This is a genomic window from Panacagrimonas sp. (assembly GCF_965216805.1).
Lineage (GTDB): Bacteria > Pseudomonadota > Gammaproteobacteria > Nevskiales > Nevskiaceae > Panacagrimonas.
On the sequence record NZ_CBDCGN010000002.1, the window covers coordinates 2148881 to 2206240 of the forward strand.

Here is a 57360-nt window from a genome sequence, read left to right on the forward strand (position 1 = left end):
ACACGGAAGGCGCGTTCACTGGCGCGCGCCGTGGCGGCCACGCCGGCAAGTTCGAGCAGGCTCACGGGGGCACCCTGTTTCTGGATGAGCTGGGCGAACTGCCCCTGGACCTCCAGCCCTACCTGCTGCGGGCGATCGAGTGCAAGGAGCTGGTTCGTCTGGGCAGTGCGAGCAGCAGACCCATCGACGTGAGAATCATCGCCGCAACCAACCGCTCCCTGCGAAAGCAGATGGCCTGCGGGCAGTTCCGCGACGATCTGTTCTACCGCTTCCACGTCAGCATCGTCCTGCCCCCGCTGCGCGAACGCAGGGAAGACATGGATCGCTACATCGCGCACTGCCTCGAAGAGCTGGCGCGACGTCACGGGCTGCACCGATCCCTGCACCCTCGACTCATCTCCGCACTGAAACGACATTCATTCCCCGGCAATCTGCGCGAGTTGCACAACCTCGTCGAACAGATGGCGGTCATGAGCGACCGCAGCGAACTCGACCTTCCCGACCTTCCCGAGCCCTTGTGCAGCCAACTGGGTCAGTCAGATCCTGTGGACGCTGCCCCTCAGTCCCTGCGACGCAGCGAGCGTCAGGCCATCTTCAAGGCCTTGAGCGCAGAGCGTGGCCATCGCGGTCGCGCCGCGCAGCGGCTAGGCATTTCGCGCACCACGCTGTATCGCCGGCTGATCGCGTACGGCGTCATCGACGAGCCTGTGGCAGACCTCGACACCGCCGATTCAGCACGCCCCTCGATGCCGCAGGCGCCGCGCGCCTTGCAGTAAAAGGCAGCCACGGGCACGGCGCGGCGCGGCGCAGACAGGACAGCCGATCCGGAATGCGGGCTAACTAACTGGCGGCGGTCGTCGCCTCGCGCAGTTCGCGCTTGAGGATCTTGCCGACCGGGTTGCGCGGAATGGCTTCGACCACGCGCAGCGATTCCGGCAGCTTGTAACTGCCGAAGCCCTGCTCGCGCATCCAGCCTGTGACCTCGCCCAGCGTGGGTGGACGCCGGGTGTCGCGCGGCACCACGCAGAGGCAGACCTTCTCGCCCATGATCTCGTCCGGCACCGCGATGGCGGCGCAGTCGGCGATGGCCGGATGCCCCAGCGCCATGTTTTCAACTTCGGCGGCGCTGATGTTGAAACCGCCCCGGATGATGATGTCCTTCTTGCGATCGAAGAAGCTGACGAAGTTGCCTTCCAGAATCTTGAACGTGTCACCGGTATAGAAGTAGCCGTCTGCGTCGAAGGACTTGGCATTCACGTCCGGCCGCTTGAGGTAGCCCGGGAATACATTCGGCCCCTTGTAGGCCAGCTCGCCCACGCCGCCCGGCTCGGTCAGGACGACGCCATCCTCGCTGACGATCTTGACGTGCACGCCCGGAATCGCCGAGGCCCACTGCACGCCCTCGCGCCCCCACCAGGGCAGGTGATCCACGCGCTGCGAGGAATCGGGCACATCGTGCGGACCGGCGACCAGGGCGGTGCCCTCGTTCTGCCCCCAGAGGTTGATGATCTCGATGTTCCAGCGCCGCTTGAATTCCTGGATGGCATACGCCGACGGCGGTGCCGAGCCAACCGCGAGCGTGCGGATATGGCTCAGGTCGATCTGGTCCACGTTGGGCAGCTTGCAGATCATGCTGAGCATGGCCGGCACCAGGCTGGAGAACTGCACGTTGGCCGTGGCGAGCTGATTGACGAAGAGTTCCAGGTTCAGCGGGTGATGCAGGATCATGGTGCCGGCGCGGAACAGCCAGGGCAGCATCATGGCACCGACCCCGGTCATGTTGACGATGGGTGCGGCACAGAGAATGCGGTCGCCATCGCGCACATCGACCAGTGACAGCACGCGGCCGGACTGGAAGAACCAGTTGTTGTGCGACAGCGGCGTGCCCTTGGGCAGCGACTCGGTGCCGGAGGTCCAGCACAGCGTGAACACATCGTTGGCGTCGAGCGACACCTGGGACAGCAGGGCCGGGTTCGATGCGCCGCTGGCCCATCGCGTCAGCTGTGCAAGACCAATGCGATACTCGATCTGGTGAGCGTCACGCAGCTTGTCCACCAGGCCCAGGTACTCGGTGCCCTTGAACTGGTCCGCTGCGATGTAGAAGCGCGCGCCCGTGGTTTGCGCCACATGCCCCAGTTCGTGCTGGCGCCACTGCATGGCCAGCGGCGAGGGAATGCCTCCGGCCATGCTCACGCCGAAATACAGCACCACCAGTTCCCACACATTGGGCAGATGGATGATGACCACCTCGTCCTTCTTCAGGCCCATCTCCAGCAGGCGGGTGGCGATGGCCTCCGCGGCCGCCCCCACTTCCGCCCAGGTCTTCTGCTGCGGCTCGGTGCCGACCAGGGCCGCGCGGTCGGCGGGATCGAGCACCGCGATGCGATCACCGTGCGCGGCGACCTGTTCGCGCAGCGTGTCGATCAGGGTTCGCGTGCCCCAGTAGCCGGCGGCGGTATATTCCCGAATCGTCTTTTCGTCATGCAGGATCATGTTCTTCCTCCGTTTGCTGTTATTGCGCGCGTGGCGCGGTTCAGGCGGCTGCGCAGCTGCCGAGCCGGGTCAGGAAAGGCCATAGCCCCTCGCCCCCCACTTCCAGCGCCTTCCTGCCGAGCAGGGTGTTCCAGTACACCTCGTTGCCGAAGTCATCGCGCCAGCTCCACAGCCGCTTGCTGTAGTGGTGCAGACGATGCTCGTAGGTGAAGCCCATGGCGCCGTGGACCTGGTGGGCAATTCGCGTCGCCGCGTCCACCGCCATGCTGGCGCGTGCCTTGGCCACCGCGATGTCGAACAGGCCGTCGCCGCCCTGGGCCGCATCAGCCGCTGCGTCTACCGCCGCGTCCACTGCGGCCACTTCCCCCGCGAGCAGGGCCAGCTCCTGCTGGATCGCCTGGAAGGCCGCGAGCGGGCGGCCGAACTGCTTGCGCTCCATCGCATACCCGGACGCCAGTGCGAGGCAGCGCTGCAAGGCGCCGGCCATCTGCGCGCTGCGCATCAGCGCGCCCAGCGCGAGCCAGCGCGTGGCGTCCATCGACGAGGCGGCATCCAGACTGGACTCGGATCGCGCAAGGTCCAGATCGTCGCGCGGTTCGCCCGCCAGGTTGGCGTCCTGTTTCAGGACCACCGCGCGCGGATACAGTTTCAGGCGTCGCTGGCCATCGACTCCACTGAGCGCGACGACCGGCAGACTGCGGCCCCAGGGCACGCGCCGGTGTGTACCCGGCAACGCGCTGCTCGCGGGATCCGGCGGCGCGATGGTCAAGGCACCGCCGGGCAGGGACTGCCCCGCATCGACCAGCGCCAGGCCAGCCAGCCAGTGCTCGGCCAGCGGAATCGGCGCGGCGTGGAAGCCCGCCACCTTGAGCAGGGCCACGCCATCGGCGAGGCCCAGTTCGCTGCCGCCGCTGCCGACCGGCAGCAGCGCTTTGGCAAGCCCGTTTTCCTCCAGCGCGTCCCACAGGCGCTGCGCCCACAGGCCCTGCTCCAGGGAATTGACGCACTCGACCGTGCTCAGGTCGGTGAAAATTCGGTGGGCGGTCTGCAACAGCAGTTCGGTCGATTCGCTCATCGTAGTCCCAGTCCTCGTGCAATCGCGCCGCGCAGGATTTCGTTGGTTCCGCCGCGCAGGGTTGACGAGGGCGCGCGCAACACGGCCTCCGCCAGCAGCCGGCCGAACTCGCCCTCGTGCAGTGAAATGCCAGCGGATGCGGCAATCAGTCGTGCCTGTTCCGGCAGCAGGCGCTCGAAGCGCGTGCCGAGGTCCTTGACCACCGCGGCCTCGATTTCCAGCGAGGCACCGGCCTGCAGGCGCCCGGCAATGGACAGCGACATCTGCCGCAAGGTCGCGAGCTGCGTGACCAGCGCACCGACCGCCGTGGTCAGCGGACTGTCGGCCAGATTGTTGGCCTGGCCGATCTGCGCCGCCAACGGGCCGAGCAGGCTGGCAAGCACCGGGTAGTAGCTGAGAAACCGCTCCGGCCCGCTGCGCTCGTAGGCGAGTTCGCTGACCACCTGCTTCCAGCCGTCGCCGATTTCACCGACCACGCGGGTGTCCGGCACCAACACCTCGTCGAACACCACCTCGTTGAAGTGGTGATGGCCCGCGAGATTGAGGATGGGCCGCATCTGGATGCCCGGCGCGTCCAGTTCCACCAGCAACTGGCTGAGCCCCGCGTGCCGATTCTCGTCCTTGGGCGAGGTGCGGCACAGCACGATCATGCAGTGCGCCTCGTGCGCGAAGCTGCTCCAGACCTTGCGGCCGGTCAGGCGCCAGCCGCCGTCCACCCGATCGGCGCGGGTCCGCACGGCGGCCAGATCGGAGCCCGCATCGGGCTCGCTCATGCCGATGGCGAAATAGCATTCGCCGCGCGCGATCCCCGGCATGAAGCGCATGCGCTGCTCCTCGGTGCCGTAGCGCAGCAGCATCGGGCCGGTCTGCCGGTCCGAGATCCAGTGCGCGCCCACCGGCGCTCCGGCGGATAGCAGCTCCTCGGTGAGGACATAGCGCTCCAGCGAGCTGCGCTCCGCCCCGCCATATTTCCTGGGCCAGGTCATGCCGAGCCAGCCCGCGCGACCGAGCTTGCGCGAGAATTCCGGTGAGGCGTTCATCCAGGAATCGCTGCCAGGTACGAAGCCGCCCGCTGCCAGCTCCTCGCGCAGGAACGCGCGCACCTCGTGGCGCAGCGTCTCTGCCACCTCCGGCAGGCGCTCATGGGGAAACAGGAATCGCTGGGTCATCTCTCTCGTCGCTCGGGTCGGGCTTGACGCGCGGATTTCACATTCGCGTCGACTTTCGTGAAGGACAGTCCTCGCCGTAGCGCAACCGCCGTGCCATGCACCTGTGGACGGACGTCGTCATGCCGGATGCTCGCGCAGCGTGCGCCAAAAGACTGGCTTTGTTTCCGGTGATGAATCCTGATATCGCCCGCCCACCCGTTCGCATCCTCCCGGAGAAATGGTTCAAGGTGAAACGTCGTTGTTACAAATGTTGCGGACTGAATCACCGTGCGCAGGGCGCGGGGGATGCACCCAATGCAGCAAAGAAGAGCGCACGATGCGGTTGTTGCAGGCGTCTCTTCGCCCAGCGGATGTCGAGCCGGTGGATGGCACGGGCCTTGCGCCTTCGGGGACCGACATGCAGCTCAACCTGAAGACCTTCTTCGAACGCACCGAGCAGTACTTTCCTCGCAACGAGGTAGTCACCCGGCGGGCGGACGGCTCCATCTCCCGCTACCGCTATGCCGACTACTGCGCGCGTGCGCGCCGCATGGCCGATGCGCTCGGCAGGCTGGGCATTCAGCGCGGCGACCGCGTGGCCACCCTGGCCTGGAACACCGATCAGCATCTCGAGCTTTATGCGGCGATTCCCTGTTTTGGCGCCATTGTTCACACCATCAATATCCGCCTGGGGGACGAGGACGTCGCCTTCATCATCGACAAGGCGCAGGATCGCGCGCTGTTCGTGGACGCCGAGTTTCTGCCGCTCATCGAGCGCATTGCGCCGCGCCTGCCCTCGCTGCAACACATCATCGTCATGGGCGCGGCCGAAGAAACCGTCTCGACCTCGTTGCCGGTGCTCCGCTACGAAAGCCTGATCGAAACCGGCGATCCGGCGTTCGCCTTCCCCGATCTCGACGAGAACAGCCTCTGCGGCATGTGCTTCACCTCGGCAACCACCGGCCGCCCCAAGGGCGTGGTGTATTCGCAACGGGGGCTGTACCTGCACTCGATGGCGCTGTGCATGGCCGACGTCATGGGCCTGGCCGAGCGCGACACGCTGCTCCCGGTGGTGCCGATGTTCCACGCCAATACCTGGGGATTGCCCTACGCGGCCCTCGCAGTGGGTGCCAAGATGGTCCTGCCCGGCCCGCAGCCGACGGCCAGCGACATTCTCGATCTGATCGAAGGGGAGCAGGTGAGCTTCTGCGCCGCCGCCGTTACGGTCGGGGTGCAGATGTACGACGCATTGCGCGCGCGTCCGCGCAACGTGTCCAGCCTGCGCCAGCTGATGCTCGGTGGCTCGGCCACGCCGCGGGCCCTGATGCAGCGGTTCCAGGAGCACTACGGCGTTCCCATTTTCACCGCCTGGGGTTCCACCGAGTGCGCGCCGCTGGCCACCATCACCCACGTGCCGCGCGACCTGCTCGATGCGGGACACGAGGCGCGCATGGATGTGCGTGTCCGGCAGGGCATCCCCGTGCCGGGCGTCGAGATCAAGGTGCTCGACGAACACGGCGCGCCTGTGGCCCGGGACGACCAGTCCCCCGGGGAGGTCTACGTGCGTGGCCCATGGGTTGCCGAGTCTTACTACGAGGACGAGCGCAGCAGGGACGGCTTCGTCGACGGCTGGTGGAAGAGCGGCGACATCGCCACGCTCAACCGCGAGAGCGCGCTGCGGCTGGTGGATCGCGCCAAGGATCTGATCAAGTCCGGCGGCGAATGGATCTCCTCGGTCGACCTTGAAAACGAGCTGATGGCCTGCCCCGGCGTGGCCGAGGCCGCCGTCATCGCCGCGCCGCACGAACGCTGGCAGGAGCGGCCAGCAGCCTACGTGGTGCGGAGCCAGGCGGCGGCACCGGTGAGCGAAGACCAACTCCGGGACTGGCTTGCTCGACGATTCGTCAAATGGTGGCTGCCCGATCATTTTCTGTTTGTTGGCGCCATTCCCAAGACCGGGGTGGGTAAGATCAACAAGCGCGCACTGCGCGAGCGGGTTCTGCAAGACATCGCGCAACATCCTGTTCGCAGTGCCTGAGCCAATCGAAAAACCCCGTTAGCTAGAGAGAGAGGAGATCATGGAAAACAACATCGCCCTGCCCGACTGCACCAAGCTGTTCGTCGGCGGCCACTGGAAAGAACCGGCCGTCGCGGCGGCCTATACCAACGAAAACCCCGCGCTGCGCAAGGGGCTGTGCGAAGTCGCCATTGCCGGCGAAGCCGATGTCGACCAGGCCGTGAAGGCGGCGCACGCGGGTCTGGCCAGCAAGGAGTGGGCGGGTCTGTCGGCGGCCGATCGCGGCCGCATGCTGTGGAAGGTCGGCCAGATCATCCGCGAGCGCGCGAAAGAGCTGGCCACGCTGGAGTCGCTGGACACCGGCAAGCTCTATGTCGAGGCCCTGTACGGCGACATGGAGAACGCTGCGGGTGCCTTCGAGTACTACGCCGGTTGGAGCAACAAGATCACCGGACAGGTGCTGCCGGTGCCGCCGAAATTTCTCGGCTACACGCGCCGCGAGGCCGTGGGTGTGGTCGGCGCCATCATCCCCTGGAACTTCCCGCTGATGATGGCGGCGATGAAGATCGCGCCGGCGCTGGCGATGGGCAACGCGGTGATTCTGAAACCCGCCGAGCAGACGCCGCTGACGGCCGTGGCACTTGCCGGCATTCTCGACGAGGTGGGTCTGCCCAAGGGCATCCTCAGCGTGCTGACCGGCTTCGGCGACACCGGCAAGGCGATCGTGGCGCACCCGGGCATCGACAAGATCACCTTTACCGGATCCACTGCCGTGGGCAAGTCGATCATGCGTGGCTGCGCCGACACGCTCAAGCGCGTGTCGCTGGAACTGGGCGGCAAGTCACCGAACATCGTGTTCGAGGATGCCGACATCAAGCGCGCCGTGCGCGGCGTCACCACCGGCATCTATTACAACCAGGGCCAGATGTGCACGGCAGGCTCGCGCGTGCTGGTACACGAGAGCATCCACGACAAGTTCATGGACGCCTTCCTCGCATCGGTGAAGGAAATCCAAACCGGCAGCCCCTTCGACAAGGCCTCGCGCATGGGCTCGCTGGTCTCCAAGGAGCAGTTCGAGCGGGTGAGCGGCTATGTCGAGATCGGCCAGAAGGAAGGCGCGACCCTGGCCCTGGGCGGCACGCCGGGCGGCAGCGAGGGCTATTTCTTCCGGCCAACCGTGTTCACCGACGTGCAGCCCCACCATCGCATCGCGCAGGAAGAAATCTTCGGCCCGGTGGTAGCCACCTCGACCTTCAAGACCGAAGAAGAGGTGCTGGCCGTGGCCAACAACGTCACCTACGGCCTGGCCGCCGGCATGTGGACCAACGATCTGGCCCGCGCCCACCGCGTGGCGCATGCGCTCAAGGCCGGCACGGTCTGGGTCAACACCTACAACGCCATGTGGCGCGAATCGCCGTTCGGCGGCTACAAGCAGAGTGGGCAGGGGCGCGAAGGCGGTCAGTACGGCGCCGAGCTGTACACCGAGGTCAAGAACATCTGCATCTCGATCTGAAAATGAAAATACTGCGGCGCGGGGCCGCTCGCAGGGGTTCCCGCGTCGCCGCATTTGAGCTACTGTCGTCTACCTAACATTTGTTCAAATCACGAGCGTGCGCGGGGCCCTGCTGCCCCAGCGACACCTTGACAACTGGAGCGAGAAATCATGGCTAGCAAGGAATCCCTGGCGCTGGAGAACCTGTACCGCGGCTGGGTCGCCGAAATGGCGGCCAACCCCAGCGCTGACGTCGACGAACTTCGGCGTCTGTTCGATCACTGGGGCGACGTTACCGCCGAGCCGGGCGGCGTGGACTACATCGAGGTGGATGCCGGCGGCGTGCCCGCCATGTGGGCGGTGCCCAAGCAGGCCGACAAGACCAAGGTGCTGCTCTGCTCGCACGGCGGCGGCTATGTGGTGGGGTCGATGTACTCGCACCGCAAGATGTTCGGGCACATCGCCAAGGCCGTTGGCTGTCGCGCGCTGATCGTCGACTACCGGCGCGCGCCGGAGAATCCCCTTCCGGGCCCGGTCAATGACATGGTCACCGCCTACCGCTGGCTGCTGGAGCGCCAGGGCTGCACGCCGGGCGATATCGCGTTCACCGGTGATTCGGCCGGTGGCGCGCTCGCGATCACAACAATGGCCGCAGCCCGCGATCAGGGTTTGCCGATGCCGGTGGCGAGCATGCCGATGTCGCCCTGGGCGGGCGCAGACACCTCGGGCAAAAGCTACGACACCAACGCCCACCGCGACGCGCTGGTGTCGCGCGACACCTCCGCCGGGCTGGGCGGCCTCTCGCTGGGCGAGAACGGTGACCCCAAGGCGCCGCTGGCCAACCCGCTGTACACCGACTACCGCGGCATGCCGCCGATTTACATACAGGTGGGCGAGGCCGAGACCCTGCTCGACGACAGTCGGCGCGCCGCCGAACGCGCCAAGCAGGCCGGTGTCGAGGTGAAGATCGACGAGTTTCCCGACATGCAGCACGTCTTCCAGTTCCTCGCCGGCGCCGCGCCGGAGGCCGACGACGCGATCGCGCGCATGGCCCAGTGGGTGCGACCCAAGCTGGGCCTGGCCTGAAACCCTCTGATCCACTTGCCGGAGGGCGAGCATGAGTCAGCATGACTACGACGTGGTGGTGGTCGGCGCAGGATTTGCCGGCCTCTACCAGCTCTACAAGCTGCGGGCACTCGGTTTTCGCGTTCGTCTTTACGAGGCGGGCGCGGAGCTGGGCGGCATCTGGTACTGGAACTGCTACCCCGGCGCGCGCGTCGACACGCACGTGCCGATGTACGAATTCGGCCTTGAAGAAATCTGGTCGGAGTGGAACTGGAGCGAACGCTTTCCCGGCTGGGAAGAACTGCGCCGCTATTTCGAGTTCGTCGACCGCAAACTCGATCTGCGCCGCGACATCCAGTTCAACACCCGCGTCAGCGGCGCGACCTTCGACACCGCGGGCAACCAGTGGCAGATCGAGCTTGATCCTGGCGAGACGGTGCGCGCCAGGTTCATGGTGCTGTGTGTCGGCTTCGGCTCCAAGATCTTCATTCCTGAAATGAAGGGGCTGGAGCGCTTCGAGGGGGCCTGCCACCACACCGCACGCTGGCCGCAGCAGGGCCTGGACTTCAAGGGCAAGCGCGTGGCGGTGATTGGCACCGGTGCCAGCGGCGTGCAGGTGGCGCAGGTCGCGAGCCGCGAGGCCGCCCAGCTCACCGTGTTCCAGCGTACCCCCTGCCTGGCCCTGCCCATGCGCCAGCAGAAGCTGGACGCCGCCACCCTCGCGGAATGGAAGAAGGGCTATCCCGAGCGCTACGCCAAGCGCCGCGACACCTTCGGCGGCTTTGATTTCAACCTGCTCGAAGGCTCGGCGCTGGCGGTGAGCGATGCCGAACGCAACGCCAAGTATCAGGAACTGTGGGACGAAGGCGGCTTCCATTTCTGGATCGGCACCTGGATGGAGGTGCTCACCAACGAAGCGGTCAATCGCACCGCCTACGACTTCTGGCGCGACAAGACCCGGGCCAGGATCAAGGATCCGGCGATTGCCGATCTGCTCGCGCCGATGGAGCCGCCCTACCCCTTCGGCACCAAGCGACCCTCGCTGGAACAGGGCTACTTCGAGATCTTCAATCAGGACAACGTGCGCCTGGTCGACCTTAACGCCGATCCCATCGAGGAAATCACGGCGCGCGGCATCCGCACCCGCAGCGGCGAACAGGCGTTCGACGTGATCGTGCTGGCCACCGGCTTCGACGCCGTCAGCGGCGGGCTCACCAACATCGACATTCGCGGCACGCGCGGCCAGACGCTGAAGCAGCGGTGGGTCGAAGGCACCCGCACCTATCTGGGCATGGCCACCGCCGGATTTCCCAACCTGCTTTATCTCTACGGCCCGCAAAGCCCTTCGGGGTTCTGCAACGGGCCCAGCTGCGCCGAGCTGCAGGGCGACTGGGTGCTGCGCTGCCTGAGCGATCTGCGCGAGAAAAACATCGACCGCATCGAGGCCACCGAAATGGCCGAGGCGGTCTGGGGGCAGATCGTGCAGGGCCTCGCCAGCATGACGCTCTTCCCGCGCGCCAACTCCTGGTACATGGGCGCCAACGTGCCCGGCAAACCGCGCGAGATGCTCAATTATCCCGGCGGTCTGGCGCTTTACCTGCAGCAGTGCGAGGCCGTGGCCGACAAGGGCTACGAAGGCTTCGCGCTGGACGGCGAACCCGTGCCGCCTGCCCTGCACCAGGGCCAGCCGGTCTTTGAAGTTGCCCGCCTGATGGCGGCGCTACAGGCGTCACAGTCTGCGGACGCCGGCGCCACCCGCCCCGAAAACGAAAATGCCGGAGGCGTGGCATGAGTTACGAGACCCTGCGCGTCCGTCACGAAGACGGCATCGATGTCCTCAGCCTGTACCGACCGGAGGCGCTCAACGCCTTCAACGCGACCATGTCGGAAGAGATCGAGCGTTACTTCCGCGACGTGAACCAGCGTGACGAGGTCCGTGCCATCGTCGTCACCGGCGAAGGGCGCGCGTTCTGTGCCGGCGTCGACCTGTCCGACGGCCTCGGCAAGTTCGCCGATCCGGCCAAGGCCAATACCACCCTGGCCGAGCTGGACGCGCACTTTGACGAGGACAGCATGCGCGGCGTGCGCGACATCGGCGGCCGCTCGACGCTGGCGATCTACGACTGCACCAAGCCGGTGATCGCCGCGATCAACGGTGCCTGCGTCGGCATCGGCGCCACGCTGACCCTGCCCATGGACGTGCGCTTCGCCAGCGACGATGCCCGCATCGGCTTCGTGTTCGGCCGCGTCGGCATCGTGCTCGAAGCCTGCTCAAGCTGGTTTCTGCCGCGCATCGTCGGCATGAGCCGCGCGCTGGAGTGGTGCTACCGCGCCCGGGTGATGAGCGCGCAGGAAGCCCTCGAAGGGGGCCTGCTGCGTGAACTGGTCCCCGCCGACCGGCTGCTGGCCCACGCGATCGACTACGCGCGTTCATTGGTGGCGGTCAGTTCGCCGGTGTCCATCGCCATGACGCGCCAACTGCTGCTGCGCAACAGCGGCGCCGCGCACCCGGCCGAAGCGCACAAGGCGGAGTCACTCACCCTGCTGCACGCACTCGCGCACGACGCCAGTGAGGGCGTACGCGCCTTTCACGAAAAGCGCGCGCCGAAATTCACCTCCAGCCCCTCGCGCGATCTGCCGCCGTTTTATGCGGACTGGGTTGCCGGCCGCCGCGGGCCGGCGGACCCGGGCTGACGCACGACCCACACATCAACCTAGCGAGAACTGACACGCCATGCGAATTACTGCCGCTGTATTGCGCGAGGTGGGCAAGCCGTTCCAGATCGAAGAACTGGAGCTGGCGCCACCGCAACAAAACGAGGTGCTGGTGAGGACCGTCGCCAGCGGCATCTGCCACAGCGACTACTCGATCGCCCACGGGGTGCTGCGCGCGCCGATGCCCATCGTGCTGGGCCATGAAGGCGCCGGCATCGTCGAGCAGGTCGGACCCGGCGTCACCCACCTCAAGCCCGGTGACAAGGTCATCGGCTCGCTCACGCCCAGCTGCGGCGAATGCGTCATGTGCAAGGAGCATAAGCACTTCATGTGCGTGCAGATGGGCGCACTGCTCAACAACTGCACCTACATCGACGGCACCACGCGCCACAAGACGCTGGATGGGGAAGACGTGTACGCCATGTGCGGCCTGGCCTCGTTCGGCTCGCACATGGTCATGCCCGCAGGGTCGGCCATCAAGGTGCCGGACGATACCGCGCTGGAGTCGACCTGCCTGATCGGCTGCGGCGTCACCACCGGCGCCGGCGCGGCGCTGAACACGGTGAAGATCAAGGCTGGCGACGCGGTGGCCGTGGTCGGCTGCGGCGGCGTGGGCCTGTCCATCATCCAGGGTGCGCGCATTGCCGGCGCAACCACCATCATCGCCGTGGACCCGATGCCCGAAAAGCGCGAATTGGCCAAGCGCATGGGCGCCACCCACGTCGTGCATCCCTTTGAAGAAAACGTGCAGCAGACGGTGCGCAAGCTGACCGGCGGCCTGGGCGTGCATTTCGCGTTCGAAGCCCTGGGGCGCGTCGAAACCATGGAGCAGTGCTGGGGCCTGATCCGGCCCACCGGGCGCGCGGTGATCGTGGGGATCGCCGCACTGAATCAGTCGGTGCGCCTGCCGGCCGCCGGACTGCTCGCGGAGTACGAAATCCAGGGCAGCTGCTATGGCTCGTCCTCGCCCGCCGTGGACATCCCCCGTTTTGCGGCCCTGTACAAGCAGGGCGATCTGTTGTTGGACGAAATGATCACCCAACGCATCGGCCTGCACGACATCAACCGCGCCTTCGAGGAGATGGGCCGCGGTGAAGGCGCCCGCTCCGTGATCATGTACGGCTGATCGCGCGCGATCAGCCGCGAAACTGCACCCACGAATTCAGGCCGGTGGCACACCGGCGGAGACGATCAAGACATGAAAACCAAAGCAGCCGTGCTGTATGCCATCGGCGAACCCCTGGTCATCGAGGAACTGGAGCTCGAAGCCCCGCGCGAGAACGAGATTCTCATCCGCTGCGTGGCCAGCGGCATCTGCCACAGCGACTACTCGGTGCGCGACGGCACCCTGGGCCTGACCCTGCCCGCGGTACTCGGCCATGAAGGCGCCGGCATCGTCGAGGCGGTCGGCAAGGGCGTGACCCATGTCGTGCCGGGCGATCACGTCATCGTCTCGCTCACCCCGCAGTGCGGCGTCTGCGTGTTCTGCAAGGAAGACAAGCCCTATCTCTGCGCGCAGATGAGCAAGGGTCTGACCAAGGGCCTGCAGCCGGATGGCAGCAAGCGCCTGAAGAACAGCAAGGGCGAAGAGATCGGCCAGTTGCTCGCGCTGGGCACCTTCTCCGAACGTGCGGTGGTGCCGGCCGGCACGGCGATCAAGGTTGCGTCCAACGTACCGCTGGAATCGGCCTGCCTGATCGGCTGCGGCGTGACCACCGGTGTGGGCGCCGCACTCAACTCGGTGGCAATCACGCCCGGCGACAGCGTCGCGGTCATCGGCTGCGGCGGCGTGGGGCTGTCGATCATTCAGGGTGCGCGCATCGCGGGTGCGACCACCATCATCGCCATCGATCCCATCGCCGAAAAGCGACAGCTCGCCCTCGATGTCGGCGCGACCCATGCGCTGGACCCCACCGGGGAGAACGTGGTCAAGCAGGTGCGCAAGATGACCGGCGGCGGCGTGCACTTCGCCTTCGAGGCCCTGGGCCGCAAGGAGACCATCGAGCAGGCCTGGGCCATGCCGCGGGTCACCGGCACCGCGGTCATCGTCGGTGTGCCGAAGAAGGACACCATGCTCGACCTGCCGGTGCTCGGTTTCTTCGGCGAGAAGCATTTCAAGGGCTCGGCCTATGGCAGCAGCGTGCCCTCGCGCGACATCCCGAAATACGTGGACCTGTTCATGAGCGGCGAACTGAAGCTCGACGCGATGATTACCCGGCGCATCGCGCTGGAACAGGTCAACGAGGCGCTCGATCAGATGGGCCGCGGCGAAGGCGCACGCTCGGTGATCGGATTCGGCTGATGACGGTCAAGCTCGACATCTCCGGCGGCATCGCGCGCGTCGTGCTGGCGAGGCCGGAGCGGCTCAATGCCTTCAGCGACGAGATGAAGGACCGGCTGATCGAAATCACCCGCCAGTTGCAGCTCGATGCCCGGGTTCGCGCGGTGCTGCTGTGCGCCGAAGGCCGCGCCTTCTGCGCGGGTGGTGACATCGACACGATGGGCGCTTCGGACGTGCTGGCGGCGCGAGCGCGCATCCAGCACGCGCATCGCACGATTCTCGGCCTGGCCAACCTCGACAAGCCTGTGGTCGCAGCGGTGCGCGGGCCGGCGCTCGGCGTGGGCTTCAGCCTGGCGCTGTGCAGCGATCTGCTCATCGCATCGACGACCGCGCGCTTCGGCGTCGTATTCAAGAAGATGGGCCTGGCACCGGACGGCGGCCTGGCCTACTTCCTCTCGCAGTCCATCGGCGCGCGCCGCGCAAAAGAACTGATGCTCTCGGCACGGATGTTCGGTGCCGAAGAAGCACGCGACCTGGGCCTGGTCGCCGAGGTGGTGGACGACGACACGCTGGATGCGCGGGCGATGGCCGTCACCGAAGAACTGGCGTCGTCGGCCACCTTTGCCCTGGCCATGGGCAAACGCATGTTCCGCGCCGCAGGGCCCGGCAGCCTCGAAGATTTTCTGGAACTCGAGGCCCATGCACAGGCCCAGGCCGCACAGACCCAGGACCACCGCGAAGGGGCGACGGCCTTCCGCGAGAAGCGCGCGCCGGTCTTCTGCGGGTGTTAGCCGTGACCACCCCGCAACCACCGCACGACGTCGCGGTCCTTGCCGAATTCTCTATTGATTCAAGGAGTCACCATGTTTCAACTCGACCCCGAACTAGAATCCTTCCGTGAAGACGCCCGCAAGATGGCCGAACGGGCCTTTGCAGCCAAGGCCGCCTACTGGGACGAAGAGGAAATCTATCCCACCGAAAACCTCAAGCTGCTGGCCGAGCTGGGTTATCTCGGGCTGGTGATACCGGAGGAATACGGCGGCTCCGGCGCGCCCATCATCCAGGGCACCATCCTGCTCGAAGAGATTGCGCGGGTCTGCTTCAACACCGCGCTGGTGGCACAGGTAGGCATCAACGGTCCGTCGCGGGCGATCACCATTCTGGCCAACGAGGAACAGAAGAAGCGCTGGCTGCCGGGCTGCGTCAGCGGCGAGAACATCTTCGGCATCGGCATCAGCGAGCCGGGGGCCGGCTCGGCGATGACCGACATGATCACCAGTGCCACGCCCGACGGCGATCACATCATCCTCAACGGCCAGAAGTGCTTCTGCACCGGTGGCCATGTGGCGACGCACATCCTGGTGTTCGCGCGCTGGGGCAAGACCCAGGGGCCGCGCGGCATCGGCGCGCTGGTGGTGGAAAAGGGCACGCCAGGCTTCGAGATCGGCCATCCGGGTCCGAAGATGGGCGGGCGTGGTGTGGCGGAGGTGGAGCTGTTCTTCGATCACTGCCGGGTGCCGGTGGAGAACCTGATCATGGCCGGCGACCCGAATTCCACGCGCAGCTTCAAGCGCCTGATGAGTTCCTTCGGCCCCGAGCGCGTCGGCAATGCGGCGATGTGTCTGGGTGTGGCCCAGGGCGCCTACGAACTGGCGCGCAGCTATTCGCTGGAGCGCAAGCAGTTCGGCAAGCCGATCTGTGAATTCCAGGGCATCCAGTGGAAGGTCGCCGACATGGCCACGCAGATCCATGCCGCGCGCCTGATGATCTATCGCGCCGCAACGAATCTGGTGGACGGTTTTCCAGACCCGCTGGAAGCGGCCTACGCCAAGCTCTACGCCAACGAGATGGTGCAGCGGGTGACCAACGAGGCGCTGCAGATTCACGGCCATTACGGTTTCACCCGCGAGTTCCCGCTGGAGCGCATGGTGCGCGACTCGCGTGGCTTCTCGCTGGGTGGCGGCACCACGGAAATCCTTCGCAACACCATTGCGGCCATGGTCTACGGCCGGGCGTTCGACCAGCGCGCGGGCAGCTGAAACGTCCCGCTACCGCCGAACGCACATTCCAATAAAAAATCTGTCGAGGAGAACCCTGCATGAGCACCATCGAGCAGTTTGATGCCATCGTGATCGGCGCCGGCATCGCCGGCATGTACCAGTTGCACCGCCTGCGCAAGCTTGGCATGACGGTGCGCGTGTTCGAAACCGGCGACGGTGTTGGCGGCACCTGGTACTGGAACCGCTATCCCGGCGCGCGCTTCGATTCCGAGAGCTACAGCTACGGCTATTCCTTTTCCGAGGAAATCCTCAAGGAATGGAAATGGAAGGAGCACTTCTCGCCGCAGCCCGACAACGAGCGCTACCTCAACTTCGTGGCCGACAAGCTCGATCTCAGGCGCGACATCCAGTTCAACAGCCGCGTGACGACCGCACGCTACCTCGAGGACGACAATCTGTGGGAAGTCGAACTCGAAGGCGGCCAGCGGGCCCGCGCGCGCTTCCTGATCACCGCCATCGGCGTGCTGTCGGCATACAACCTCCCCCGCATCGAAGGCATCGACAGCTTCAAGGGGCAGTCCTGGCACACCGCGCGCTGGCCCAAGACGCCGGTGGACCTGAAGGGCAAGCGCGTGGGGGTGATCGGCACCGGTGCGACCGGCGTGCAGACCATTCAGGAGGTGGCCAAGGTGGCCGGGCAGCTCAGCGTGTTCCAGCTCGACCCCAACTGGTGCGCGCCGCTGAACAATGGCCCGATCACCGACGAAGAGCAGGCAGACATCCAGCGTCGCTACCCGGAAATCTTTCAGGCCTGCGCCACCTCGTTCGGCGGCTTCGTCCACAACTTCCAGTCGCGCCCGTTCGCCGAGGTGCCCAAGGAAGAACGCCTGAAGCTGTACGAGGAGCTCTATGAAGCGCGCGGCTTCAGCATCTGGCTCGGCAACTTCATGGAAACCCTCATGGACCCGGCCGCCAACGCCGAAATCACGGAGTTCATCTCCAACAAGATTCGCGCACGCGTCAAGGACCCGGTGACCGCCGACAAACTCATCCCCAAGACGCACGGCTTCGGCACCAAGCGGGTGCCCATGGAAACGAACTATTACGAGGTCTACAACCAGGACAACGTCGAACTCGTCCACCTGCCCGACAACCCGATCGAGCGCATCACACCCAGCGGCGTGAAAACCCGGGATAGCGAGTATCCACTCGACGTACTGATCTTCGCGACCGGATTCGACGCGGTGACCGGCGCGTTCAAGCGCATCGACATCCGCGGGCGCGGCGGCCAGAAACTGACCGAAAAGTGGAAGAACGGGCCGGAGACCTACCTCGGTCTGCAGATCTCCGGTTTTCCCAACCTGTTTACCCTGGTCGGTCCCCACAATGCCGCCTCCTTCTGCAACATTCCGCGTTGCATCGAACAGAACGTCGACTGGGTCAGCGACTGTATCGGCCACATGCTGAAGGCAGGAAAGGAACGCATCGAGACCACTGCGGAAGCCGAGCGCGAATGGACCCGCCATGCCTATGAGGTCACTCAGGGCCTGCTGTTTTCAAACGACGCCTGGTTTATCGATACCGAAACCGCCGACGGCATCCCGCGGTTTCTGGTCTACATCGGCGGCACCCCCAACTACCGCATGAAGTGCGACGAGGTCGCCGCCAAGGGCTACGAAGGGTTCGTGCTGCGATGAACGCCGCCGTCGCCAACCCTCCCCTGCCATTTGCCTTTACCGCTGAGCAGCAGCAGTTCCGCGACAGCATTGCGCGCTTCTGCCGCACGCACGCCCCCACCGCACGGACGCGCCAACAGATGGCCAGCGACACCGGCCTGGACCGCGAACTGTGGACCGGCCTGTGCAGCGAGCTCGGCCTGTCTGGCGTGCAGGTGCCCGAATCGCTCGGGGGCCAGGGCTTTGGTCAGGTCGAACTGGGCATCGTGATGGAGGAACTGGGGCGCGCAAACGTCTGCGCGCCCTATCTGGCCTCATCGGTATTGGCGGCCAACGCGCTGGTGAACGCCGCCGCGCCCGCGCCAAGGGCCGAATGGCTGCCGCAGCTCTGCGACGGCACCCAACTCGCCACCCTGGCGGTGGCCGAAGCGGACGGCCACTGGGCCCCCCATCGCACCACCGTCGCCGCCCGCAAGACCGACAAGGGCTGGCGCCTGGACGGCGTGAAAACCTACGTGCTGGACGGCCATGTGGCCGATCTGATTCTGGTGGTGGCCCGCGCCCCCGGCAGCCATGACCACGAAGGTCTGTCGCTGTTCGGGGTGCGCGCGGGCACGCCCGGCCTGCAGGTTCGCGCGCTCAACAGCCTCGACCCCACACGGCGTCTGGCCCGCGTGGCGTTCACCGGCGCCGAGGCGCTGCTGCTCAGCGAGGAAGGCGCCGCCGCCCCAGGTCTTGATCGGTCCATGGATGAATCGCTGGCGGCGCTGTCGTCCGAGATGGTGGGCGGCGCCCAGGCCCTGCTCGACGCCACGGTGTCCTACGCCAAGATGCGAATCCAGTTCGGGCGACCCATCGGCAGCTTCCAGGCCATCAAGCACCGCCTTGCCGACCTGCTGCTGGACGTGGAGTTTGCGCGCTCGGCGGCCTACCGCGCCTGCGAAGTGGCCGCCGAAGATCCTTCCCCGCTGCGCGACGTCGCGTCCGTCGCCAAGGCGCTGGCCTCAGACGCCTTCATGCTCGCCGCGCGGGAGGCCGTACAGCTCCACGGCGGCATCGGTTTCACCTGGGAACACGACACCCACCTTTACTTCAAGCGCGCCCAGAGTTCGTCGGTACTGCTCGGCAGCGCCGCCGAACATCGTGATCGCTACGTGCTGAGCCTGGCAGCGCGCACCGCCGGAGACCGCCCGTGAGCACCCCCACCGAAGCCTCCGTGCGCGAAGAAGTCCGCGCCTGGCTGGCGCAGAACTGGAGTCCCGAACTGGGACTGGCCCAATGGCGCCGCCGGCTTATCGAGTCCGGCTGGGGCTGCCCGTCCTGGCCAGCGGAGTGGTTCGGCCGCGGGCTGCCGCCCGCGCTCGCGGCGGTGGCGGAGGAAGAGATGCGCGGCGTCGGCGCCATCAGCGTCGCGCAGTTCGGCGTGCGCCTGCTGGTGGCCGCAACCCTGCTCGAACACGGCACCGACGATCAGAAGCGCCGCCTGCTGCCGCGCCTGCTGACGGGCGAGGACACCTGGTGCCAATTGTTCAGCGAACCCGGCAGCGGGTCGGATCTCGCCGGCGTGACCACGCGGGCGACCGAGGACGCCGAGGGCTGGACCGTGACCGGCCAGAAGGTCTGGACCACCAGCGCCCAGCACGCGCATTACGGCATCCTGCTCGCGCGCACCGACTGGGACGTGCCCAAGCATCGCGGCCTGAGCTTCTTCGTGCTTCCCATGCACCAGGCCGGCGTGGAAGTACGACCCCTGCGCCAGATGAACGGCTACGCCTCGTTCAACGAGGTCTTCATCTCCGGCGCGCGCATCGGTCGCGAGGGACTGGTCGGCAAGCTCGGCGAGGGCTGGAAGGTGGCGCTGACCACGCTGGCGCACGAGCGGCGCATGGCGGATTCCATGCGCAACTGGGGTCGGCTGCAGCTCGGCGAGGGCCGCATCTACGCGGAGCTCAAGACCGAATACGCGGCGGTGATGGAGCCGTACAAGTGGTACGCACAGCGCGCCGGCCGCGCCGACCTGCTGCTCGAACGCGCCCAGCGTACCGGCCGTATCGAGGACGCCGTGGTGCGCCAGGACATGGCGCGCGCACTGATGATCGAGCGCGCCAGCGAGTGGACCGCGGCGCGCGCGCGCGCCGCACGCGCCAACGGCCAGCCGCCGGGAGCGGAAGGCTCGCTGGGCAAGCTCGCGGCCAGCAACGTCGCCCGTGCGTGCGCGCGGGCACATGCCAGCATCAGCGGCGCGGAGTCGATGCTGGCCGGCGAGGATGGACCGGAGCAGGGACTGATCGCCGAGATCCTGGTCTCGGTGCCCGCCTGCTCGATTGCCGGCGGCACCGACGAGATCCAGCGCAACATCATCGCCGAGCGCGTGCTCGGCCTGCCCAGGGAACCGGGCGGCGACGCCGACATCCCGTTCCGCGACGTGCGCCGGAATTCCTCCGGCACCCGGTAATCAGGAGAGACCGATGATTCTCGATCCCATCATCCGCGCCTCGCGCGCGAAGACCTTGCGCAGCAACGGCGAGTGGCGCGACATCCCGCTGCTTCGTTACTTCGACGAGGCCGTCGCGGCATGTCCCGACCGGGTTGCCATCCACGATTTTCGCGAGGGCTCGGCGCCGCGGTCGATCACGTATCGCGAACTTGACGATGCCAGCCGGCGCATTGCCGCCAACCTCGTGCGACTCGGCGTGCGGCGTGGCGACGTGGTGTCGTTCCAGTTGCCCAACTGGTGGGAATTCGTGGCCATCCACCTGGGCTGCCTGCGCTGCGGCGCGGCCAGCAATCCGCTGATGCCGATTTTCCGCCAGCGCGAGCTGTCGTTCATGCTCGCGTATGCGCAGTCGCGCGTGATCATCGTGCCCACGCTGTTCCGCGGCTTCGATCACGCGGCGCTGATCCGTTCGCTCAAGCCGGGGCTGCCACAACTCGAACATCTGGTGGTGGTCGGTGAGGAGGGCGCCGAAGGTTTCGAGAATGTCCTGTTGGCACCCTGCGACACGCCGCCCGTCGAACCGCCGCTGTCGGCCGACGAGGTGGTGCAGGTGCTCTACACCTCCGGCACCACTGGCATGCCCAAGGGGGTGATGCATTCTTCCAACACCCTGCTCGCCAATGTGCGGCCCTACGTGGAACGGCTCGGCCTGAATGGCAGCGATGCGGTGTTCATGGGTTCACCGCTGGCGCACCAGACCGGATTTCTCTACGGCATGTGGCTGCCCATCGTGCTGCAGACCACGCTGTCGCTGATGGACGTGTGGGACAAAGAGCGCGCCTGGTCGATCATCCAGGCGCAGAAGTGCGGCTTCACCATGGCCGCTACGCCGTTTCTTGCCGACCTGATGACGGCAAGCAACGCGCCGCCGGCCACCGAGGTGGCGCTGCGCATCTTTGCTTGCGGCGGCGCGCCGATTCCGCGTGCGCTCGCCGAACAGGCGGTGGCGCGCCTCGGCATCAAGCTGCTGTCGGTCTACGGCATGTCGGAGAACGGCGCCGTCACCGTCACCGCGCCGGATGCGCCGCCGGACAAGGTGTTCAGCGCCGACGGCTCGCCCCTGCCCGGCGTGCGCGTGCGCGTGGTGGATGCCGAAGGCGCCGAACTGCCCCGCGGCGAAGAGGGTCGGCTGCTGATCCACGCGCCATCGAATTTTCTCGGCTATCTGCTCAAGCCGGAGGCCTACGGCATGGATGCCGAAGACTGGTTCGACTCCGGCGATCTCGCGCGCATGGACGCCGACGGCTACATTCGCATCACCGGGCGCAGCAAGGACATCATCATCCGGGGTGGCGAGAACGTGCCGGTGGTGGAGGTGGAGAACCTGCTATACCGGAACCCGGCCATCGTCGATGCGGCGGTGGTCGGCATGCCGCACCCGCGCCTGGGCGAGACCGGCTGCTGCTTCGTGAGTCTGAAGCCGGGCCAGAGCTTCGATCTGGCGGCGCTGCGTCAATACCTGGACGCAGCCGGCATGACGCGCAGCTACTGGCCCGAGCGCGTGGAGATCGTCGAGAGTTTCCCGCGCACGGCGAGCGGCAAGATCCAGAAATTCCAGTTGCGCGAAACCGCGCGGCAGCTTGCTGCGGAAAACGCGAAGCCCTGATGTCATTCCACGCTGCCCGACGCTGAGCAAGACCCGATGCCCGGACCCCTGCTGGGCGTGCGCGTCCTCGATCTGACCACGGTCCTGATGGGGCCCTATGCCACGCAGATCCTGGCGGACTACGGCGCCGATGTGCTCAAGGTGGAGCCGCCGGAGGGCGATGGCACGCGCGGCATCGGCCCGATGCGCTCGCCCGGCATGGGCGCGATCTTCCTCAACGCCAATCGCGGCAAGCGCAGCATGGTGCTCGACCTCAAGCGTCCCGAGGCGCGCGCCGCGCTGCTGCGCCTGGCCGAGAACATGGACGTGTTGATCTACAACGTGCGCCCGCAGGCGATGGCGCGGCTGGGCCTGTCTTACGAGGAAGTGCGCGCGGTCAATCCGCGCATCGTCTACGTCGGCGTCTTCGGTTATGGCCGCGCCGGTCCGTATAGCGATCGTCCGGCCTACGACGACCTGATCCAGGGTGCGGCCGGCCTGCCGGCGCTGTCCCTGATGGCCGGCAGTCCGACACCGCGCTACGTGCCCACCACCATCGCCGACCGCACGGTCGGACTCAGCGCCGTCGGCGCGATTCTCGCCGCCCTGCTGCATCGCGAACGCAGCGGCGAGGGCCAGAGCGTGGACGTACCGATGTTCGAGACCATGACGCAGTTCGTGATGGGCGATCACCTGGGTGGACGTAGTTTCGTACCCGCCGAGGGACCGGCCGGCTACGCGCGCCTGCTGGCACACGAGCGCCGGCCCTACCCGACACGCGACGGCCACATCTGCGCGCTGATCTACTCCGACCGGCAGTGGAAAAGCTTCTGCGAGCTGATTGATCGGCCGCAGATGTTCGCCAGCGATCCGCGGCTCGCCAGCCTCACGACGCGCACGCAGCATATCGACGCGCTGTACCGATTCGTGGCGGAGCAGATGCCGACGCGCACCACCGCCGAATGGATGCAGGCGCTGGAACAGGCCGATATCCCCTGCATGCCGATGCACACGCCCGACAGCCTGCTCGACGATCCGCATCTGCGTGCCGTGGGCTTTTTCTCGCAGGTCGAACATCCCAGCGAGGGCACCCTGCTGTCGATGTCCGTGCCCAGCACTTGGTCGCAAAGTCAGCCGGGCTGCTCCCGCCCCGCCCCGCGCCTGGGCGAGCACACGGCCGAGGTGCTGCGCGAACTCGGCTACGACGAGGCGGCGATCCTAGCCCTCACCCTACGCAGACCTGCGGCCACCGCCGCCGCGAAGGGAGCGACATGAAGACCATCGGAATCGGCTTTCACTTCGAGGACCTGCCCGTCGGCTTCCGCTTCCGCAGCGCCGGCCGCACGCTGGCCGAGGCCGACCTCGGCAGTTTCGTGAACCTGACCTGGCTCACGGAGGAAGTCTTCACCAACCACGCCGCGCGCGAAGGCATGTCCCTGCCCGCGAAGGTCGTGCCCGGCGTCCTGGTCATGAGCTTCGCCGAGGGCCTGCTCACACCCGCCATCCAGCACACGGGCCTCGCCTTCCTGCATGCCGATCTCGACGTGCGCGCGCCCACCTGCGTGGGCGATACCATCCACGTCGAGTGCGAGGTCATCGAGGCCCGCACCACCTCCAAGGGAGACCGCGGCCTGGTTCGCAGCCGCAATCGCGTGGTCAACCAGCACGGCCTGGATGTGCTGGTGTACACGCCGCTGCGCCTGCTGCGCCGACGCGACGCCGCCTGATCCATCCAACATAGACGACACACCCAGACGTACCTATGCCCATCGAACGACACGAGCGGTTCCCGGAAATGCGCGACGCGCTGCGCGACCTGTGCAGCCGCTTTCCCGACGAATATTTTCTGAAGATCGACGAGCAGCGCGGCTACCCGGAAGCCTTCATCAAGGCGCTGACCGAAGCCGGCTGGCTGTCGGTGATGATTCCGCAGGAGTACGGCGGCTCCGGACTGGGGCTGGCCGAGGCCTCCGTCGTCATGGAGGAGATCAACCGTTGCGGCGGCAATGCCGGCGCCTGCCACGGCCAGATGTACAACATGAGCACCTTGCTGCGTCACGGCTCGGAGAAGCAGAAGCAGTTGTACATGCCGAAAATCGCACGCGGTGAATGGCGCCTTCAGTCCATGGCCGTGACCGAGCCGACCACCGGCACCGACACCACCAAGCTCAAGACCACGGCGGTGAAGAAGGGCGACCGTTACGTGGTCAACGGCCAGAAGGTGTGGATCTCGCGCCTGCAGCATTCGGAGCTGATGATCCTGCTCGCGCGCACCACGCCCATCGACCAGGTGAAGAAAAAATCCGAGGGCATGTCGATCTTCATGGTGCATCTCGACCAGGCGGTGGGCCACGGCATGGAGATGCGCCTGATCCCGAACATGGTCAACCACGAGACCAACCAGGTGTTCTTCGACAACCTGGAGATTCCCGAGGAGAACCTGATCGGCAAGGAAGGCCAGGGCTTCAAGTACATCCTCGACGGCCTCAATGCCGAGCGCACCCTGATCGCCGCCGAGTGCATCGGCGACGGCTACTGGTTCGTCGACCGCGCCACCCGCTATGCCAATGACCGCGTGGTGTTCGACCGGCCCATCGGCCAGAACCAGGGCGTGCAGTTCCCCATCGCCGAGTCCTTTATCGAGGTCGAGGCAGCCAACCTGATGCGCTGGCGCGCCTGCGAGCTGTTCGACACGCACCAGCCCTGCGGCGCCGAGGCCAACATGGCCAAGTACCTGGCCGCCAAGTCCTCGTTCGAAGCCGCCAACGTCTGCCTGCAGACCCACGGCGGCTTCGGCTTCGCGTCGGAATACCACGTCGAGCGCAAGTTCCGCGAGACGCGGCTGTACCAGGTGGCGCCGATCTCCACCAACCTGATCTTCTCCTACGTGGCCGAGCACGTGCTCGGCCTGCCGAGGTCGTTCTGATGCTGCCGCTGGATGGCCTGCTGGTCGTCTCTCTTGAGCACGCCATCGCAGCACCGCTGGCAACGCGACACCTCGCGGATCTTGGCGCGCGTGTCATCAAGATCGAACGGCCCGAGGGCGGCGACTTCGCCCGCGCCTATGACCAGCGCGCGCGGGGGGTAGCCTCGCATTTCGCCTGGTGCAACCGCAGCAAGGAAAGCCTGACGCTGGACGTCAAGCACCCGCAGGCTCATGCCGCGCTGATGAAGCTGGTGGCCAAGGCCGACGTGCTGGTGCAGAACCTGGCGCCCGGTGCGGCAGCGCGGCTGGGCCTGTCCTATGAATCCCTGTCCGCGCTCTATCCGCGCATCATCGTCTGCGACATCTCCGGTTACGGCGACAGCGGGCCCTATGTCGAGAAAAAGGCCTACGACCTGCTCATCCAGGCCGAATCCGGCTTCCTGTCGATCACCGGCACCGCCGACGCACCGGCCAAGGCCGGCAATTCCATCGCCGACATTTCCGCCGGCATGTACGCCTACAGCGGCATCCTCGCGGCGCTGCTGGAGCGCGGCCTTACCGGCCGCGGCCGGCGCGTGGACATCGCGCTGCTGGAGTCGATGACCGAGTGGATGGGTTACCCGCTGTATTTCGGACTGGACGGCGCCGCACCGCCGCCGCGCAGCGGCGCTGCGCACGCCACGATCTACCCCTATGGCCCGTTCAAGGCCGGTGATGGCGGCAGCGTGCTGCTGGGCGTGCAGAACGATCGCGAGTGGAAGCTCTTTGCGCGAGTCGTCCTGCAGCGTCCTGAACTGGCGGACGACGAGCGCTTCGACGGAAACGCGTCGCGCGTGGCACATCGCGAGCTGATCGACCAGATCGCAACGGGATCCTTCGCCAACATCACCATCACCGAACTCGTGCGCCGCCTCGATGAGGCCGGCATCGCCAACGGCCGCATCAACGACGTGCACAAGGTCTGGAACCACCCGCAACTCGCGGCACGCGGCCGCTGGGACCGGGTGCCGATTCCGGGCGGAGAAATTCCGGTGCTGATTCCGCCGGGGCGGCGCGATGCCGACGATGTCCGGCTCGGCCCGGTGCCGGCCCTCGGCGAGCACACGCGAGCGATCCTGCAAGAACTTGCGTACAGCGACGCCGACATCGCCGACCTGAGCGCAGCCAACGCGATCTGAACCCAGCGCCCTTTCCGCCCCCCTTCAAAGAACCGCATATGACTCTCACCCTCACCCCCGCCGCCGACCAGGGTGCCGAACTCGCCCGCTTCGCCGCCGAGGTTTCCTGTGCCCGCATTCCCGCGCACGTTCTGCGCCGCGCCGAAGATCTGTTCCTGGACTGGATGGCCTGCGCACTAGCCGGCCGCAGCGGCGAATCGGTGCAGGCATTGGAGCGCTTCGTCGAGCGCCACGCCAAGCCCGGCGACGCCGAACTGTTGACCTCGCGGAAGCGCGTCGATCCGCTGTTCGCCGCCATGCTCAATTCCGGCGCCTCGCACATGGTCGAGCAGGACGACGTGCACAACGGCTCGGTGTTCCACGCCGCCGCCGTGGTGTTCGGGCCGGCACTGGCCCTCGCACAGTCGCGCAAGGCCAGCGGCGCGCAAATGCTGGAAGCCATCGTCGCCGGTTACGAGGTGGGCATCAGGGTCGGCGAGTTCCTGGGCCGCGCGCATTACAAGCGCTTCCACACCACGGCGACGGCCGGCTGCGTCGCGGCCGCCGCCACCGCCGGACGCCTGCTCAACCTGAATGCCGAGCAGATGGCCTGGGCCTTCGGCAGCGCCGCGACGCAGGCCGGCGGGCTCTGGGAATACCTGCGCGAGGGCGCACAGTCCAAGCAGTTGCATTGCGCGCATGCCGCGATGGCCGGCATCACCGCCGCGGAACTGGCTGCCGACGGCTATACCGGCGCGCGGCGCGCGCTGGAAGGCGCCGGCGGCATGGGTGCCTCGATGTCCGAGGGTGCAGACCCGGCGAAGCTGGTCGATGGCCTGGGCACGCGCTGGACCCTGGCCGAGTCCTCCTTCAAGTTCCATGCATCCTGCCGTCACACGCACCCGGCCGCCGATGCGCTGCAAAAGCTCATGCAACGCGAACATCTCAAGCACGAGGATCTCGCCGACGTGCTGTGCGGCGTACACCAGAGCGCCATCGACGTGCTAGCGCCCATCGTCGAACCGTCCTCCGTGCATCAGTCCAAGTTCTCGATGGGCACGGTGCTGGGTCTGATCGCCGTGTTTGGCCGCGCGCAATTGCCGGATTTCGACGAGCACTACCTGGACCCCAAAGTGGTCGCGGTGCGCAAGAAGGTGCGCATGACGCTCGATGCGGAAGTCGAAGGCGCCTACCCCGCGCGCTGGATCGGCAAGGTCTGGGTCAAGACCACCGACGGCCGCAGCTTCGAAGCGCGTGTCGATGAACCCAAGGGCGATCCCGGCAACACGCTCAGCCGGCCGGAACTCGAGGACAAGGCGCAAAGGCTCGCGTCCTACGCGCGCGGCGCAAGCGAACGCGAGATGAAGGCGATCATCCAGCGGGTCTGGAATCTCGAACACGAGACCAGCGTCCAGGACTGGCTGACGTGATCCCCGCGCGCAGCTACCTGTTCGTGCCGGGCAACCGCTGCGAACGCATTGCCAGGGCCATCGCCAGCGGTGCGGACGCGGTGATCGTGGACCTGGAAGACGCGGTGCCGCCGGCCGAAAAGGACGGCGCGCGCGCTGCGGTGCTCGCCAGTCTCGATGCTGCGCGACCGATCTGGCTGCGCATCAACGGCGAGCAGACCCCTTGGTTCGAGGCGGATCGCGCGCTGTGCGGACTGCCCGGCATCGCCGGCATCGTGCTGCCCAAGGCCGAATCCGGCGCGCTCGTCACCGAACTGCACAGCGCCGCCTCGCGCCCGGTGCTGCCGACCATCGAAAGTGGCCTGGGCCTGGCGCGGCTGGATGCCATCGCCACGGCGAAGGGAACCGAGCGCCTGGTGTTCGGCAGCATCGACCTGCGCCTGGACCTGGCCATTCCCGGCGATGAGCCGGTGCTCGATCCCTACCGCATGCAACTGGTGCTGGCCTCGCGCCTTGCCGGCCTGCCCTCGCCCGTGGACGGCGTGACCACCAGCTTTTCCGATCCGGCCGTGGTCGAAGCGGACACGCGACGATCCGCCTCGCTCGGCTTCACCGGCAAGCTGTGCATCCACCCGCAGCAGATCGCAGCGGTGCATCGCGGCTTCGGCCCGACCCAGGCCGACATTGACTGGGCACGCCGCGTGGTCGCGGCCGACGACAGCGCCGACGGCCGCGCCGTGGCGCTCAATGGCCAGATGGTGGATCGCCCGGTCGTCGAACGCGCCCGCGCCATCCTCGCGCGTGCCAGCTGATTTGGTTTTGCCTTCATCCGCAAGCTGCGGTTTCAACACAGCCCCATCTCACAGGAACTACTGCAAATGACTGCCCCCCTGCTGTTCAGCGTTGTCGACGGCGTCGGCGAAATCGTCCTCAACCGTCCGGACGCCGGCAATGCCTTCGACGAACCCATGCTCGATGCCTGGGTCGCGGCCCTGCAGCAATGCCACGACGATGACGCCGTGCGCGCCGTGCTGCTGCGCGCCAACGGCCGCCATTTCTGCGCCGGTGGTGATCTGCACGACATGAAGCGCGAGCTGGAAGGTCCGCCCTCGATCCACAAGAACAAACTGTGGTCGGGCGTTCATCGCATTCCGAAACTGATGATGCAGATCGACAAGCCGGTGGTTGCCGCGATGCAGGGTGCGGCCACCGGTGCCGGTCTGGACATGGCGCTGCAATGTGATTTCCGCGTGGCCGCCGCCAACGCGCGCGTCGCGGCGAGCTACGTCAAGATCGGCCTGGTCCCCGGCGATGGCGGCGCATGGCTGCTGCCCCGCATCGTCGGCCTGCCGCGCGCGCTGGAGATGCTGCTCACCGGCGATTTCGTCGAAGCCGAGGAAGGCCAGCGCATCGGCCTGTTCAATCGCGTGGTGCCGCTGGCGGATCTGGAGAACGAGGCCCGTTCACTGGCGCGTCGTCTCGCCGACGGCGCCGCCACCGCGATGCGTCTGACCAAGCGTGCGGCTTACCAGGGCCTGCACCTGGACTTCACCACCCACCTCGACCAGGTCTCCTCGCACTTCGTGCTCGCCGCCAAGAGTCCCGAGCATCGCGAGGGCGTGAACGCCTTCCTGGAAAAGCGCAAGCCCAACTTCAAGGTCTGAACCGGAAACGCAACCGGGTGGCTGCCAGCCTCAGGCCTGGCCGGCCATCTGGCGCTGTCGCTTGATTCCTGAATAACGGTACAGCCCCAGGCCCAGCGCCGCCACGCCGAGAAACAGCAGGTAGTGCCCGTAGTGCTTCGGCGGGATGCCCACGCTGAACGGAAAGCGCGAGACGTATTGCCCCTTGTCTCCGGCCGTCACCAGGCCCACGAACTTCCCCGGCGTGGTGAAGCTGTATTCGAGCGGCACGCTGCCCGATGCGTAGACCTTCGGCGGCAGGTGCGCCACGGTCACCACGTCGAGTCGGCTCTCGTCGCCGGTGTCGCGGATGATGCGCACCTCGATCGGGATTTCGCGCAGCTCCGGTTCGATCGCGTCCATCACCACGATGGTGTGGCCGACCTTGGGAATGTCCTCGCAGAACTCGCGGTTGCCGTTGATCTCCGGCTGGTAGCCGGTGAAGTGCAAGTTGAACGGTCCCAGGCGCAGCTTGCACATGTCGTCGTCTATCGACAGCCCGCCGTGCGCGCTTGCCGCTTCACACAGCGCGAGCCCCAGCACCGCGCCCCAGGTGATGAGCGTGGAGCGCAGCCATCTGAAATCCGCACGATTCTGCATTTTCGCGAGCCGCTCTCAGGGAGTCTGCGCGAGTTGCAACTGTGTGAAGACAGGAATGATCGGACCGAACACTTCCGCCATGTGCCGCTGACCTTCCGCGTCGAAAAAGAACAACATGCCGCCGACGCGGCTGTCCACGTTGGTCAGGAAACTCACGAGCCGCTCGATCTCCCAGGCCGCATCGGTGGCCTCGATGCGCAGCGTTCGCTTCTCGCCGGGCGCGATCGGCGAGTCGTCGCTGAGCTTGAGACCGGAACCCGCAACGAGATCTTTCGGGAACGAGGGGTCCACCCCGGCGAGGGCAACGTCGAGCGACTTGTTCAGAAAGCGCAGATTGGCGGTGGTGAATTCCCCCAGGCGCATCGGGGAGTCGGACTGGTTGGTGATCTCAACGTCCAGCCGCAGGCTGCGGCCCGGCACGTCGTAGGTTGCATCCTTCATCTCGACCGCCACTAGGGACGGCGCCTGCGGTAGCGGCTTGGTCTTGAACGAACCCGCCTGCAGCGGCACCACGTATTCATATTTTTGCGTGGTGTAGCGATAACCGCCGATCACCAGCACCAGCACCAGCACCAGCATCCCTGCGGCGACACGATCGTCGGTGCGCGTGATCAGCAAGTCCTCGCGTCCCTTCCGGATGACATTCCAGCGTGGCACGATCAGCGGCCGGCGGATCCACCAGACGATCCAGGCCACGGCGAGCAGCGCATAACCGGCCTGCCACCACTGCACGCGCGCGACGCCGTAGTGCTGGAGATCGTCGATCACCTCGCCGGTCATGGTCGTGACGGGCAGCTTGTAGTCCGCCGCACTGCCGGTGACTTCGACCCAGTGACCGGGCCCGACGATGGGACCGGCGCCGTGCACATTGAGCACCGGATGCAGGTGCCAGCGGCCGGGAATGCGGCCGGCCATCACCAGCTTGAAGCGATAGTCGCGGCCGATTTCCAGTTGACGCACCGACTGCTGCGCCGGCGCGTCGTTGATGTACGACTCCACGCGCGTCATCACCGCGCCGGGTGAGGCGTTGGACAGAAACGCCAGTTCCGGCTTGGACGCGGCATCAGGCCAGTCCGTGAACAGATGAAACTTGCCCTCCACCGTCACCTTGTCGTTGACGCCGATCTTCTCGCTGGACCAGGTCATGTCGTACCAATGCACGGTGCGCGTGCGGATATAGGGTTCGGTGGCTCGTTCGCCGTGCGCGGCGACGGGCAGCGGAAGCAGCGTGCTCGCGGCCGTCAGTGCAGCGAGCAGGAGCGACAGGCCAAAGCGCCGAAGTGGCATGCGGTGCAGACTCACGGTGCCGCTCCCGGCTGAGCGCCCGGAGCATCCGCAGCCTTCCCCTTGGCGCCGTAAATCGACTTGAAGCGCTCGCCCACCGGGAAAAAGCGTGCGTTGCAGGCGAGCACGCCGAGGCCCCAGAACATGTAGTAGAGGAAGATGCACACGAACGCGGAGAAGAACGCCGACACCCAGGTCGGCGTGTCGCCAAAGGTGCGCAAGGTGCCGCGTTCGATGATGCGGATGTACTCCGGCGTGCCGGCGCGTGGGAAGGTGTAGCCGATCAGGTCCGCGACGGAGGTCATGTCGCCCATGTTCATCACCGGCTGAAAATAGCCGGCCATGTAGATCCAGTTGGCCGGATAGAACAGCAGGCCATACAGCACCGCGCCGAACGCGCCGGTCACCAGCCAGCTCCGCGACAGCACCAGGATGGCGTCGAGCACCAGCGCGCCCATCAGGCAGGTTCCCGGCACGACCAGGCTGATCGGGAAATAGGCCAGCCCCTGCCAGCTGTGGTAGCGCACGATCCAGGTGCCGAGCAGCAGCAGCAGCAGGCTCGCCGTGGCTCCTACGGGGAGCCGAAACAGGTTCCAGAAAATGGCCTGGAACGAGGCGGCCATGATGATGGTGGTGATCGGGATGATCAGGATCCAGTACTGGCGATCCTTCCAGTCGATGAAGAAATCCCAGTCGCCACCGAGCAGCAGGAAGCTGATGTGCGACACCGACCAGATCAGGAAGGCAGCGACGATGATGATGAGCAGGTCCAGCGTGCGCGACCAGCGGATCGCCTGGGGCGACAGCTCGGAGACTTTCAGAATCGCGCGATCATTGGCAGTCATGGGCCCGCTCCTCATATTTTTTGAGTCGATCTAGGTCATCGCCGACCGGCGCGCTGGGAGCGCAACGCCGGAATCAGCCCCGTTTCGGACGACAGCGTTTTGGTTTTGGGTATCGCGACCCGCTTGGGGGTCGCGACCCGCGATGCGAAGTTGCGACTCAGGCCGGGTCTGCGCTGTCTGCCGGACCGCCGACTTCCTTGAACAGCTCCGCCATGCGGCCGATCACCTGGATGAACAGGCCACCCAGGGCGAGACCGGTCCAGCCCAGAATCGGAAAGCCCCAGTGCAGGGGATGGCTGAAGATTTCCTCGGTCATCCAGAACGCATGACCCCACTCGTTGAAACCGAGGTTGGGCAGAATCAGACCGGGGCCGAGCACCGCCATGATCAGCGGCACCGAATAACCACGCGCGAACGCTGGGATGCGCGTGGTCGCATACAGCAGGCTGCTCACGCCGAACACGATGTACATCGGCACGCAGGCGTAGAACACCACGATGTGACTGGGCGTGAGCGCGGTATCGCGGATCACAGTCTGGTGCCAGGTGGCATCGCCTTCGCCGAAGAAGCTGGCGATCCACAGGAACGAAAACGTGTACATCATGAACCAGGCGATGAGGCCGAAATAACGCTTCAACTCCGTCTCGCCGCTCATGTTGTCCATGTCACGGTCGCGGGTGAACCACAGGTACAACCAGATGCACAGGCCGCTGCCGAAGATCAGCGGAACTTCGATCTGGAACAAGGTGATCCAGTAGGTCGCAAATTCTGGCGAGGTGGCATCGAGTCCGTACTCGAACGAGAAAGCGCCCTGGTAAAGGCGAAAACCGGCGTAGATTGCGAGCAACAACCCCCAGCCAATGGCAACGGGGCCCAGGTTGAATATCTTCTCCGCCTTGGGTGCACTGGGCACGCGGGCGGAAGAGATTGACGACGCTTGGATCGACATGGTGGTTCTCCTGATCAACGGGTAAAAAACGGGCCGAAACCGGCCGGGCACACCGGGCCGACGTCGCGCGCCGGACACACAACCGGGGAAAAGCGAGGGCAAGGAGCAACCGCTTCGACGCAGTGCGCGATACGTGCCGACAAACGGGCCGATCGATTGATTGATTTCATCTTGATGGTCTCCTCACCGCGAGCCCCGTGATCGGGGTCTATGGACTGGACTAGAAACCACATTGATAGAGTTGTCAACATCGCGCCGACGAATGGTGCTGGTCCACGCAACTGCCCTGCTCACGGCCCGGCGCGACCGACATGCGCGCCGCGCGCGGCAGGACGGGAGCCCCCGGCGCTGCTATCGTTCGCGCGATGAACAGTTCCGCCCCAACAACACGTCCTGCAGACAAGCCGCCGCGCCGGCGCATGGACCGTGAGGCGCGCAAGCGCCAGTTGCTCGACTGCGCCATCACCGCATTCGCCGAGCGCGGCACCGCCAGAGCCGGTCACGCCGACGTTGCACGCCTTGCGGCGGTGTCGGTTGCCACGGTTTTCGAGTATTTCCCCACCCGCGAACGCCTGCTTGATGCCGTGCTGAGGGAGATCGAGCAATTCCTGTATGCGCTCATGGCGATAGGGGCCGGGGCCGCCGCCACCGATGTGCGCAGCCGTGTGCTCGACATTTTTCACGCGTTCCAGGCCTGCGTTGACGAGCAGCCGCAGCACATGCGGGTTTGGCTGGACTGGAGCACCTCGGTCCGCGAAGGCGTCTGGCTGCATTACGTCGAGGTGCAGGAGCGCATCATCGACATGCTGGAGCAGATGATCGAAGCGGGCCGCACCGCCGGCTCGATCTGCCCGGCGGTCATCGCCGGCGATGCCGCGCGCATTCTCGTCGGCCAGGCCCACATGATCGTGATGATGCGCTTCGCAAGCGTCGATCAAGCGACCGTGGTCCGCTTCATCGATCACCTGATCGACAGCGCCCTGCCGCCGGTGCCGACGACCGTGGCCGACGCCTGACCGACCGGCTGTACCGAGCCGGAACCCTGTCAAACATCAAAGCCGTCCGCACCGCGCGCGGGCGGCTTTAGCGCGGCCGCGCCACCGGCGCTGCCGGGGCCGCCACCCGCCCGAGAAACCGCCGCCGAAACCACCTGAGCTGCCAACTTGCAGCAGGCCATGCGCACAAGTCCTCCGGGGTATGGACGGCCATTTTTTAATCAGTGATACTGACCATTAAATCACTGCCCCTACCATTCGATGCCCACCCGGATTCGGCCCCGCGCCGCATGCGCTCCTGCCGACAACCTCTCGAATCCCATCCCGGAAGAATTCTGTGATCACCTGGGATTCGTCCTGGCGCGGGCGCGACTCGAGCTGATTCGCGGCCTGGACGCGGTCGTCCAGCCGTCGGGACTGCAAGCGCGGCATTTCGCCCTGGTTCGCCTGTTGCTGCAGCGCCCCGGCTTGAGTCAGGCGCAGATCTCGGCCCTGCTGGGCACCGACCGGACGACCACCATGAAGATGGCAGCCGATCTCGAACGGCGGTCCCTGGTGTCGCGCAAGCGCTCAGCCACCGACCGCCGGGCCAACACCCTGAGTCTCACGCCCCAGGGCGAGCGCTGGATTGCCCAGCTTCAGCCGGCGCTGGAAGACGAGGAGGCAAGATTCCTCGAACCGCTGAGCCAGGGTGAACGGGCGCTGTTGCAGGAATTGTTGGTTCGACTGGTGCAGCACGCGACCACTCCGAACAACCCGAATAATCAGCATGAATGATCATTTATCACTGGCCGGCATCCTGGCTCGCATCGGCATCATCCTGGCGATGGCCGGGTCGATGGCGTTGGGTGCGGCGCGTGCCCAGGCGCCCTGCTCCGATCTGCCCCCCGCCGAAGGGCTCACGCTGCAAACCCTGATCGATCGGGCTCAGCGCTGCGCCGCCGGCCCCCGCGTGGCAGACCGCGAGGTGGCCGTCGCGCGGCAAAGGGCGGTCGCGACGGATGCCGCATTGCGCCCCCACCTGAGCGCGGGGGCGACGGCGACCCGCGAAACCGTCAATCCCGACACGCTGGGACTGGCGTTTCCGGGTCTGCCTTCGCTGATCGGGCCGTTCGGCGTGTTCGACGCACGGCTGCGCCTGTCGCAGGCGGTGATCGATCTGGCCCAGATCAGCGCCGGCTCGGCGGCTGACGCGGCGGTACGCGCGGCGCAGGCGCGGGCCGATCTCGATCGCGAACACCTGGCTTCTGAAGTCGCCCTCGCGTTCATCCGCGCCCTGGCCGCTCGCGAGAACCTGGCCAGCACCGAGGCCGACCTGCGCCTGGCCATGGAACTGGACACGCTGGCGCACGACCAGCACGCAGCGGGTGTCGCTTCCGGCGTGGACCTCCTCCGCGCGCAAACGGCAGTGGCGCAATCCCGCTACACGCGGTCAGAAGCGCAGACCCTGCTGGCGCGTTCGCAGTTGCGGCTGCAGGGTCTCAGCGAACTGCCGCTGGACCCCGCGGCACTCACGCTCCAGGGCGAGCTTGCAGCCGCAGCGGTTGATGAGACGCCGGGGCCCGAAGCCGCCCTGGCGCAGGCGCGACGTGACCGGCCCGAGTTTGCGCTGCTCGACGCCGCGCTGGCCGAAGCCGAGGCGCGTTACGCGCAGGCCAGCCGCCGCCGCCTGCCGACGCTGTCGCTGGTCGCCGACTATGGTCTGTCCACGACGACCGACCGCTGGGACCAGCAGGACACCTTTCGCATCGGCGCTCAGCTGAGTCTGCCGATTTACGCCGGCGGCGCCCTGCAGGCCGACAGGGCCGCATCCGAACTGCGCATCGAGCAACAGCGCCTGCAACTGGCCGCCCTGCAGCGTCAGGTCGAGGAAGACGTGCTGCTTGCCGTGGTCACCGTGGGCAACACGGCCGAACAGGCGCGCGCGGCGCACGCCGCCCTGGAACTGGCGCAGCGCGAACTGGCCTCTGCGGGCGATCGTTTCCGGCACGGCGTGGCCGACAACCTCGATGTGGTCGCCGCCCAGGCCAACCTTGCCCGTGCCCGCAGCCAGCTCGTGAACGCACAAGCCGCCCAGCAGCAGGCCCGGCTGAACCTTGCGGCAGCGACCGGACACGCATCCGGCTTTGGCCTGTGAGTCCCCACACCGATTCCGAAGAGAACCTGACGATGAGCACGTCCCAGTCTGCCGATGCCCCCACCGCCGCTGCGGCGCCGCGCCGATGGCCATGGCTGCTGGCGGTGGCCCTGGTGGCGCTGGGGCTGGGCCTGTTCTGGTGGATGAACCGTGGCCACACGTCGACCGACGATGCCTACATCCAGGCGAACATCACCATGATCGCGCCCCGCATTTCCGGAACGGTGGTCAGGGTGCCGGTCACCGACAACCAGAGGGTCGAGGCCGGGGCGCTGCTGTTTGAACTGGATCCCGCCGATCACGCGGCGCGCCTGCGGCAGGTCAGCGCCGACCTGACCGCTGCGGAGGCGCGGGTGCAGGTGGCCCGCGCCGAGCTGGACATGACCCGCACACGCGCCCCCGCCGCGCTTGCCCAGGCGGCCGCGGCGGTGCGCAGCGCCCACGCCCGGGCCGAAAAGGCCGCCGCCGACGAACGTCGTTACGAAGCGCTGTTCGCCAAGGACCAAATTCCGCGTCAGGTGCTGGAGCAGGCCCGCAGCAGTCATCTCGCGCTGCAGGCCGAGGCCGAGGGCGTGCAGGCCGGACTGCGCGGCGCGCAGACGCTGGCGCAGCAGATCGCGGCCCACGAGGCCGCGCTGGTGAGCGCCGAGGCCGCCGTGGCCCAGGCCCAGGCGGCGCGCGACCAGGCCGCGTTGCAGCTGCGCTACTGCCGCGTCACCGCGCCGGTCGCCGGTCGGGTGACACGCAAGAACGTGCTGCCGGGCTCACAGGTACAGATGGGCACACCGGTGCTGGCCCTGGTCAGCGACCAGCCCTGGGTGGTCGCCAACTTCAAGGAAACCCAGCTCGAAGACCTGCGTGTCGGCCAGCCCGTCGAGATCGAGGTGGACGCCTATCCCGGTCGGCGTTTCAGTGGCCGGGTCGACAGCCTGCAGGCCGGCACGGGTTCAGCGTTCAGCCTGCTTCCGCCTGAAAACGCGAGCGGCAATTTCGTGAAAGTGGTGCAGCGCGTGCCGGTGAAGCTGGTGTTCGATCCTGCGCCGGACCCGGCCCTGCACCTGGCACCTGGCATGTCCGTGATTCCGCGCGTGGACCTGCGTGAACAGGGCGGCGCGCGCCTCGCGGAAGCCCCGCCGTGAGCGACGCCGGCGCAACGGCGACGCCGGCCAGCGGAAGCACGCGCGTCCGTTCGCCCTACGTGATTGCCGTCATCTGCGGCATGGCGGCGTTCATGGAGGTGCTGGACATGTCCATCGCCAACGTCTCGCTGCTGCACATTGCCGGGTCCCTGTCGGCAAGCCGCGAGGAGGCCACCTGGGTGCTGACCAGCTACCTGGTCGCCAACGCGATCATCCTGCCCATGACCGGCTGGCTGTCGGACCGGATCGGCCGCAAGCGCTATTACCTCGGATCACTGGCGATTTTCACCCTTGCCTCGGTCGCCTGCGGGTTGGCGCCCTCGCTGGAGATGCTGATTCTCGGGCGCGTCGTGCAGGGTATGGCCGGTGGCGCCCTGCAGCCGGTCTCCCAGGCCATCCTCAATGAAGCCTTCCCGCCCGAAAAACGGGGCATGGCGATCGCGGTCTACGGGCTGGCGGTGATTGTCGGTCCGGCGCTCGGCCCTCCGCTGGGCGGCTTTCTCACCGATCAATACAGCTGGCACTGGATATTCCTGATCAACGCGCCGGTCGGCGTGCTGCTGTTCATGCTGGGCACGCGGCTGCTGCACGACCCGCCCGCACAGCAGGCGCGACAGCGCGCTGCCGCCGAACGGGGCGGCTTCGACCCCTGGGGCTTTGCGCTCATCGCGATCAGCATGGGGTCGCTGCAACTGATTCTGGATCTGGGCCAGCAGGAGGACTGGCTTGCATCGAATCTGATCCGCACGCTGGTCGTCGTCTGCGTGCTGAGCTTCGCCTTCATGATTCGGCGCGAACTCAGCCATGCGCACCCGATCATCAACCTGCGCCTGCTGGCGAACCGCAATTTCGCCGTCGGCAATCTGATGATCGCGGCAATGTACGGCACGCTGATGAGCGCCACCGTGATGCTGCCGCTGCTGATGCAGTCGATGCTCGGCTACAGCGCATTGGGCGCGGGCCTGGTGATGTCGCCGGCGGCGCTGGTGATGGCCTTCATGATGCCCCTGGTGGGCCGCATCACCGGTCGCGTGGACGAGCGGCTGCTGGTGAGCCTGGGATTCTTTTCCCTGTCGCTGGCCATGCTGGCGATGGGCAGCATCAGCCTCGACGTCTCCGAGGATCAGTTGATCTGGCTGCGCACGGCCCAGCTGCTGGGCGTGGGCCTGCTGTTCGTGCCGATCTCGGGGCTGGCCTATGTGGGCCTGCCCACGGCTGAGCTGGGCAATGCGTCCGCCATTTTCAACCTCGCGCGCAACCTCGGCGGCGGCATCGGCGTTTCACTGATGACGACGTTTCTGGCACGGCAGACCCAGTCACACCAGGTGCATCTGGTCGATCGCATCAGCCCGCTGGATCCGGCCTATCAGGAGACGATGGCGGCCATGCAGTCACTCGGCGATCCGCTCGCAAGCCAGGCGGTGATTGCCGCCGAGGTCACGCGGCAGGCCAGCTTTCTGGCGTTCATGGACAACTTCCAGTTTCTCGCCCTGGCGGCCATCGTGCTGATTCCGGTGATCTGGATCGCCAGACGGGCGCCCCAGGTCCACGGCCCGGCCGCGCCCGCCGAATATCACGGCTGAGTGGGCGCTGGGCGGCGCCGATCGCGGGGTGAGGCAGGCTTTTGCGCCGCCCACCCCGCACCCAGCGCCGGTCAGGGCGTCTCAGCCGCCAAACGCGGCGATGCCGGTCTGCGCCCGCCCGAGAATCAGCGCATGCACGTCGTGCGTGCCTTCGTAGGTATTGACGGCTTCCAGGTTCAGCACGTGGCGAATCACGTGATATTCGTCGGAAATGCCGTTGCCGCCGTGCATGTCACGCGCCACCCGGGCGATGTCCAGGGCCTTGCCGCAGTTGTTGCGCTTGATGAGCGAGATCATTTCCGGCGCGGCCAGGCCCTCGTCCATCAGGCGCCCCACCCTCAATGCGGCGTGCAGGCCCAGCGCGATCTCGGTCTGCATGTCCGCCAGCTTTTTCTGGATGAGCTGGTTGGCCGCGAGCGGCCGACCGAACTGCTTGCGGCCCAGGGTGTAGTCCCGCGCGCCCTGCCAGCAGAACTCCGCCGCACCCATCGCGCCCCAGGCGATGCCGTAGCGCGCCTTGTTGAGGCAGCCGAACGGCCCCTTGAGTCCGCTCACCTCGGGTAGCAGGTTTTCCTGCGGGACGAACACCGAGTCCATCACGATCTCGCCGGTGATCGAGGCGCGCAGGCTGAACTTGCCCTCGATCTTGGGCGCCGAGAGACCCTTCATGCCCTTTTCGAGCACGAAGCCGCGAATCTGCCCGGCGTCCTCCTTGGCCCAGACCACGAACACGTCGGCAATCGGCGAGTTGGTGATCCACATCTTCGCGCCGCTCAGCAGATAGCCGCCATCGGTGGCGCGGGCGCGCGTGATCATGCCGCCGGGATCGGAGCCGTGATCCGGCTCGGTCAGGCCGAAGCAACCCACCCATTCACCGGTGGCGAGTTTCGGCAGGTACTTCTGCTTCTGCGCCTCGGTGCCGTAGGCGTAGATCGGATACATCACCAGCGACGACTGCACGCTCATGGCCGAGCGATAGCCGGAATCCACGCGCTCCACTTCGCGCGCGATCAGGCCATAGGCGACGTGACTCACGCCCGGGCAGCCGTAGCCGTGCAGCGACGCGCCCAGCAGGCCCAGCGCGCCCATCTCGGTCATGATCTCGCGGTCGAAACGCTCGTGCCGGTGCGCGTCACGCACCCGCGGCAGCAGACGTTCCTGGCAGTAGTTGCGCGTGGCCTCGAGCACCAGGCGCTCCTCGTCACTGAGCTGCGCTTCCAGCAGCAGCGGGTCTTCCCATTGAAAACTGGCCTGGCTCATCTGTAGTCCGGTTCCTGCGTGTGAGGGTTTGAAAAGATAAAGACTCAGCCCGCCGCCTATGGACGGGCCACCTGCGGCTTCTTGCCCCGGCGATAGACCAGCAGCGTGCGGCGGAACGAAATCACCAGCGCGCCGTTCTGGTTATGGCCCTCGGTGCGCACCGTGACCACGCCCACGTCCGGCCGCGAGCGCGACTCGCGCATCTCCAGCACCTCGGAGCGCGAGTAGAGCGTGTCCCCTTCGAATACCGGGTTCGGCAGCCGCACCTCGTCCCAGCCCAGGTTCGCAAACACGTTCTGCGAAACGTCGGTGACGCTCTGGCCGGTGACGAGCGCCAGGGTCAGGCAGGAATTGATCAGCGGGCGCTTGAACTCGGTCTGCGCAGCGTAGTGCTGGTCGAAGTGCAGCGACGCGGTGTTCTGCGTCATCAGCGTGAACGAGATGTTGTCGTTCTGCGTGAGCGTGCGGCCCAGCGGATGGGGGTAGATGTCGCCCACCTCAAAGTCCTCGAAAAAACGTCCTTCCCAGCCGGTCTTGACCGCCATGCTCGGTGATCCTGTGTTCGTTCATGAATTGGCCGGCCGCTTCCCCATTGAGCCCCGACGAGCGCCCGGATTGATTAGACTAACCCACTAATTCTAACAAGTGTTTGGTCTGACTGGCGGCATCACTGCCGTCTGGCCAGATCGGGGAAGAGCATGGTCGACGCAAACTGGCTTCACGGCATCCTGGCAGACGTGCAGGCCAACTGGATTCTCTACGTCTCCATGCCGCTGGTGGCCGCGGCCATCGGCTACGGCACCAAGATCGCCGCCATCTACATGATGTTCCAGCCGCTCAAGTTCGTCGGCATCCGCGCGCCCTACCTGGGCTGGCAGGGCATCATTCCGCGCAATGCGGCTCGGATGGCCGCTATCGCCTGCGACACGCTCACCGCGCGTCTGCTCAAGCCCGAAGAATTGTTCGACCGGCTCGACCCGATCCGCGTGGCGATCGCCATCGATCAGCCCCTGCGAGCGGCGGTCGAGGAAATTGTTCACGAAGTGTTCGAACACTATTCGCCGGGGCTGTGGACCGCGGCACCCGCCGCGATGAAGCGCACCATGATCCGGCGGGTCCAGGACAAGTCGCCGCAACTGATCGAGGACATCATGTCGAAGATCCGCAGCGACCTGAGCGCGGTATTCGATCTCAAGGACATGGTGGTGAGCAATCTGGTGAAAGACAAGGAACTGCTCAACCAGATGTTTCGCGAGGTGGGTCGCGGCGAATTCCGGTTCATCCGCAATTCCGGCATCTACTTCGGCTTCGTGATCGGCTGCGTGCAGGCGCTGGCCTGGGCGTTGACGCACTCGATGTGGATCATGCCGCTGTTCGGCGGCCTCACCGGCTGGCTCAGCGACTGGCTGGCGCTGAAAATGGTATTCCGGCCCAAGGAGCCCACGCGCTACCTCGGCTTGTTCACCTGGCAGGGGCTGTTCATCAAGCGCCGCCAGGAGGTGGCCTCGGAGTACGGCCGGCTCATGGCGCAGCGCGTGCTCACGCCGAGCGCGATCATGGCCTCGGTCCTGAGCGGCCCGCTGTCCGACCGCCTGTACACGATGATCCAGAACGAGGTTCGCGCCGCCATCGACGAGCAGGCGGGATTCGCGCGGCCGCTGGTGGTGCTGTCGGTGGGCGGCGACAAGTACCTGGAGATGAAGCGCGTGGTGGCAGGCAAGGTCGTGGAACGCCTGCCCGAGGCCATGCGTCATGTAGAGGCCTACGCATTCGAGGCGCTCGACATCGAGAACACGCTCAAGACCAAGATGGCGCAACTCACGGTCGACGAGTACGAGGGCCTGCTCCGTCCGGCCTTCCAGCAGGACGAGTGGATCCTGATCGCGGTGGGCGCCGCCTTGGGCTTCCTGGTCGGCGAGATGCAGGTCCACGTGATGCTTGCCTTTGCCGTGAATCCACAATGACAGCTGCCGAATACACAATGCGAAACGGTTCTGACTGCACCGCGCGATGCGCGGTGGGAGAACCATCATGACGGACACCCGAGCCTTCAACTCCGCCGACCTGCACCCACTCGAGGGCTGGGGCGGCGGACCGGAGATGAGTCACTTCGAAGGCGTGATGTGGCGCCTGGACGCCAACCCGCACATGCGTTCGACCATGACCGGGGTGGAGATCCTCGACCACGCGCCGGACTGGCAGCGCCTGCGCGCCGCCCACGAGCGCCTCACGGCGGCGATTCCGCGTTTCAGGCAGTGCGTGGTGGAACCCCTGTTCCTGGGCACGCCGCACTGGGTGGATGACCCGGACTTTTCACTCGACTACCACCTGCGCAGCCTGCGCGTGCCTGAACCGGCCACGCCGCGTCAGTTGCTGGAACAGGCGCAGTGGATCGCGATGACGCCCTTCGACCGTGCCCGCCCGCCGTGGGAGGTGATCCTGATCGAGGGCCTGGCCGACGGCCGCGCGGCCTACGTGCTGAAAATGCACCACGCCCTGTCCGATGGCCACGGCATGATGCAGTTGCTCTCGCAGGCGCACAGCCGCAGCGCCGAACCGGGACCGACGGTGGAACAGCCGGCGCGCCAGCCCGCCGCTGCGCTGCCCTCCGCCGGTGCGGTGCTGGGGCGGCAGCTGCGCGCAGGCCTGTCGCGACTGCCGCAGCAGACGCGCAAGCTGGTCGCCGACGTGGCGCAGGGCCTGCAGCGTCCTGACGCGGCGCGCGAGGCGTTGCGATATGCGCAGTCCGCAGCCCGCATCCTCGGCCGCAAGCCGGCACCCAAGTCGCCGCTGCTCGCTGGCCGCAGCCTGGCCTGGCATTTCGACGCGCTGGATTTTCCGCTGGACGATTTCAAGGCCGCCGCCAAGCGTGCCGGCGCAAGTCTCAACGATGCCTACATCGCCGGTATCGCCGGCGGGTTCCGGCGCTATCACGAGCAACTCGGCCAGCCGATCGCCAAGCTACCCATCGTGTTCCCCGTCAGCGTACGCACCGCGGCGGACGGCCTCGGCGGCAACCGTTTCGTCGGTGGCCAGTTCGACGCGCCGCTGGACGAACCCGATCCAGTCGCCTGCATGAAGCAGGTCGGCGCGTTCGTGGAGACCCTGCGCTCGGAGCCGGCGCTCGACGTGCTGCTGCGCGTGATGCCGGCGGTTGGCCGCCTGCCCACGCCGCTGCTTGGCAAGATGATGTCCGGCGTCACTGCCGCCCAGGACGTACAGGCCAGCAACGTGCCGGGGCTGCGCCGCCCGGTGTACATCGCCGGCGCGAGAGTCACGCACTTTTTCGGCTTCGGTCCCCTGCCCGGCTGCGCCGCCATGTTCGCGATGCTCTCGCACGACCAGCGCTGCTGCATCGGCATCAACACCGACGCCGCCGCCGTGCGCGAGCCGGATCGCCTGGTGGAATGCCTGCGCCTGAGCTTCGACGAGATCATGGGCAGTCCCGGCATCACGGAAGTCTTCGCCGGGCCGGGCAAGCCGTAAGGAACCCCGGCGGCCGGGAGTCCGCACGACGCTGACGCCGTCCGGACTCATCGCACCGGGCCGATCAAGAAAAGATGGTCCGCAGCCTTTCGTATTCTAACAGGTGTTTGTTAGACTAAAGACCCGCAAGCAGGGCCGTCTGCCGCGTGCAGAAAGCCGCTGCGATCCATCACGTGACCGAGGAACAAGCATGATCGGCATCACCTGTTACGGCGCCTATGTGCCAAGACTGCGGCTCAGCCGTGCCGCGGCGGCCCAGGCCAACGCATGGGCCAATCCCGGCCTGCTGGCCCAGGCGCGCGGCGAGCGCTCGATGGCCAACTGGGACGAGGACAGCCTGACGATGGCGGTGGAAGCCGCGCGCGACGCGCTGGCCGGCCGCAGCACGGACGGCATCGGCGCCCTCTACTTCGGCTCCACCACGCATCCCTTCGCCGACCGCCAGAACGCGGGCCTGGTCGCCGCTGCGCTCGACCTGCCGGAATCGATCAATTCCTCCGACCTCGGCGGCGCGCAGAAGGCGGGCACCGCCGCGCTGATCGCCGCGCTTGACCGCGCGGCTGCCGGACGTCCGGGCGAGGCCCTGGTGGTGGCCGCCGAACATCGCCGGGCGCGTCCCGGCAGCGCCCAGGAGTTGCAGTACGGCGATGCCGCCGCTGCCTTCACGATCGGCAATTCCGCAGTGATTGCCGAGTTCCTCGGCAGCCACAGCATGTCGGTGGATTTTGTCGATCACTACCGCGCGACGGGCCAGGAATTCGATTACATCTGGGAAGAACGCTGGCTGCGCGACGAGGCGTTCCAGAAGTGGGTGCCGGCAGCGGTGACAGCCGGGCTGGAAAAAATCGGGATCGCCCCCGGCAGCATCCATCACTTCGTGCTGCCGGAGCCGGTCGCCAAGCTCTCCACGCTGGTCGCCAAGCGTTGCGGCATTGCCGAGACCGCCATCGCCGACAGCCTGCTCGGCGTGGTCGGTCATGCCGGCTCGGCGCACGCGCCGCTGATGCTGGCCGCGGTGCTGCAGAAGGCGCAAGCCGGACAGACCATCGTGGTCGTGGGCTTTGGCCAGGGTTGCGACGTGCTGGCCTTCCGCACCACCGCGGCGCTGGGCGAACTGCCCGCGCGCAGCGGCGTCGCCGGCAGTCTCAAGCGCCGCAAGGAAGAAAAGAATTACCCGAAGTTCCAGTCCTTCAACGAGACCGTCTCGCCGGAAAAAGGTCTGCGCGGCGAAGCCAATCCGCAGACCGCGCTGTCGGCGATGTACCGCAGCCGCCGCATGCTGTCCGGGCTGGTCGGGGGCAGTTGCACGAAGTGCGGCACCGCGCAGTTCCCGCCCGCCGACCTCTGCGTCAATCCGTCCTGCCATCACCAGGGACCGATGCAGCCGTACCGCTTCGCCGACGAGGCGGCCCGCATCAAGACCTGGTCCGCGGACTGGCTCACCTACACGCCCGACCCGCCCGCGCACTACGGCATGGTGGAGTTCGAGCGCGGCGGTCGCTTCGTCGCCGACATCACCGATTGGGATCTCGGCAAGGTCGAGGTCGGGCAGCCGGTTCGCATGGTGTTCCGCGTGCGCGGGCGTGATGCGCAGCGCGGCATGGTTCGCTATTTCTGGAAGGCCGCGCCGCTGGCCGGCACGGGGGAGCACTGAGATGACCAGCGGAATTCGTGACAAGGTCGCCATCCTGGGCATGGGCTGCTCGCGCTTCGGCGAGCGCTGGGACATGGGCGCAGAGGAACTGATGGTGGAGTCCTTCACCGAGGCGCTCACCGACGCCGGCATCGGCCGCGAGCAGATTCAGGCCGCCTGGCTGGGCTCCTGCATGGACGAGGTCAACATGGGAAAATCGGCGCTGCCGGCCTCGATGACCCTGCGCCTGAACAACATCCCGGTGACGCGAGTCGAGAACTACTGCGCCACCGGCACCGAGGCCTTTCGCGGCGCGGTGTATGCGGTGGCGTCTGGCGCCTGCGACATCGCGCTCGCCATCGGCGTGGAAAAACTCAAGGACACCGGCTACGGTGGATTGCCGGGGCTGGATGGCGGCTCGATGCCGCCGCTGTGGTGGCCGAACCTGTCGGCGCCCGGTGTGTTCGCACAGGTCGCGAGCGCCTACATGAGCCGCTACAAGGTGCCGCGCGATGTGCTCAAGCGCGCGCTCGCGGAAATTTCCGCCAAGAGCCACGCCAACGGCGCCAAGAACCCGAAGGCGCATCTGCGCAACCCGGTGAGCTGCGACACCATCATGGCCTCGCCGATGATCGCCGAGCCGCTGGGCCTGTTCGACTGCTGCGGCGTGTCCGACGGCTCGGCCGCGGCCATCGTCACCACGCCGGAGATCGCCAGGTCGCTGGGCAAGCACCCCGACCAGATGGTCACAGTCAAGGCCTTGCAGCTCGCGCTGTCGAATGGCTCCGAAGGTGGCTACAACGACTGGGACGGCTCCTACATCCACACCACGCGCGTCGCCGCGAAGCGCGCTTATGCCGAAGCCGGCATCACCCGCCCGCGCGATGAAATCTCGATGTTCGAGGTTCACGACTGCTTCTCGATCACCGAGCTGGTGACGATGGAGGACCTGTCACTGTCCTCCGATGGCGGCGCGATCAAGGACGTGATGGACGGCTTCTACAACGCCGATGGCAAGATTCCCTGCCAGATCGACGGCGGCCTCAAGTGCTTTGGCCATCCGATCGGCGCGTCCGGCATCCGGATGGTCTACGAGATGTACCTGCAACTGCTCGGCCGCGCCGGCGAGCGCCAGCTCAAGAACCCGCGCTACGGCCTGACCCACAACCTCGGTGGCTTTCCGCACCAGAACGTCGTCGGCATTTCCATCGTCGGACGCTACCAATGAATTCCATTCTTCAACTGCAACGGAAAACCTGCGCATGAAACCACTCGCGGCCATTGTCGCCGTGTCCGAGATGAAGCCCGGACGCTACCCGAACTACAACGGCATGGAGATGTACCGGCAGGTCATCGCGCAGTTCCTGCGCGAATGGCCACAACTGCGGCCCTCGGACATCGGCGGCCTGCTGTCAGCACCCGCCGGCATGGCCTCGGCCGACGGCACCGATGTGTTCGCGCACGAAAAGATCTCGGAAGAACTCGGCATCGAGCCGACCTTCAGCGAGACCATCAATGCCGGCGGCGGCACCTACGCGCTGATGCTGATCCGCGCGTCCCTGGCCATCGAGCGTGGACTCTGCGATTCCGTGCTCTGCCTGGGTGCCGGGCGCTTCCCCAACGTGGGCAGCGGCATGGCCGAGATGATGAGCAAGCTGATCAGCCATCCCGAGTTCGAATATCCGTACGGCACCTATATCCCGCCGATCTTCGCGCTCAACGCCACGCGCCACATGCACGAATTCGGCACCACGCGCGAGCAGCTCGCGCAGGTCGCGGTGTCGCAGCGCGAGTGGTCGCTGCTGCACCCGGATGCGCTGATGGCCCCGCAGGGGCGGCTGACGATCGACAAGGTGCTGTCCTCGCGCCCCATCGCCTACCCGTTCAATCTGCTCGACTGCTCGGTGCCCAGCGAAGGCGGATCGGCGGTGCTGGTGGTGTCGCCGAAGATCGCCCAGCGCTACGCATCGAGGCCCTGCTTCCTGTACGGCTTCGGCGAGAAGCACACTCATTCCAGCATCAGCCAGGCGCATGACCTGACCACGCTGGGCTCGAAGGAAACCTCGGCGCAGGCCTACCGCATGGCCGGCGTCGGACCCAAGGACATGGACTTCGCCCAGCTCTACGACTCCTTCAGCATCAACCCGATCATCTACGCCGAAGACCTCGGCCTGTGCGCCAAGGGTCAGGGCGGCGCGTTCTTCGCTGGCGGCCGTACCGCGCCTGGCGGCGAATTCCCGGTCAATACCTATGGCGGGCTGATGTCCTTCGGCCACGTCGGCGATGCCTCCGGCCAGACCATGATCGTGGAAGCGGCACGCCAGATCATGGGCATTGCCGGCGAAGCACGCCAGTTGAAGAAAGCCGATCTCGGCGTCGTTCACTGCTACGGCGGAATGATGTCCGAGCACGCCACCCTCGTCCTCGGGAGCGCGTCATGAGCAACCCCGCCGTCAACCCCAAGCCAACCCCCGAAATCAACGCGCACAGCAAGCCCTACTGGGACGGCGCACAGCGCGGCGAGCTGATGATTCAGCGCTGCCGCGGCACCGGCAAACCCTTCATGTACGCGCGCTGCTGGAGCCCTTTCGACTTCTCGCCTGACCCGGTCTGGGAAAAGGCCAGCGGGCTTGGCACCGTGTTCAGCTACACCATCGTGTATCAGCCGCCGTATGCGGCGTTCAAGGCCGACTGCCCCTTCGTGATGGCCATCATCCAGCTCGACGAAGGTCCGCAGATGATGAGCAACGTCCTCCATTGCGATCCGGAATCCGTGCGCATCGGGATGAAGGTCAAGGTCTGCTTCGAGACCCGCAGCGGCGGCTTCAAGATTCCGCAGTTCGAACCGGCCTAATCCTTCTTGAACAGGAGCATCCCATGAGCGAAGAATCCGTTGCTGCCGTCCGCGAAGCCGCCGAGGGGCTCACCCGCGGCATCTCGCGCGAATACTGGTTGCAGTGCGCCAAGGAAAAGAAGTTCCCGCAGAAACTCTGGGACGCGATGGCCGAAACCGGCCTGCTCGGTCTGACCGTGCCCGAGGAATACGGCGGCAGCGGCGGCGGCCTGTCCGAACTGATGGTGCTCAACGAGATCACCGGGCGCGCCGGCATCATCTCGCTGTTCTTCGTGCTGGGCAGCTTCGCGCGCATGCCGATCATCAAGCACGGCACTCCGGCGCAGATCGCCAAGTTCGTCACGCCCACCGCCACCGGCGAGGGCAGGATGTGCTTCGGCGTGACCGAGCCCAATGCCGGCACCAACACCTTCCGCCTGCAAACCACGGCCGCAAAGAACAGCAGCGGCTGGCTGGTCAACGGCTCCAAGGTGTTCATCACCGGCGCGAAGGAATCGACGTCGATGCTGTTGATCGCGCGCACCTCGGCGTTCGATCCCGCCAAGCCGCGCGGCGGGCTGTCGCTGTTCATCCTGGATTCGCACACGCCGGGCATCGAGTTCCAGCGCCTGAACATCGACGTGCTCGGCGAAAGCCAGTACCTGGTGTTCTTCAAGGATGCGCAGCTTCCGCAGGACGCGCTGATCGGCGAAGAAGGCAAGGGCATGAAGTACCTCTTCGACGGCCTCAACACCGAGCGCCTGGTGCTGGCGTCGATGGCCGTGGGCCTGGGCAATCGCGCGCTGGACAAGGCGGTGGCCTATGCCAAGGAGCGCGCGCCCTTTGGCACGCCCATCGGCAGTTACCAGGGCCTGCAGCACCCCATGGCGCGCGCCAAGGCGCACCTCGAAGCCTCGCGCCTGGTGATGCAGGAAGCCGCCCGCACCTTTGATCGCGGCGAGGACGCCGGCCCGCTGTCGAACATGGCCAAGCTGCTCACCTCGGAGGCTTGCGATGAGGCGGTGGACATTGCGCTGCAGGTCCACGGCGGCTACGGCTTCGATCAGGATTACGACGTGGTCACGCTGTGGCCCTTCGCACGCCTGATGCGCGTGGCGCCCGTCAACAACGAGATGATCCTCAACTACATCGGCGAGCACGTGCTCGGCCTGCCGCGCTCGTACTGAGGACGATGAGCATGAAGACGCTCCGCGTCGGCTGCGCCTCCGGCTTCTGGGGCGACACCGAGTACGCCGCTGCCCAACTCGTGCGCAGAGGCCACATCGACGTGCTGGTCTTCGACTACCTGGCCGAAGTCACCATGTCGCTGCTGATCCGGGTCAAGGCCAAGGATCCGAACGCCGGTTTTGCACCGGACTTCGTGACCACGCTCAAGCCGCTGCTCAAGGAGATCAAGGCGCGCGGCATCAAGGTGGTGAGCAATGCCGGCGGCGTCAATCCCGCCGCCTGCCGCGAAGCACTGGCCAAGGCGGCACTGGCCGAGGGCGTGGACCTGAAGATCGCCGCGGTGATGGGCGATGACCTGCTGCCGCAGACGGAAAGCGCACGCGGTGAAGGCACGCGCGAGATGTTCTCCGGCCAGGGGATGCCGGCAAAGTTCATGAGCGCCAATGCCTATCTGGGTGCCTTCCCCATCGCCGCCGCGCTGGAAGCCGGCGCGGACATCGTCGTGACCGGCCGCTGCGTCGACAGCGCGGTGGTGCTCGGCCCGCTGATCCAGGCCTTCGGCTGGAAGCAGGACGACTACGATCAATTGGCCCAGGGCAGCCTGGCCGGCCACATCATCGAATGCGGCACACAGTGCACTGGCGGCAACTACACCGACTGGCATCTGGTCAAGGGCTGGGACGACATGGGCTTCCCGATCGCCGACTGCTCGCCCGACGGCAGTTTCGTGATCGAAAAGCCCGCGGGCACCGGCGGCCTGATCGTGCCGTCGACGGTGGGCGAGCAGATGGTCTACGAGATCGGCGATCCGCGCGCCTACCTGCTGCCCGACGTGAACTGCGACTTTACCCAGGTGACGCTCGAACAGGTCGGCGAGCAGCGCGTGCGCGTCGCGGGTGCCAGGGGCAGCGCACCCACGCCACACTGCAAGGTCAGCGCGACCTATCTCGACGGCTTCCGCGCCACCGCCCTGTTCATGATCGGTGGCATCGACGCCTCGACCAAGGGCACGCGCACTGCCGAGGCGCTGCTGGCGCGCTGCCGGCGCCTGTTCGCCGAGCGCAGCCTGGGAGACTTCAGCGAAACGAGCATCGAGGTCCTTGGTGCCGAAGCGACCTACGGCCCGCATGCGCGGGTGCAGCCGCGCGAGGTGATGGTGAAGATCGGCGCGCGTCACCCGAACAAGGATGCGCTGGACATCTTCTCCCGCGAGATGGCGCCGATGGCGCTGGCCACCTCCCCCGGCATCACGGGCTTCCTCGGCGGCCGTCCCAAGGTGCAGCCGGTGGTGCGCCTATTCTCCTACCTGTGGCCGAAGTCGAAGATCCCGGTTCGCCTGGAACTCGACGGCCACGATCTGGCCTGCCCGCAGATGAGCGGCCTGCCTTTCGATCCCGCCAAGCTCCCCGACATCGGTGGACCGCTACCGGCAGCCGCAGCGTTCGCCCAAGGCACACGCCTGGTGCCGTTGGTGCAGCTCGCCTACGGCCGCAGCGGTGACAAGGGCGACTCCGCGAACATCGGCATCCTCGCGCGCAAGGCCGACTACCTGCCCTACATCCGCGCGGCGCTGACGGCTGACGCGGTCGCGAAATGGTTTGCCCACCGCGCCCAAGGGCCGGTGCATCGCTGGGACATGCCCGGCGTTCTGGGCCTGAATTTCCTGCTGGAAAAAGCGCTCGGCGGCGGCGGCATGGCCTCGATCCGCATTGATCCGCAGGGCAAGGCCTACGCGCAGATGCTGCTCGACTTTCCCGTTCCTGTGCCCGCCGGGCTGAAGACTGAATGACCCCACAACTGATACGGCGACTGCTGGTCGCCAACCGCGGCGAGATCGCCGCCCGCATCCTGCGTACCGCGCGCGCTCGCGGCATCAGCACGGCCATCGTGCGCCATCCGGACGAGGAAGGCGGCATCGCGCCGCGCCTGGCCGACGCCTGCCTCACGATCAACGGCGCGACACCGGTGGCGGCCTATCTCGACATCGCCGAGATCGTGCGCGTGGCGCGCGAATGGGGCGCGGACGCGGTGCATCCGGGCTACGGCTTCCTGTCCGAGAACGCGCGCCTCGCGCGCGATCTGGCCGAGGCCGGCATCCGCTTCGTCGGCCCCACGCCCGAGGTCATCGAGCTGATGGGCGACAAGATCCGCGCGCGCAATTTCGTCGTCGAGCGCGGCTTCCCAGTCGCGCCCAGCGCCGTCGAGGCGGATGACCCGGCCACGTTTGCAAAACGTGCGCTCGCCGTCGGCCTGCCCATCCTGATCAAGCCCGCAGCGGGCGGCGGCGGCAAGGGCATGCGCATCGTGCGCGACGCGGCGGTGCTGGAAACCGAACTCGCCACCGCGCGCCGCGAGGGCGAGCGCTACTTCGGCGACGGCCGCCTGTTCGTCGAGCGTTACGTCGAGCGTCCCCGGCACATCGAGGTGCAGGTGTTCGGCGACAGCCACGGCAACGTCGTGCATTTCGGCGAGCGCGAGTGCTCGGTGCAGCGGCGCTTCCAGAAGATCATCGAGGAAACGCCCTCACCGGCGCTGACGCCGCAGAAGCGCGCCGACATCTGCGAGGCCGCGGCCGGCATCGCGCGCGCGGCCGGTTACGTCGGTGCCGGCACGGTGGAGTTCATCTACGGTGCCGGCGGCGAGTTCTATTTCCTGGAAATGAACACGCGCCTGCAGGTCGAGCACCCGGTCACCGAGATGGTCACGGGCTTCGACCTGGTGGCCGAGCAGTTGCGCGTCTGCGAGGGCGAGGCGCTTGGCTACGCGCAGTCCGCGATCACCACGCAGGGGCATTCCATCGAGCTGCGCATCTGCGCCGAAGACCCTGCGCAGGGCTTCGTGCCCGCCACCGGAACCATCCATCTGCTGCGCGAGGCCAGCGGTCCCGGCGTGCGGGTGGACAGCGGCGTACACCAGGGTCAGCGCGTCGGCTCGGACTTCGACCCCCTGCTGTCGAAGCTGATCGTGCACGGCCGTGATCGCCGCGAGGCCATTGCGCGCGCGCGACAGGCCTTGCGTGACACCGCGCTGCTCGGCGTGACCACCAACACGGCCTACATGGATCGCGTGCTCGCACACCCGCTGTTTGCGGCCGGCGACTACAGCACCGCGTTTCTCGACGAGCAGTCCGCCGTGCTGTCCGGCAAGGACGAGGTCCTGCCCCTGGACCTGCTGCTGGCCGCCGCGGCACTGAACGACCATCAATGGGTAGACGCCGCCGCCTCGGTGCCAGCGATCTACGCTGCGATGGGCGGCTGGCGCAACTGAACAATCGACCATGAAAAAAATTCTAGCCGTCGACAGCGAGCAGCACGCCTGCGCCCTGACACGCACCCCCGGCGGCCTGCACCTGCAGACCGGCGAACGCGGCTTCGACTGCGCGATCGAGGCGCTCGGCGACGGCCGCTACCGCGTGCGCGCAGGCGATGCGCGGCGCGAAGCGCTGATTGCGCAGCACGGGGATCAGGTCTGGATCCACCTGGACGGCCGCACGCACGCGCTCCAGCGCATCAACCCGCTCGACCTCCTCGCCGCCAGCGGCCGCGGCGGCGCAGACAGCGCCCTGTCGCCGATGCCCGGCACCATCCTCACCGTGCAGGTGAAGGCCGGCGAGACGGTGAAATCCGGCCAGGTCCTGATCACCATGGAAAGCATGAAACTCGAAGTGACCATCACCGCGCCGCACGACGGCGAGATCGCCGAAGTGCTGTGCGCGCCCGGACAGAGCGTGCCGGTCAAGGCCACGCTGGTGCGCTTCGCGGCAAAGGCGGAGGGCACCTCATGATGCAGCGGATCGAAACGCGGATATCGCCGGCCTCGGCCGCGTTCCGCGCCAACAGCGCGGCGATGCAGCGCATCTGCGGCGACTTCAAGGCCCTGCAGGAACGCATTCGCCACGAACGCCCGCAACGCGACATCGAGCGCCTGCGGCGGCAGAAGAAACTGCTGGTGCGCGAGCGGCTGGAACTGCTGCTCGACCCCGGCACGCCCTTTCTCGAACTCTCCAGCATCGCCGCCTACGATCAGTTCAACGGCGAGGCGCCGGGCGCGAACGTCATCGCCGGCATCGGCGTGGTCGGCGGCCGCGAGGTGATGATCCATGCCGACGATTCCAGCAACAAGGGCGGCGCCTGGTATCCCTTGTCAGCGCCGAAGATCGTACGCGCGCTGGAAATCGCCATCGAGAACCGCCTGCCCGTCGTGCACCTTTGCGATAGCGCGGGCGGCTATCTGGAAGACCTCTCCGGCGTGTACGTGATGGGCGGCCGAGTGTTCCGCCACCAGTGCATCCTGTCGAAGATGGGCATTCCGCAGGTCGCCGTTGTGCTTGGGCATTGCACCGCGGGCGGCGCGTACATCCCGGCGCTGTGCGAGCACACCATCATGGTGCGCGGCACCGGCGCGGTGTTTCTCGGCGGCCCGCCGCTGGTGAAGGCCGCGACCGGCGAAGAGGTCACGGTCGATGCGCTCGGCGGTGCTGACATGCACACCTCGGTGTCCGGCACGGCGGACTATGCGGTGGACAGCGAGGAAGAAGGCATCGCGCTGGCTCGCGCCATCGTCGCCAGCTTCTCGCAGCCGAAGAAACACTTCGACTGGGTGGATGCCGAGGCGCCCTACTACGATCCGCGCGAGCTGTACGGCATCGTTCCGGTGGACTACAAGACCCAGTTCGACATGCGCGAGGTGATCGCGCGCATGGTGGACGCCAGCCGCTTCCAGGAATACCAGCCCAACTACGGCACGACCCTGGTCTGCGGATGGGCGCGGCTGTGGGGCTGCAAGGCGGGACTGCTCGGCAACAACGGCGTGCTGTTCTCCGACAGCTCGCTCAAGGCCGCGCACTTCATCCAGCTCTGCAACCAGATGGGCACGCCCATGATCTTCCTGCAGAACACCACGGGCTACATGATCGGGCGCGAGTACGAGGAGCGCGGCATCACCAAGGACGGCGCCAAGATGCTGATGGCGCAGGCCGGCTCCGAAGTGCCCAAGCTCACCGTTGTCACCAGCGGCGCGTTCGGTGCCGGCTACTACGGCATGTGCGGACGCTCCTGGGACCCGCGCATGATCTTCTCCTGGCCGCAGGCCAAGATGGGCGTGATGGGGCCGGAGCAGGCCGGCAACACGCTGGCCGACGTCAAGCTGCGCCAGTTGCGCCGTGATCGTCCCGAGGCCGGCGACGAGGAAGTGGCCGAGCTGCGCAAGCGCACGCGCGAGAAATCCGAGCGTGAGACCAGCACCCTGTGGTTCTCCGCGCGCTGCCAGGACGACGGCGTGCTCGATCCCCTCGATACGCGCAACGCGCTCGGCATCGCGCTGTCCTGCGCGGCCAACGTGCCCCTCGCCGAGCAGCGCTATGGCGTGTTCCGGATGTGATTGAGATGAGCCACGACGATGGGGCCAGGGATGACGACGCGCTGATCGACGCGGTCGGGCGCTTCCTCGCGGGCGAAGTGCGGCCGGTGGCCATCGCGCTCGAACAGGCCGACGAGTATCCCGAGGCCATCGTCGAGCAGATGCGCGAGATGGGCCTGTTCGGCGCCATCATTCCCGAGGCCTACGGCGGACTCGGGCTCAGCGTGCAGACCTACGCGCGGCTGATCGAGACCATCGCGGCGGAGTGGATGTCGCTGTCCGGCGTCATCAACTCGCACCTGATCATGGCCTCGGCGGTGCTGCGCTTCGGCACGGAAGAGCAGAAGGACTATTTTCTGCCCCGCTTCGCAAAAGCCGAGCTGCGCGGCGGCATCGCGCTGACCGAGCCGGACTGCGGCACCGACCTGCAGGCCATCCGCACCGTCGCCCGCCGCGAAGGCGAGCACTACCTCGTCACCGGCGCCAAGACCTGGATCACCAACGGGCTGCGCGGCAACTGTTTCGCGCTGCTGGTCAAGACCGATCCCAAGGCCGACCCGCGCCACCGCGGCATGAGCCTGTTCATTGCCGAAAAAGGCCCCGGCTTCTCGGTGCCGCGCAAGCTGCCGAAACTGGGCTACCGCGGCATCGACACCGTGGAGATGCTGTTCCAGGACTACCGCATTTCGGCCGCGCGCCTGGTCGGTGGCGTCGAGGGCCGCGGGTTGCAGCAGATACTCGGCGGCCTGGAACTGGGCCGCATCAACGTCGCCGCGCGCGGGGTGGGCGTCGCGCGCTCGGCCTACGAGGAGGCGCTGAGTTATTCGCAGCAGCGCAAGACCTTCGGCAAGCCGATCTGCGAGCACCAGGCGATCCAGCTCAAGCTGGCCGACATGGCCACGCGCGTGGAGGCGGCCCGACTGCTGGTGGACTCCGCCGCCCGCGCCTACGACGCCGGACGGCGCTGCGACCTGGAGGCGGGCATGGCCAAGCTGTTCGCCACCGAAGCCGCGATGGAAAACGCTGCCGAATCCCTGCGCATCCACGGCGCCTACGGCTATTCGCGCGAAGTGCGGGTAGAACGGCTGTACCGGGACGCGCCCCTGCTCGCGATCGGCGAAGGCACCAACGAAATGCAGCGCATGATCATTGCCCGCCGCCTGCTCGACGCGGCGGCCCCTCGCAAGCACTAGATTTCAGATCTTGTGAATTCTTCTACTGCGCCCGGCAGTAGAAAAATTCAGATCCCCGTCTCAGTGCTGACCAACCGGCGTTCGGGCCACGATGCCATCGAGCGCCTTGGAGAGCTTGATCTGGCACCCCAGTCTCGACCCGGGGCCACCACCCTCGGCGAGTTCGAGCATCGACTTTTCCATGTCCTCTGCCGGCACCAGCTTGTCCAGCCATTCGGGCTCGACGAACAGGTGGCAGGTGGCACAGGCGCAGGCGCCGCCGCAATCGCCATCGATGCCCGGCACAAGGTTGCCGACCGCTGCTTCCATCATCGATGTGCCCTCGGCGACTTCGACGCTGCGGACGGTGCCGTTGTGTTCGATAAACGTGACCTTGATCATTTTTGATTCCTGTCTGGAATGACCCCGCCGCCGGCGGGGCTTTCATGGCTGACGCGATGCGCTGAACGCCGCGCGAAGCGCGGGCTCAGGCGTCGATCCGCACCCGCATCGATTCATAGCCCTTGATGAACGGCGAAGGCACCCGCACGGGCTCTCCGATCACCTTGAGCTGCCCGGGTTTCGGCCAACGCTGCAGGATCTCCTCCCACAGGATTCGGAGCTGCATTTCCGCCAGCCGGTTGCCGACGCAGCGGTGGATGCCGAAACCGAACGACAGATGTTGACGCGGCCGGGCACGATCGATGATGAAGTCGTTCGGATTCTCGATGGCCTCTTCGTCACGGTTGCCGGAGACATACCACATCACCACCTTGTCGCCCTTGCGGATGTTCTTGCCGCCAAGCACGGTGTCTTCGGTCGCCGTCCGCCGCATGTGCGACAGCGGCGTCTGCCAGCGCACGATCTCCGGAATCATCGACGCAACCAGCGCCGGATTGGCGCACAGCTTTTTGTACTGCTCGGGACTTTCATTTAGTGCGAGCAGGCCGCCGCTCATCGAACTGCGCGTGGTGTCGTTGCCGCCAACGATCAGCAGCAGGACGTTGCCCAGATACTCTTCGGGCGACATGTTCCGCGTGCGCTCGTCATGCGCCATCATCGAAATCAGGTCGGGTCGCGGCTCGGCGTTGACGCGCTCGTTCCAGAGTCGGGTCATGTAGGCCGCGCACTCGCCCATGATCTGCATGCGATGTTCTTCGGACTCCACCAGGCCCTCACCCGGCAGGGCCAGGGTGGCATCAGACCAGAAGGTGAGCTTGGAACGATCGTCCCAGGGAAAATCGAACAGGGTCGCCAGCATCTGGGTGGTGAGATTGATCGAAACCTTCTCGACCCAGTTGAATTCCTGACCCACCGGCAAGCTGTCCAGTGCCTCGCCGGTACGCCGGCGGATGATCGACTCCAGACGCGCGAGATTTTCCGGAGCAACGATGGGGCTGACCGCCTTGCGCTGCTCGTCGTGCTGCGGCGGGTCCATCTGGATGAACATCGGCAACTGCACCGCCGTGTTGGTGTCGAGGATGGTGACGCCGCCACGGCGCGAGTCCGACGAGTAAATGCCGGGATGCGTCTCGACCTGCATGATGTCCTTGTACTTGGTCACCGACCAGTACGGACCGAACAGGCTCTTGGCGCAGTAATGCACCGGATCCTCGCGGCGCAGGCGCTCGAAGTAGCCCCACATCGTGTTGCTGCGAAACAACTCGGGATTGCTTACGT

At 66.5% G+C, this 57360-nt stretch carries 49 protein-coding genes (2 of these 49 only partly in view); 38 read left to right on the forward strand and 11 right to left on the reverse strand.

Annotated elements, in window-relative coordinates:
* A protein-coding gene (locus tag ACOOHP_RS10290) for a sigma-54-dependent Fis family transcriptional regulator (protein WP_420466330.1) crosses the window boundary here: on the forward strand, positions 1-776 show its end. It extends 1252 nt beyond the left edge of the window; only the last 776 of its 2028 coding nucleotides appear in the window; its start codon lies off the left edge, out of view; the stop codon is at positions 774-776.
* A 64-nt stretch (positions 777-840) separates the two neighbouring features.
* On the opposite strand, the gene ACOOHP_RS10295 is transcribed toward ACOOHP_RS10290, so the two are convergent.
* Genes ACOOHP_RS10295 through ACOOHP_RS10305 form a run of 3 tightly spaced genes read right to left on the reverse strand, consistent with a single transcriptional unit; the run spans position 841 to position 4737 of the window.
* Positions 841-2493 carry a class I adenylate-forming enzyme family protein gene (locus tag ACOOHP_RS10295; RefSeq protein WP_420466331.1) on the reverse strand — a complete coding sequence of 551 codons (1653 nt, stop codon included), beginning with the start codon at positions 2491-2493 and terminating at the stop codon, positions 841-843.
* A gap of 40 nt (positions 2494-2533) precedes the next feature.
* The gene (locus tag ACOOHP_RS10300) at positions 2534-3568 is read right to left on the reverse strand and encodes an acyl-CoA dehydrogenase family protein (RefSeq protein ID WP_420466332.1); all 1035 of its coding nucleotides are present in this window, start codon (positions 3566-3568) and stop codon (positions 2534-2536) included.
* Positions 3565-4737 (reverse strand): acyl-CoA dehydrogenase family protein, encoded by a 1173-nt coding sequence (locus tag ACOOHP_RS10305; protein WP_420466333.1) that lies wholly within the window; start codon positions 4735-4737, stop codon positions 3565-3567. Before ACOOHP_RS10305 ends, ACOOHP_RS10300 begins: the two co-directional genes overlap by 4 nt.
* A 217-nt stretch (positions 4738-4954) precedes the next feature.
* Here ACOOHP_RS10305 and ACOOHP_RS10310 point away from each other — a divergent pair, with 217 nt between their 5' ends.
* From ACOOHP_RS10310 to ACOOHP_RS10405, 20 genes are all read left to right on the forward strand, one after another.
* Entirely contained in the window at positions 4955-6754 is a 1800-nt protein-coding gene (locus tag ACOOHP_RS10310) for a long-chain fatty acid--CoA ligase (RefSeq protein WP_420466334.1), read from the forward strand.
* Positions 6755-6794: 40 nt separating this feature from the next.
* Complete coding sequence (locus tag ACOOHP_RS10315) at positions 6795-8246, forward strand: aldehyde dehydrogenase family protein (protein WP_420466335.1); 1452 nt, start codon at positions 6795-6797, stop codon at positions 8244-8246.
* 150 nt (positions 8247-8396) lie between these two features.
* Positions 8397-9311 (forward strand): alpha/beta hydrolase, encoded by a 915-nt coding sequence (locus ACOOHP_RS10320; RefSeq protein WP_420466336.1) that lies wholly within the window; start codon positions 8397-8399, stop codon positions 9309-9311.
* A 31-nt stretch (positions 9312-9342) separates the two neighbouring features.
* Entirely contained in the window at positions 9343-11082 is a 1740-nt protein-coding gene (locus tag ACOOHP_RS10325; RefSeq protein WP_420466337.1) for a flavin-containing monooxygenase, read from the forward strand.
* Positions 11079-11984, forward strand: coding sequence for an enoyl-CoA hydratase-related protein (locus tag ACOOHP_RS10330; protein ID WP_420466338.1), 906 nt, complete (start codon positions 11079-11081; stop codon positions 11982-11984). The genes ACOOHP_RS10325 and ACOOHP_RS10330 overlap by 4 nt, the downstream gene beginning before the upstream one ends.
* 40 nt (positions 11985-12024) lie before the next feature.
* Complete coding sequence (locus ACOOHP_RS10335; protein ID WP_420466339.1) at positions 12025-13131, forward strand: Zn-dependent alcohol dehydrogenase; 1107 nt, start codon at positions 12025-12027, stop codon at positions 13129-13131.
* A 72-nt stretch (positions 13132-13203) separates the two neighbouring features.
* Positions 13204-14307: a zinc-binding dehydrogenase gene (locus ACOOHP_RS10340; RefSeq protein WP_420466340.1), complete on the forward strand. Its 1104-nt coding sequence runs from the start codon at positions 13204-13206 to the stop codon at positions 14305-14307.
* A complete protein-coding gene (locus tag ACOOHP_RS10345; RefSeq protein ID WP_420466341.1) occupies positions 14307-15077 on the forward strand; it encodes an enoyl-CoA hydratase/isomerase family protein in 771 nt (256 codons plus the stop codon). The genes ACOOHP_RS10340 and ACOOHP_RS10345 overlap by 1 nt, the downstream gene beginning before the upstream one ends.
* 72 nt (positions 15078-15149) lie before the next feature.
* Entirely contained in the window at positions 15150-16325 is a 1176-nt protein-coding gene (locus tag ACOOHP_RS10350) for an acyl-CoA dehydrogenase family protein (RefSeq protein ID WP_420466342.1), read from the forward strand.
* Between the two features lie 59 nt (positions 16326-16384).
* Positions 16385-17983 (forward strand): flavin-containing monooxygenase, encoded by a 1599-nt coding sequence (locus ACOOHP_RS10355; protein WP_420466343.1) that lies wholly within the window; start codon positions 16385-16387, stop codon positions 17981-17983.
* Complete coding sequence (locus ACOOHP_RS10360; protein WP_420466344.1) at positions 17980-19158, forward strand: acyl-CoA dehydrogenase family protein; 1179 nt, start codon at positions 17980-17982, stop codon at positions 19156-19158. The genes ACOOHP_RS10355 and ACOOHP_RS10360 overlap by 4 nt, the downstream gene beginning before the upstream one ends.
* A complete protein-coding gene (locus ACOOHP_RS10365) occupies positions 19155-20417 on the forward strand; it encodes an acyl-CoA dehydrogenase family protein (RefSeq protein ID WP_420466345.1) in 1263 nt (420 codons plus the stop codon). Before ACOOHP_RS10360 ends, ACOOHP_RS10365 begins: the two co-directional genes overlap by 4 nt.
* A 13-nt stretch (positions 20418-20430) precedes the next feature.
* Positions 20431-22065, forward strand: a complete 1635-nt coding sequence (locus ACOOHP_RS10370; protein ID WP_420466346.1) for an AMP-binding protein — start codon at positions 20431-20433, stop codon at positions 22063-22065.
* Between the two features lie 36 nt (positions 22066-22101).
* The gene (locus ACOOHP_RS10375; protein WP_420466347.1) at positions 22102-23319 is read left to right on the forward strand and encodes a CaiB/BaiF CoA transferase family protein; all 1218 of its coding nucleotides are present in this window, start codon (positions 22102-22104) and stop codon (positions 23317-23319) included.
* Positions 23316-23771 carry an FAS1-like dehydratase domain-containing protein gene (locus ACOOHP_RS10380; protein WP_420466348.1) on the forward strand — a complete coding sequence of 152 codons (456 nt, stop codon included), beginning with the start codon at positions 23316-23318 and terminating at the stop codon, positions 23769-23771. Before ACOOHP_RS10375 ends, ACOOHP_RS10380 begins: the two co-directional genes overlap by 4 nt.
* 35 nt (positions 23772-23806) lie before the next feature.
* Positions 23807-24970 carry an acyl-CoA dehydrogenase family protein gene (locus ACOOHP_RS10385; RefSeq protein ID WP_420466349.1) on the forward strand — a complete coding sequence of 388 codons (1164 nt, stop codon included), beginning with the start codon at positions 23807-23809 and terminating at the stop codon, positions 24968-24970.
* The gene (locus ACOOHP_RS10390) at positions 24970-26148 is read left to right on the forward strand and encodes a CaiB/BaiF CoA transferase family protein (protein WP_420466350.1); all 1179 of its coding nucleotides are present in this window, start codon (positions 24970-24972) and stop codon (positions 26146-26148) included. Before ACOOHP_RS10385 ends, ACOOHP_RS10390 begins: the two co-directional genes overlap by 1 nt.
* A gap of 38 nt (positions 26149-26186) precedes the next feature.
* A complete protein-coding gene (locus ACOOHP_RS10395; RefSeq protein WP_420466351.1) occupies positions 26187-27557 on the forward strand; it encodes an MmgE/PrpD family protein in 1371 nt (456 codons plus the stop codon).
* Complete coding sequence (locus ACOOHP_RS10400; protein ID WP_420466972.1) at positions 27545-28348, forward strand: HpcH/HpaI aldolase/citrate lyase family protein; 804 nt, start codon at positions 27545-27547, stop codon at positions 28346-28348. The genes ACOOHP_RS10395 and ACOOHP_RS10400 overlap by 13 nt, the downstream gene beginning before the upstream one ends.
* A gap of 66 nt (positions 28349-28414) precedes the next feature.
* Entirely contained in the window at positions 28415-29200 is a 786-nt protein-coding gene (locus ACOOHP_RS10405) for an enoyl-CoA hydratase/isomerase family protein (protein WP_420466352.1), read from the forward strand.
* A gap of 30 nt (positions 29201-29230) precedes the next feature.
* On the opposite strand, the gene ACOOHP_RS10410 is transcribed toward ACOOHP_RS10405, so the two are convergent.
* The 4 genes from ACOOHP_RS10410 to amoC form a co-directional block, all read right to left on the reverse strand.
* The gene (locus tag ACOOHP_RS10410) at positions 29231-29818 is read right to left on the reverse strand and encodes a hypothetical protein (protein ID WP_420466353.1); all 588 of its coding nucleotides are present in this window, start codon (positions 29816-29818) and stop codon (positions 29231-29233) included.
* A 15-nt stretch (positions 29819-29833) separates the two neighbouring features.
* Complete coding sequence (gene amoB, locus ACOOHP_RS10415) at positions 29834-31120, reverse strand: bacterial ammonia monooxygenase, subunit AmoB (protein ID WP_420466354.1); 1287 nt, start codon at positions 31118-31120, stop codon at positions 29834-29836.
* Complete coding sequence (locus tag ACOOHP_RS10420; protein WP_420466355.1) at positions 31117-31947, reverse strand: methane monooxygenase/ammonia monooxygenase subunit A; 831 nt, start codon at positions 31945-31947, stop codon at positions 31117-31119. Before ACOOHP_RS10420 ends, amoB begins: the two co-directional genes overlap by 4 nt.
* Before the next feature lie 157 nt (positions 31948-32104).
* On the reverse strand, positions 32105-32896 hold the full coding sequence (amoC, locus tag ACOOHP_RS10425) for a bacterial ammonia monooxygenase, subunit AmoC (RefSeq protein ID WP_420466356.1): 792 nt from the start codon (positions 32894-32896) through the stop codon (positions 32105-32107).
* 365 nt (positions 32897-33261) lie between these two features.
* Here amoC and ACOOHP_RS10430 point away from each other — a divergent pair, with 365 nt between their 5' ends.
* The 5 genes from ACOOHP_RS10430 (at position 33262) to ACOOHP_RS10450 (ending at position 38750) form a co-directional block, all read left to right on the forward strand.
* Positions 33262-33912, forward strand: coding sequence for a TetR/AcrR family transcriptional regulator (locus tag ACOOHP_RS10430; RefSeq protein ID WP_420466357.1), 651 nt, complete (start codon positions 33262-33264; stop codon positions 33910-33912).
* Between the two features lie 240 nt (positions 33913-34152).
* On the forward strand, positions 34153-34668 hold the full coding sequence (locus tag ACOOHP_RS10435; protein WP_420466358.1) for a MarR family winged helix-turn-helix transcriptional regulator: 516 nt from the start codon (positions 34153-34155) through the stop codon (positions 34666-34668).
* Positions 34661-36028, forward strand: a complete 1368-nt coding sequence (locus tag ACOOHP_RS10440) for a TolC family protein (protein WP_420466359.1) — start codon at positions 34661-34663, stop codon at positions 36026-36028. Before ACOOHP_RS10435 ends, ACOOHP_RS10440 begins: the two co-directional genes overlap by 8 nt.
* A 32-nt stretch (positions 36029-36060) precedes the next feature.
* Positions 36061-37167, forward strand: a complete 1107-nt coding sequence (locus ACOOHP_RS10445) for an HlyD family secretion protein (RefSeq protein WP_420466360.1) — start codon at positions 36061-36063, stop codon at positions 37165-37167.
* The gene (locus ACOOHP_RS10450; RefSeq protein WP_420466361.1) at positions 37164-38750 is read left to right on the forward strand and encodes a DHA2 family efflux MFS transporter permease subunit; all 1587 of its coding nucleotides are present in this window, start codon (positions 37164-37166) and stop codon (positions 38748-38750) included. The genes ACOOHP_RS10445 and ACOOHP_RS10450 overlap by 4 nt, the downstream gene beginning before the upstream one ends.
* A gap of 81 nt (positions 38751-38831) precedes the next feature.
* Here the strand turns inward: ACOOHP_RS10450 and ACOOHP_RS10455 are convergent, their stop codons facing one another.
* Both ACOOHP_RS10455 and ACOOHP_RS10460 read right to left on the reverse strand, forming a co-directional pair.
* Positions 38832-40010 carry an acyl-CoA dehydrogenase gene (locus tag ACOOHP_RS10455; protein WP_420466362.1) on the reverse strand — a complete coding sequence of 393 codons (1179 nt, stop codon included), beginning with the start codon at positions 40008-40010 and terminating at the stop codon, positions 38832-38834.
* Positions 40011-40066: 56 nt separating this feature from the next.
* Positions 40067-40555 carry a MaoC family dehydratase gene (locus tag ACOOHP_RS10460; RefSeq protein WP_420466363.1) on the reverse strand — a complete coding sequence of 163 codons (489 nt, stop codon included), beginning with the start codon at positions 40553-40555 and terminating at the stop codon, positions 40067-40069.
* Between the two features lie 153 nt (positions 40556-40708).
* On the opposite strand from ACOOHP_RS10460, the gene ACOOHP_RS10465 reads away from it, so the two are divergent.
* From ACOOHP_RS10465 to ACOOHP_RS10520, 12 genes are all read left to right on the forward strand, one after another.
* On the forward strand, positions 40709-41974 hold the full coding sequence (locus tag ACOOHP_RS10465) for a DUF445 domain-containing protein (protein ID WP_420466364.1): 1266 nt from the start codon (positions 40709-40711) through the stop codon (positions 41972-41974).
* A 67-nt stretch (positions 41975-42041) separates the two neighbouring features.
* On the forward strand, positions 42042-43496 hold the full coding sequence (locus ACOOHP_RS10470; RefSeq protein WP_420466365.1) for a wax ester/triacylglycerol synthase family O-acyltransferase: 1455 nt from the start codon (positions 42042-42044) through the stop codon (positions 43494-43496).
* A gap of 190 nt (positions 43497-43686) precedes the next feature.
* Positions 43687-45150: a hydroxymethylglutaryl-CoA synthase family protein gene (locus tag ACOOHP_RS10475; protein WP_420466366.1), complete on the forward strand. Its 1464-nt coding sequence runs from the start codon at positions 43687-43689 to the stop codon at positions 45148-45150.
* A gap of 1 nt (position 45151) precedes the next feature.
* Positions 45152-46357: an acetyl-CoA acetyltransferase gene (locus tag ACOOHP_RS10480; protein WP_420466367.1), complete on the forward strand. Its 1206-nt coding sequence runs from the start codon at positions 45152-45154 to the stop codon at positions 46355-46357.
* A 34-nt stretch (positions 46358-46391) separates the two neighbouring features.
* Complete coding sequence (locus tag ACOOHP_RS10485; protein WP_420466368.1) at positions 46392-47570, forward strand: thiolase C-terminal domain-containing protein; 1179 nt, start codon at positions 46392-46394, stop codon at positions 47568-47570.
* Positions 47567-47983, forward strand: coding sequence for a Zn-ribbon domain-containing OB-fold protein (locus tag ACOOHP_RS10490; protein WP_420466369.1), 417 nt, complete (start codon positions 47567-47569; stop codon positions 47981-47983). Before ACOOHP_RS10485 ends, ACOOHP_RS10490 begins: the two co-directional genes overlap by 4 nt.
* Positions 47984-48006: 23 nt before the next feature.
* Positions 48007-49149, forward strand: a complete 1143-nt coding sequence (locus tag ACOOHP_RS10495) for an acyl-CoA dehydrogenase family protein (RefSeq protein ID WP_420466370.1) — start codon at positions 48007-48009, stop codon at positions 49147-49149.
* A gap of 5 nt (positions 49150-49154) precedes the next feature.
* Positions 49155-50939, forward strand: coding sequence for an acyclic terpene utilization AtuA family protein (locus ACOOHP_RS10500; RefSeq protein ID WP_420466371.1), 1785 nt, complete (start codon positions 49155-49157; stop codon positions 50937-50939).
* Positions 50936-52417 (forward strand): acetyl-CoA carboxylase biotin carboxylase subunit, encoded by a 1482-nt coding sequence (locus tag ACOOHP_RS10505; protein ID WP_420466372.1) that lies wholly within the window; start codon positions 50936-50938, stop codon positions 52415-52417. The genes ACOOHP_RS10500 and ACOOHP_RS10505 overlap by 4 nt, the downstream gene beginning before the upstream one ends.
* A gap of 10 nt (positions 52418-52427) precedes the next feature.
* Complete coding sequence (locus tag ACOOHP_RS10510) at positions 52428-52934, forward strand: acetyl-CoA carboxylase biotin carboxyl carrier protein subunit (protein ID WP_420466373.1); 507 nt, start codon at positions 52428-52430, stop codon at positions 52932-52934.
* Entirely contained in the window at positions 52934-54529 is a 1596-nt protein-coding gene (locus ACOOHP_RS10515; RefSeq protein WP_420466973.1) for an acyl-CoA carboxylase subunit beta, read from the forward strand. Before ACOOHP_RS10510 ends, ACOOHP_RS10515 begins: the two co-directional genes overlap by 1 nt.
* 5 nt (positions 54530-54534) lie before the next feature.
* A complete protein-coding gene (locus tag ACOOHP_RS10520) occupies positions 54535-55701 on the forward strand; it encodes an acyl-CoA dehydrogenase family protein (protein WP_420466374.1) in 1167 nt (388 codons plus the stop codon).
* A gap of 60 nt (positions 55702-55761) precedes the next feature.
* Here ACOOHP_RS10520 and ACOOHP_RS10525 read toward each other — a convergent pair whose 3' ends face one another.
* Positions 55762-56082, reverse strand: a complete 321-nt coding sequence (locus tag ACOOHP_RS10525; protein ID WP_420466375.1) for a 2Fe-2S ferredoxin — start codon at positions 56080-56082, stop codon at positions 55762-55764.
* Positions 56083-56167: 85 nt separating this feature from the next.
* On the reverse strand, positions 56168-57360 hold the 3' portion of the coding sequence (locus tag ACOOHP_RS10530; RefSeq protein ID WP_420466376.1) for a cytochrome P450. It continues 73 nt past the right edge of the window; the window shows 1193 of its 1266 coding nt (coding positions 74-1266); its start codon lies off the right edge, out of view — the gene reads right to left on this strand; it ends in the stop codon at positions 56168-56170.

Excerpts from the sequence above, each read along its gene's own strand:
- ACOOHP_RS10295 (WP_420466331.1), bottom strand. The coding sequence starts at position 2,493 with ATGATCCTGCATGACGAAAAGACGATTCGGGAATATACCGCCGCCGGC.
- ACOOHP_RS10300 (WP_420466332.1), bottom strand. The coding sequence starts at position 3,568 with ATGAGCGAATCGACCGAACTGCTGTTGCAGACCGCCCACCGAATTTTC.
- ACOOHP_RS10305 (WP_420466333.1), bottom strand. The coding sequence starts at position 4,737 with ATGACCCAGCGATTCCTGTTTCCCCATGAGCGCCTGCCGGAGGTGGCA.
- ACOOHP_RS10310 (WP_420466334.1), top strand. The coding sequence starts at position 4,955 with ATGGTTCAAGGTGAAACGTCGTTGTTACAAATGTTGCGGACTGAATCA.
- ACOOHP_RS10315 (WP_420466335.1), top strand. The coding sequence starts at position 6,795 with ATGGAAAACAACATCGCCCTGCCCGACTGCACCAAGCTGTTCGTCGGC.
- ACOOHP_RS10320 (WP_420466336.1), top strand. The coding sequence starts at position 8,397 with ATGGCTAGCAAGGAATCCCTGGCGCTGGAGAACCTGTACCGCGGCTGG.
- ACOOHP_RS10325 (WP_420466337.1), top strand. The coding sequence starts at position 9,343 with ATGAGTCAGCATGACTACGACGTGGTGGTGGTCGGCGCAGGATTTGCC.
- ACOOHP_RS10330 (WP_420466338.1), top strand. The coding sequence starts at position 11,079 with ATGAGTTACGAGACCCTGCGCGTCCGTCACGAAGACGGCATCGATGTC.
- ACOOHP_RS10335 (WP_420466339.1), top strand. The coding sequence starts at position 12,025 with ATGCGAATTACTGCCGCTGTATTGCGCGAGGTGGGCAAGCCGTTCCAG.
- ACOOHP_RS10340 (WP_420466340.1), top strand. The coding sequence starts at position 13,204 with ATGAAAACCAAAGCAGCCGTGCTGTATGCCATCGGCGAACCCCTGGTC.
- ACOOHP_RS10345 (WP_420466341.1), top strand. The coding sequence starts at position 14,307 with ATGACGGTCAAGCTCGACATCTCCGGCGGCATCGCGCGCGTCGTGCTG.
- ACOOHP_RS10350 (WP_420466342.1), top strand. The coding sequence starts at position 15,150 with ATGTTTCAACTCGACCCCGAACTAGAATCCTTCCGTGAAGACGCCCGC.
- ACOOHP_RS10355 (WP_420466343.1), top strand. The coding sequence starts at position 16,385 with ATGAGCACCATCGAGCAGTTTGATGCCATCGTGATCGGCGCCGGCATC.
- ACOOHP_RS10360 (WP_420466344.1), top strand. The coding sequence starts at position 17,980 with ATGAACGCCGCCGTCGCCAACCCTCCCCTGCCATTTGCCTTTACCGCT.
- ACOOHP_RS10370 (WP_420466346.1), top strand. The coding sequence starts at position 20,431 with ATGATTCTCGATCCCATCATCCGCGCCTCGCGCGCGAAGACCTTGCGC.
- ACOOHP_RS10375 (WP_420466347.1), top strand. The coding sequence starts at position 22,102 with ATGCCCGGACCCCTGCTGGGCGTGCGCGTCCTCGATCTGACCACGGTC.
- ACOOHP_RS10380 (WP_420466348.1), top strand. The coding sequence starts at position 23,316 with ATGAAGACCATCGGAATCGGCTTTCACTTCGAGGACCTGCCCGTCGGC.
- ACOOHP_RS10385 (WP_420466349.1), top strand. The coding sequence starts at position 23,807 with ATGCCCATCGAACGACACGAGCGGTTCCCGGAAATGCGCGACGCGCTG.
- ACOOHP_RS10390 (WP_420466350.1), top strand. The coding sequence starts at position 24,970 with ATGCTGCCGCTGGATGGCCTGCTGGTCGTCTCTCTTGAGCACGCCATC.
- ACOOHP_RS10395 (WP_420466351.1), top strand. The coding sequence starts at position 26,187 with ATGACTCTCACCCTCACCCCCGCCGCCGACCAGGGTGCCGAACTCGCC.
- ACOOHP_RS10405 (WP_420466352.1), top strand. The coding sequence starts at position 28,415 with ATGACTGCCCCCCTGCTGTTCAGCGTTGTCGACGGCGTCGGCGAAATC.
- ACOOHP_RS10410 (WP_420466353.1), bottom strand. The coding sequence starts at position 29,818 with ATGCAGAATCGTGCGGATTTCAGATGGCTGCGCTCCACGCTCATCACC.
- ACOOHP_RS10420 (WP_420466355.1), bottom strand. The coding sequence starts at position 31,947 with ATGACTGCCAATGATCGCGCGATTCTGAAAGTCTCCGAGCTGTCGCCC.
- amoC (WP_420466356.1), bottom strand. The coding sequence starts at position 32,896 with ATGTCGATCCAAGCGTCGTCAATCTCTTCCGCCCGCGTGCCCAGTGCA.
- ACOOHP_RS10430 (WP_420466357.1), top strand. The coding sequence starts at position 33,262 with ATGAACAGTTCCGCCCCAACAACACGTCCTGCAGACAAGCCGCCGCGC.
- ACOOHP_RS10435 (WP_420466358.1), top strand. The coding sequence starts at position 34,153 with ATGCCCACCCGGATTCGGCCCCGCGCCGCATGCGCTCCTGCCGACAAC.
- ACOOHP_RS10440 (WP_420466359.1), top strand. The coding sequence starts at position 34,661 with ATGAATGATCATTTATCACTGGCCGGCATCCTGGCTCGCATCGGCATC.
- ACOOHP_RS10445 (WP_420466360.1), top strand. The coding sequence starts at position 36,061 with ATGAGCACGTCCCAGTCTGCCGATGCCCCCACCGCCGCTGCGGCGCCG.
- ACOOHP_RS10455 (WP_420466362.1), bottom strand. The coding sequence starts at position 40,010 with ATGAGCCAGGCCAGTTTTCAATGGGAAGACCCGCTGCTGCTGGAAGCG.
- ACOOHP_RS10460 (WP_420466363.1), bottom strand. The coding sequence starts at position 40,555 with ATGGCGGTCAAGACCGGCTGGGAAGGACGTTTTTTCGAGGACTTTGAG.
- ACOOHP_RS10465 (WP_420466364.1), top strand. The coding sequence starts at position 40,709 with ATGGTCGACGCAAACTGGCTTCACGGCATCCTGGCAGACGTGCAGGCC.
- ACOOHP_RS10470 (WP_420466365.1), top strand. The coding sequence starts at position 42,042 with ATGACGGACACCCGAGCCTTCAACTCCGCCGACCTGCACCCACTCGAG.
- ACOOHP_RS10475 (WP_420466366.1), top strand. The coding sequence starts at position 43,687 with ATGATCGGCATCACCTGTTACGGCGCCTATGTGCCAAGACTGCGGCTC.
- ACOOHP_RS10480 (WP_420466367.1), top strand. The coding sequence starts at position 45,152 with ATGACCAGCGGAATTCGTGACAAGGTCGCCATCCTGGGCATGGGCTGC.
- ACOOHP_RS10485 (WP_420466368.1), top strand. The coding sequence starts at position 46,392 with ATGAAACCACTCGCGGCCATTGTCGCCGTGTCCGAGATGAAGCCCGGA.
- ACOOHP_RS10490 (WP_420466369.1), top strand. The coding sequence starts at position 47,567 with ATGAGCAACCCCGCCGTCAACCCCAAGCCAACCCCCGAAATCAACGCG.
- ACOOHP_RS10495 (WP_420466370.1), top strand. The coding sequence starts at position 48,007 with ATGAGCGAAGAATCCGTTGCTGCCGTCCGCGAAGCCGCCGAGGGGCTC.
- ACOOHP_RS10500 (WP_420466371.1), top strand. The coding sequence starts at position 49,155 with ATGAGCATGAAGACGCTCCGCGTCGGCTGCGCCTCCGGCTTCTGGGGC.
- ACOOHP_RS10505 (WP_420466372.1), top strand. The coding sequence starts at position 50,936 with ATGACCCCACAACTGATACGGCGACTGCTGGTCGCCAACCGCGGCGAG.
- ACOOHP_RS10510 (WP_420466373.1), top strand. The coding sequence starts at position 52,428 with ATGAAAAAAATTCTAGCCGTCGACAGCGAGCAGCACGCCTGCGCCCTG.
- ACOOHP_RS10515 (WP_420466973.1), top strand. The coding sequence starts at position 52,934 with ATGCAGCGGATCGAAACGCGGATATCGCCGGCCTCGGCCGCGTTCCGC.
- ACOOHP_RS10520 (WP_420466374.1), top strand. The coding sequence starts at position 54,535 with ATGAGCCACGACGATGGGGCCAGGGATGACGACGCGCTGATCGACGCG.
- ACOOHP_RS10525 (WP_420466375.1), bottom strand. The coding sequence starts at position 56,082 with ATGATCAAGGTCACGTTTATCGAACACAACGGCACCGTCCGCAGCGTC.